Source organism: Chromobacterium sp. FG89 (genome assembly GCF_057808735.1).
The window spans coordinates 1-56,140 of record NZ_JBMDIQ010000015.1 but is presented as its reverse complement, the minus strand read 5'-3'; the positions used below and the strand labels follow the sequence as shown (position 1 = coordinate 56,140).

Genomic DNA, 56,140 nt, shown 5'->3' with positions numbered 1-56,140 from the left:
CTTGCGCTCCAGCATCAGCGCCGTCGCCAACGGCGCGTCGGCGCCGGCCAGCACCACTTCCTTGATCTGCGCCACTGCCAGCGGCGGCAGCGCGGCGATCTGCGTCGCCAGCTCCAGCGCGCGCGTTTCCAGCACCTCGTCCGCCGTCACCTCGCTGACCAGGCCCATCGCCAACGCCTCCGCCGCGCCGATGCGCTCGCCGGTCAACAGCAGCTTCATCGCGCGGAACTTGCCCACCGCCCGCAGCAGCCGCTGGGTGCCGCCGGCGCCCGGCATCACCCCCACCTTGACTTCCGGCTGACCGAACAGGGCGGATTCGGCGGCGACGACGATGTCGGCGTGCATCGCCAGCTCGCAGCCGCCGCCCAAGGCATAGCCGGCCACCGCCGCGATCACCGGCCTGGGACAGTCGGCAATCGCCTGCCATAGCTTGTGCAGTTGGCGCTGCATCAGTTCTATGCTGCCGCAGTCTGCCATCTCGGTCAGGTCCGCGCCGGCGGCGAAAGCGCGATGGTCGCCGCACAGCAGAATCGCCCTGACGTCGGCAGCGGCGGCCAGCTCCTGGAAACGCCGCGCCAACTCCCGCCGCAGCGCCGTATTCAAGGCATTGAGCGCCTGCGGGTGGTTCAGGCGCAGCCGCGCCACGCCGGCGGCCGGATAATCCAGCAAGATCAGTTCGTCCATCACGCCTCCTCCACCCGCTCCAGCACCAGGGCCACGCCCTGGCCGACGCCGACGCACATCGCGCACAGCGCCAGCCTATCTCCGCTGGCCTCCAGCTGGCGCAGCGCGGTCAGCGCCAGCCTGGCGCCGGAAGCTCCCAGCGGATGGCCCAGCGCGATCGCGCCGCCGTTGGGGTTGACCCGGGCGTCGTCGTCGGCCAGGCCCAGTTGGCGCATCACCGCCAGCGATTGCGAGGCGAATGCCTCGTTCAGCTCGATCACGTCCATATCCGCCACGCTCAGGCCCAGCCGCCGCAACAGCTTTTCCGCCGCCGGCGCCGGCCCCATGCCCATGATGCGCGGCTCCAGCCCCACCGAGCACATGCCCAGAATCCGCGCCCGCGGACGCAGGCCGTGGCGCTTGAGCCCGGCGCCGCTAGCCAGCAACAGCGCCGCCGCGCCATCGTTGACGCCGGAGGCGTTGCCGGCGGTGACCGAGCCGTCCGCCACCACGCCCTTGAGCCGCGCCAGCTCCGCCAGCGTAGTGGCCGGTCGCGGGTGTTCGTCCCGGATCACCCGCAGCGGCTCGCCCTTGCGCTGCGGCAGCTCCAAGGCCAGGATCTCCGCGTCGAAGAAACCGCGCTCGCGCGCCGCGGCGTAACGCTGCTGGCTGCGCAGCGCGAAGGCGTCCTGATCGGCGCGGGAAACCTTGAACTGGCGCGCGACGTTTTCCGCGGTTTCCGGCATGGAGTCGATGCCGAACTGACGCTGAAACGCCGGGTTGACGAAGCGCCAGCCTATGGTGCTGTCCTCTATCCGCGCATTGCGCGCGAACGGGCTCTCGGCCTTGCCCAGCACGAAGGGCGCGCGCGACATGCTCTCCACGCCGCCGGCCAGCACCAGTTCGGCTTCGCCTGCGGCGATCGCCCGCGCGGCCAGACCCACCGCGTCCAGTCCGGACGCGCACAGGCGGTTGACCGTGATCGCCGGCGCGGACTGCGGCAGACCGGCCAGCAAGGCCGCCATCCGCGCCACATTGCGGTTGTCCTCGCCGGCCTGATTGGCGCAGCCCAGAATCACCTCGTCCAGGCAGGACCAGTCCAGCGGATGGCGCCGCATCAGCACGGCGAGCGGCAGCGCCGCCAGATCGTCGGCGCGCACGCCGGAAAGCGCGCCGCCGTAACGGCCGAACGGGGTGCGAATGCCGTCACAGATATAGGCATGGGGCATGGGAAACCTCCTGGATCAACGGTGTTGGAACTGCGGCGGCCGCTTGTCGAGAAAGGCCTGCATGCCTTCCTTCTGGTCGGCCAGCGAGAAACTGGCGTGAAAGGCGCGCCGTTCGAACAGCAGGCCTTCGGCCAGGCTGGATTCGAAAGCGCGGTTCAAGGACTCCTTGATCAGCATCAGCGCCGGCAGCGAGTAACCCGCCATCCGCGCGGCCAGCGCCTGCGCCGTCGCCAGCACTTCGGCGTCCGCCACCACCCGCGACACCAGGCCGGCGCGCTCGGCTTCGTCGGCGCTATAGAGCTGGCCGCTCAAGCACCATTCCATCGCCTTGGCCTTGCCGATGGCGCGCGGCAGCCGCTGGGTGCCGCCCATGCCGGGCAGGGTGCCCAGCTTGACTTCCGGCTGGCCGAAGCGGGCGGACTCGCCGGCGATGATCACGTCGCACATCATCGCCAGCTCGCAGCCGCCGCCTATCGCCAGGCCGCGCACCGCGGCGATCAGCGGCTTGCGCACGCCGCGCGCGCGCTCCCAGTGCCGGCTTACGTAATCGTCGAGAAAAACTTGCTGATAATCCCATTCGGCCATGCGGCCGATGTCGGCGCCGGCGGCGAAGGCCTGCTCGGTGCCGGACAGCAGAATGACGCTGATGTCGGGATCGCCGTCCGCCGCGTCCAGCGCGGACTCCAGCTCCCGCATCAGCTCGGGGCTCAGCGCATTGAGCTGCGCCGGCCGGTGAATTTCCAGGTGGCAGATCCGCTCAGCGCGGCGCTCCCTCAGATGCTCGCTCATGGTCAGTTCCCTCTCCACATCCGTACACCCCGTGAAGAAACAACTGGCTGACTATCCGCGCCATGCCCTGCCGGTCCACCGCGCCGTCCGCGCGGAACCAGGTGAAGGTCCAGTTCATCATGCCGAACAAGGTCATCGTCACCGGTTTGACCTCCGTCGCCGGCAGCTCCGGCCGCAAGCGGGCGATCAGTTCGGCAAAGGCGGACACCACGCCGGCCTGCTTGGCCTTCACCTTCAGCCGGTCCGCCTCGCCCAGGAATTTGACGTCCTGCACCAAGACCATGTGGTAATGGCGCGAGAACGCGTACTCCTCCATGAAGCGCTCGATCAGCAGCCGCAGATGCGCGTCCGCCGGCAGCGCTTGCCGCGCCGCCTCGTCGACGATGCCCACCAACCTATCCACATAGGTGTCGGCGATGTCGAACAGCAGATGCGATTTGTCGCGGTAGTAGTGATACAGCAGCGGCTTGGACATGCCGCACAGCTCAGCCAGTTGGGCTATCGAAGCACTGGGAAAACTCTGCTCGGCAAACAGGCGGGCAGCGTTCTCCAGTATGTTTTGTTGCTGCGCCTCGTAATTGGGAGATTTTGTTCTGGCCATATCCGCATATCGGTTGAATGAAAAGACCAGACGCGGCACCAGCGAACCTCCCCGATGACTACGAGCCGCCAGGCAGACCCCGGTCAAACCGGGGCTTGCCAGCGGTTCTAGACAAGCAACCGTCAACGCTCATCAAAACTGAGCACCACTTGCTGGGTCCGTGGACGCGCCTGACAGGCGAGCACGAAGCCTTGTTCCACCTCGGCCGCTTCCAGGGCGAAATTCTTGTCCATGGACACGCGGCCGGACAGCACCTTGGCTCGGCAGGTGCAGCATACCCCACCTTGGCAAGAGTAAGGTAGGTCGACCCCGGCCGCGGTAGCCGCTTCCAGGATGCGCTCACCGGCGCTCAGTTCCAGTTGGCGCTGCTGGCCGTCGATGATCAGGGTGACGCTGGCCGCCGGATTGTCCTCGGCCGCCGCTGCCGGTTTGGCCGCACCGCGCCCCGGTACGCCGAAACGTTCGTAATGGATGCGTCCGGCGGCCAGCCCGACGCGCTCCAGGCAGGCACAGGCCTGATCAATCATATCGTTGGGGCCGCAAACGAAGGCTTCGTCCACCGCGCCGTCCGGCAGCAGCGCGGCCAGCGCCCTGTGCAGCCGTTCGCCGTCGAGACGGCCGTGAAACAGCTCCGGCTGCTGCGCTTCGCGGCTGAGAAAGTGATACACCGCCAGGCGCGCCGGATAGCGCGACTTCAGCGCCGCCAGCTCGTCGGCGAACAGAATGCCGCCGCGCCTCCGATTGCCGTACAGCAAGGTGAAACGGCTGTGCGGCTCTCGCCGCAAGGTGGTTTTCAAGGTGGACAACAAGGGGGTGATGCCGCTGCCGGCGACGATGCCCAGATAGTGCTTGCGCTGCTCCGCCGCCAGCGGCGTGAAAAAGCGCCCCTCCGGCGGCATCGCTTCCACCTCCTGCCCAAGCTGCCAATGCCGGTGGACGTGGCTGGAGAACACGCCGCCCTCCACCCGCTTCACCGCCACCCGTAAAATGCCTTCGTCCGCGCCGCAGCACAGCGAATAAGTGCGCCGCTGCTCCACGCCGTCGATATGTTCGCGAAACACCAGGTGCTGGCCCTGGGTGAAGCGGAAGCGCTCCTTAAACTCCGCCGGCGGCTCCAAGGTCAGCGAAATGGCGTCGTCGGTTTCCTGGCGACGTTCGACGACGCGCAGGCGATGGAAAGCTAGTCTCATCCCGGTCTCCTTACTCCGGTCCCTCAGTGGACTCAGATCGGCTTGAAATACTCGAATGGCTCCAGACAGGCCTCGCAGCGGTAAAGCGCCTTGCAGGCGGTGGAGCCGAACTGGCTCAGCCGCCGGCTGCGGACGGAGCCGCATTGCGGACAGGCCGGCGCCGCCGTTTGGAAGCGCAGCGGCTGCCAGTCGTCCTCGGCCGCCCTTGCGCAGGCCGGCGGCGCAATGCCGTAACGGCGCAGCTTTTCGCGGCCGTCGGCGCTGATCCAGTCGCTGCTCCAGGCCGGACTCAGCTGGGTGCGCAACACCACCCGCTCTTCGCCCGCCTGACCCAAGGCCTGCCGCACCGAGGCGGCGATGGCCTCGGTCGCCGGGCAGCCGGAATAAGTGGGGGTCAGCGTGACCTCCAGATCCTCCCCCACCCGCGCCACCTTGCGCACGATGCCCAGATCGCACAGCGACACCGCCGGCACCTCGGGATCCGGCACCTGGTCCAGCACCCGCCAGGCTTGCGCCACGCTCAGCCGCGCGGCGCGCATCACCAGCGCCCTCCGGGATAGGCGCGCTGCAGGAACTGCATCTCCGCCAGCACATGGCCCAAGGATTCGCTGTGTTCGCCGCGCTTGCCGCCGGAACGATATTCGGTGTCCGCCGGCGGCCGCAGCGTGGCTTCCGCCAGCACCGGCAGCATCAGCGCCTCCCATTCCTTCCGCAGAAGAGCCGCTTGCGGCGCGACGCCGTCCAGGCGCCGCTCCAGCGCGTCCTCGTCGAACATCTCGGCCAGATACGGCCACCAATGCGTCAGCGCCCGCTGCATGCGCCGCCTCGATTCGTCGGTGCCGTCGCCCAGCCGCACCACCCATTCCGCCGCGTAGCGCAGGTGGTAGCGGCTTTCCGCCAGCGCCTTGCCGGCGATCGCCGCCAGCCCCGCTTCGCCGCCGCCGCGCAAGGCCCGCCACACAGCCACTTGGTAGGCGCTGAACAGGGCGATGCGCAGCACGGTCTGGCCGAAGTCGCCGTTGGGCAGCTCCAGCAAGGTCAGGTTGCGGAACGCCGGCGCGTCGCGCAGATAGGCCAGCGCGTCCTCGTCCCGGCCCCGTCCCTCCCATTCGCCGGCCAGACTCAGCAGCAAGCGCGACTGGCCTATCAGATCCAGCGCGATATTGCTCAGCGCGATATCGTCCTCCAGCTCCGGCGCGTGGCCGCACCATTCGCCCAGGCGCTGGCCCAGCAACAAGGTGTTGTCGCCCAGCCGCAGCGCGTATTCGATCAGGTCCGCCGTCGCCGGCGGCTGCGTTTGCACAGCTATCTGCACAGACATCGCGCACTCCTCACATATGGTTCACGGCTTCCGGCAACTGGAAGAAGGTGGGCAAGCGATAAGTCTTGCTGGCCATCGGTTCGAACAGCATCTCGCGTTCGTCCGGCTCGTTGCAGCTCAGCGCCGCGCTGGGCAGCGCCCAGACCGCGCCGGGCGGGAACTCGCCGAAGGCCCGCTCCGCCCGCTCCAAGGCCTGCGATGCCGACGCTGCCAGCAGGCTGGCGACGTGCAGATGATCCAGACCCGGCTTGAGCTGCAAAAACACTTCGTACTGTTGCGGCGCCTCGGCCTCTGTCGCAGACGGCGGCTCGCCGTTCTCGCTTAGGCGGGCGCTGGGCGCCACCCACAGGCTGATGCCCTCTTGGCGGCGGAAATAGATGTCTCTGGCCAGCAGCAGCGCATGGCGCGCATCGGCGGCATGCAGGCTGCTGGAGTGCTTGTATTGCAAGGCGTTGCGGCCGAGGACAAAAACCTCGAAACGCGGCCAGGCGTTAGGCTCGGACATGATGGCTCCTGATCAGGCGGCGGCGCGCGCCGCCTGTTTGTCGGCATAGGCTCGGGCCGCGGCGCGCACCCAGGCCCCCTCTTCATGCGCGCGGACGCGCGCGGCCATGCGTTCGCGGTTGCAGGGGCCGTCGCCCGCCAGCACCCGCTTGAACTCCGTCCAATCCGGCTCGCCGAAGTCGTAATGACCGCGCGCCTCGTTCCAGACCAGCGCCGGGTCCGGCAGCGTGATGCCCAGCACTTCGGCCTGGGGCACGATGGCGTCGACGAACTTCTGCCGCAAATCGTCGTTGGAAATGCGCTTGATGCCCCATTGCATGCTGCTGGCGCTGTGCACCGAATCCCGGTCCGGCGGGCCGAACATCATCAGCACCGGCCACCACCAGCGGTTCACCGACTCCTGCACCATGGCCCGCTGCTCCGCGCTGCCGCCCATCATCGTCAGCAGCAGATCGTAGCCCTGGCGCTGGTGAAAGCTTTCTTCCTTGCAGATGCGCACCATGGCGCGGGCGTACGGGCCGTAGGAACAGCGGCACAGCGGAATCTGGTTCATGATCGCCGCGCCGTCCACCAGCCAGCCTATGGTGCCGATGTCGGCCCAGGACACAGTGGGGTAATTGAAGATGCTGGAGTACTTGGCGCGGCCAGACAGCAAGGTCGCCACCATTTCGTCGCGCGGGCTGCCCAGGGTTTCCGCCGCCGCGTACAGATAAAGGCCGTGCCCGCCCTCGTCCTGCACCTTGGCCAGCAGAATGGCCTTGCGCTTGAGCGTGGGCGCGCGGCCGATCCAGTTGCCTTCCGGCAGCATGCCCACCACTTCGGAATGCGCATGCTGGGAGATCTGCCGCAACAAGGTTTTGCGGTAGGCGAGCGGCATCCAGTCGCGCGCTTCTATCTTGTCCTCCGCCTGCAGCTTGGCGTCGAAGGCCTGCTGCTGAAGCGACGGCTCAGCCGCCGCCGCCGCGATGTCCGGCTGATCCAGGGCTTGGGTGTACATGGCGCATCCTCCTAGGTGAGCATCGCCGGAAACGGATGTCCGGCGCGCTGAAACAGCATATTAATTAATTTACCGGTCGTTCAATTAAAATACAAGCATTAACGCAACCTGCCCCTCGTCGCCTAGTCGCGCGGCCGCTTGTCCACCACCCGCCGCGCCTTGCCCACCGAGCGTTCTATCGTCATCGGCTCCACCACCTGCACTGTGGTCGTTACGCCGACATGGCTCTTGATGCTGTGCTGCAACTGCCGCGCCGCCAGCTGTTTGGCGTCGTCGCGCGCCGGCCCGCTGGGCTCGCGCTCGACGAAGACCGCCAGGCTGTCCAGGTGACCGTCTTTGTCGACCTCCAGATAGAAGTGCGGCGCCAGCCCCGTTTGCCGCAGAATCACTTCCTCGATCTGGGTGGGAAACACATTGACGCCGCGGATGATCAACATATCGTCGGACCGGCCGACGATCTTGCCGATGCGCCGCATCGAACGGCTGCTGGGCGGCAGCAGCCGGGTCAGGTCGCGGGTGCGGTAGCGGATCACCGGCATCGCTTCCTTGGTCAGCGAGGTCAGCACCAATTCGCCCTCCTCCCCGTCCGGCAGCACTTCGCCGCTGTGCGGATCGATGATTTCCGGGTAGAAGAAATCCTCCCAGATCACCGGGCCGTCCTTGCTTTCCACGCACTCGCTGGCCACGCCCGGCCCCATCACCTCGGACAGGCCGTAAATGTCCACCGCGTCTATGCCGGCGCGGCGCTCGATCTCCTGCCGCATCTGCCCGGTCCACGGCTCGGCGCCGAAGATGCCCACCTGCAAGGAGCAGGCCGCCGCATCCATGCCCCGGCGCTCCATTTCATCAAGGATGTTCAACATATAGGACGGCGTGACCATGATGATGTCCGGGCGGAAATCCTGGATCAGCTGCACCTGGCGCTCGGTCTGACCGCCGGACATCGGCACCACGGTGCAGCCCAGGCGTTCCGCGCCGTAGTGCGCGCCCAGCCCGCCGGTGAACAGGCCGTAACCGTAAGCGATGTGCACCATGCTGCCGCGCCGGCCGCCGGCGGCGCGGATGGAGCGCGCCACCACCGTGGCCCAGGCCTCGATATCGTTGCGGGTGTATCCCACCACCGTGGGCTGGCCGGTGGTGCCGCTGCTGGCGTGGATGCGCGACACCTGGTCTCGCGGCACCGCGAACAGGCCGAACGGGTAGTTGTCGCGCAAATCCGCCTTGCTGGTGAACGGGAAGCGGCTCAGATCCTCCAGCCGCCGCAATTGCCGGGGATGGACGTCGGCTTGCTCGCACTTGGCGCGAAAGGGCGCGACATTGTCGTAAGTGTGTTGCAGCGTCCATTGCAGACGCTGCAGCTGCAAGGCGGACAGTTCGTCGCGGCTGGCGGTTTCCATCGCGTCCAGCTCGCTGGACATAGGGCGGGTGACGGGCATGGTGCTTCTCCTGTGTGGGTTCGGGGCTGGCTCTGCGGCCAATTGCTGCTGGCTGGACAAGACGGCGGGCTTGCGCTCCTTGGACGGGCGTTGAGAAACAAAAAACGGCATGCGGCCTTTTACTCGGCCCGCTCTCCGCTCCGATGCGAGCGGCCGCGCAGCAGGGCCAGGGTTTCGCCGCGCTGATTGCTGATCCGCACATCGTAAAGACCTTGCCGAGCCCCCTGATGCAGGCACTCGGCCTCCGCCAGCAGGCAGTCCCCGCCGCGGGCCGGCAGCAGATACTCCACGCTGACGGCCGCGCCGACCGTCCTCGGCCCCCAGCTATTGCAGGCGACGGCGAAAGCGGTGTCCGCCAGCGCGCACAGCAGGCCGCCGTGACATAGCTGGAAGCCGTTGAGCATGTCGTCGCGCACGCGCATGCGTAGCCGGGCCCGGCCCGGCGCCACGTCCAGCAGCTCCATGCCCAGGCTGGCCGACGCCCGATCCTGGCTCAGCATCGCCAGCGCGCTGTTCTCGGCAAGTTGCCGAGCGGCTTCTGTCTCAGTCATGGAAGCGTCCTCCGGACAAGGCCAGCCGCCGCAGCAGCGGTGAGACGCGATAACGATCGTCGCCGTAGTGCGCGTGCAAAGCGTCCAATGTCTGCGCCAGATAGTCCGCACCGAGCTTATCGGCCCAGGCCAGCGGACCGCGGGGATAAGCGGCGCCCAGGCACATCGCCTGATCCACGCTGTCCGCCGCGGCCACGCCCTGCCCCACCGCGTCGGCCGCCTCGTTGGCCAGCATCGCCACGGTGCGCAGCACCGCCATGCCGGCGGCGTCGTCCATCCGCGACACCAGCAGGCCGGCCGCCTGCAACACGCCCTCCGCCCGCGCCGCCGCCTCCGGCGCGGCCTGGTCCGCCACGGCCAGCGCCAGCCGCGGCGCGCTGGCGTAATCCAGAGCCAGATCGAACACCGCCCAGCCGGCGTGGCCGCTGTCCGCGGCGCGGCGGGTGGCGCTGCGGCCGTCGGACAGGGCCAGCCGCAAACCGTCCCAGTCCAGCCAGCCCTGCTCCGGCCCCGGCTCGCGTTCCACACGCACGCCGCCGGCCCGCAAGCGCGCCAGCAAGGGTTCGGCCGCGCCCAAGCCGCCATGCACGCGCAGCGCCGCGGGCGCCGCTTGCGGCGGCGCGGCGTCTGGCGCCGGCAAGGCCTGGCCGTAATCGTAAAAGCCGCGACCGCTCTTGCGGCCCAGGCGGCCGGCCGTGACCAACTCCTGCTGCAGCGGCGACGGCCGGAAACGCGGGTCCTGCTGCATCGCCTGATACACCGACTGCGTCACCGCGAAATTCACGTCATGGCCGATCAGGTCCATCAACTCCAAGGGCCCCATCGCGAAGCCGCCGGCTTCGCGCAGCAAGGCGTCCAATGTGGATGGCTCGCAAGCGCCTTCTTGCAGCAGCCGCAAAGCCTCGGCGTAGAAAGGCCGCGCCACCCGGTTGACGATGAAGCCGGGAGTGGACGCGGCCGGCGCCGGCGTCTTGCCCCAAGCGCGCATCCACTGGCACAGACGCTCCGACAAAGCCGGTGCGGTCTCCAGTCCGCTCACCACTTCCACCAGCTTCATCCGCGTGGCCGGATTGAAGAAATGCAGACCGATCACCCGCTCGGGATGACGCAGACCCGCCGCCAGCGCGGTGATGGACAGAGAGGAGGTGTTGCTGGCCAGGATGGCGGCGGCCGGCAACAGGGCGTCCAACTGACGCAGCAGCGCCTGCTTGGCGTCCAGACGTTCGACGATGGCCTCTATCGCCAAGGCGGCGTCGGCCAGCTCCTCCAGACAGGAGGCCGGCCGCAGCCGGCGGCGCGCGGCGTCCAGTTGCGACTGGCTCCATTTGCCGCGCCGGACCAGGCCGGCCCAGTCCGCGGCGATCGCATCCGGCGCCGCAGCCGCCGCAGCCGCGTCCTGATCGTAGAGATAGACCTCATGCCCCGCCGCAGCGGCCACCGCGGCGATGCCGCGCCCCATCGCGCCGGCGCCTATCACCGCCACGCGCTGTTCCTTGTCCGGTTTCATGGTCATCGTCCTCCAAAGCGCGGCGGCCGCTTGCCCAGAAAAGCCGCCACGCCTTCGCGGTAATCGGCGCTGAAGCCCAGCTCCCGCTGCGTGTCGCGCTCCAATTGCAGTTGCCGCTCCAGACTGTTGCCCTCGGCCGCCTGCAGCGCCTGCTTGATCCGCGCGTAGGCCAGCGTCGGCCCGCTGGCCAGTTGCTCGGCAAGCTGCCGCACCGCGGCGGGAAAATCCTCGTCGTCTACGCAGCGCCAGATCAAGCCCCATTGCTCGGCACGCTCGGCCGGCAAGGGCTCGGCCAGCAGCGCCAGCCCCATCGCCCGCGCCTGGCCCAGCAAACGCGGCAGCCAGTAGCTGCCGCCGGCGTCCGGCAGCAGACCGATCTTGCTGAAGGCCTGGATGAAACTCGCCGAGCGGGCGGCGATCACCAGATCGCAAGCCAGGGCGATATTCGCTCCGGCCCCGGCCGCCACGCCGTTGACCGCGGCGATCACCGGCTTGGGCATATCGCGCAGCCGCCGCACCAGCGGCGCGTAGTAAGCCTCGATGGACAAGCCCAGATCCGCCGGCGGCTGCCCCGGCTCCGGCGCCCGGTCGCTCAGATCCTGGCCGGCGCAGAAGGCGCGGCCGGCGCCGGTCAGCACCAGCGCCCGGACCTCGACGTCGTCGCGCAGGCGGTCCAAGGCCGCCGCCAAGGCCTGGTGCATGGCGGGGTTGAAGCTGTTCAGCCGTTGCGGCCGGTTCAGCGTCACGGTCGCCACTCCGGCCTCCAGATTCACCTCAATACTCGTTTCCGCTGCCTGCATGCTCGCCTCCCCTTTGGGCGCGGCCTTGGCTCACTGGCCAAACCGCCACTTCGGCAAACGCTATCATTGACCGACCGGAAAATCAATTATAAGCTGACCCACATCAATGACAGTGCGCTGAAACTGTTGTTACCGTGCCCGGCTTGCCGCTGACATGACGCAGGCCGGCCTCTCATCCCTCCGCCCGAGGAGAACGTCCATGTCTCACCCTCTGTTCCAGCAGCATCAAGCCACCTTGGACCAGGCCCTGCAGGCCTTGAGCGAGCGCCAGTACTGGTCCCCGCACCCGGAAATGCCCAGCCCCAGAACTTATGGCGAAACCGCCGCCGCGGACGGCCAGGCGGCGTTTGAGGCTTTATTGCAACAAGACTTCCAGCTGGACGGCCTGCCGGCCGGGCAGGGCTGGGTGGGCAGCGAACGCTCTCCCTATCGCGGCGCTTTGCGCATCCGCTATCCGCGCCATGACGCCGACGCCTTGCTGAACGCCTCCACCGCGGCGCTGCAATCGTGGCGGCAAGCCGGCCCGCAGGCCTGGGTGGGCGTCTGCCTGGAAATCATTCAGCGGCTGAACCGCCGCAGCTTCGAGATCGCCCACGCGGTGATGCACACCACCGGCCAGGCCTTCATGATGGCCTTCCAGGCCGGCGGCCCGCATGCGCAGGACCGCGCCTTGGAGGCCGTGACCTACGCCTGGCGCGAGATGTCGGCCATTCCCGGACACTGCCGCTGGAGCAAGCCGCAGGGCAAACATGAGCCGCTGGTGCTGGAGAAAAGCTGGAAGGTGATCCCGCGCGGCGTCGGCCTGGTGATAGGCTGCAGCACCTTTCCCACCTGGAACGGCTATCCGGGGCTGTTCGCCAGCCTGGCCACCGGCAACAGCGTCATCGTCAAGCCGCATCCCGGCGCGGTGCTGCCGCTGGCCCTGACAGTGCGCATCGCCCGCGAAGTGCTGGCCGAGGCCGGTTTCGATCCCAATACCGTGCTGCTGGCGGCGAACCAGCACGGCGAGCCGCTGGCCAGCCTGTTGGCGCAGCGGCCGGAGGTGAAGCTGATCGACTTCACCGGCAGCAGCGCTCACGGCGAGTGGCTGGAGAGCCAGTGCCGCCACACTCAGGTCTATACCGAGAAGGCCGGCGTCAACTGCGTGGTGCTGGACTCCACCGCCGATTTCCCCGGCCTGTGCCGCAACCTCGCGCTGTCGCTGGCGCTGTACAGCGGCCAGATGTGCACCGCGCCGCAGAATATTTTCATCCCGGCCGACGGCATCCACACGCCCGAAGGCAAGCTGTCCTACCAGCAAACGGTGGAAGGCCTGTGCGCGGCGCTGGAAGCGCTGTGCGCGGAGCCGGCCAAGGCGGTGGAACTGCTGGGCGCGCTTCAGAACCCCGGCGTGGTCCAAAGGCTGGAGGCGGCGCGCGCGCTGGGCCGGCCGGCGCTGGACAGCCGGAGGCTGAGCCACCCGCAATACCCGGAAGCCGAGGTGCGCACCCCGCTGTTGCGCCAGTTGACGATGGAGGACCGCGCCGTTTACGAGCAGGAACACTTCGGGCCGATCAGCTTCCTGATTCAGACGCCGGACAGCGCCGCCGCGCTGCGCCAGGCGGAAGACAGCATGCGCCGCCACGGCGCCCTGAGCTTCTCGGTCTACAGCACGGACCAGCAGGTGCAGGCGCTGGCCCGGCAGGCGGCGGAAAACGCCTGCGTGTCGCTGGCGCTCAATTTCACCGGCGCGGTGATGGTCAATCAGTCCGCCGCCTTCAGCGACTTCCACGGCAGCGGCGGCAATCCGGCGGCCAACGCCAGCTTGTCCGACAGCGCCTTCGTCGCCAACCGCTTCCGCGTGGCGCAAACCCGCAGCTTCGTCTGAGCCCCGGCCCCGGTCTCGGCCGGGGCGCCACCCGCCATCGTCAAAAGCGCGTTTACGATCCGGCAAGCCGGAGCGAGACAAGGCCTTGCCGCGGAAGAACAGGAATGTGCCGGCGATACGCCGGCGTTCTTGCGCGGCGCTCGCCGGCTAACGCTCCACGCCGCGCAGTTGATCGTAAGCCGCTGGTTAAGGAGCCGCGCCATGAGCCCGCAACAACAGCAAGCGATTCTGAATCATCCCGCCTTTCAACAACTGGCCCGCGGCAAAGCGCGGCTGGGCTGGAGCCTGACCGCCGTCATGCTGCTGCTCTATTACGGCTTCATCCTGGTGCTGGCCTTCGCACCGCAGTGGCTGGCCCGGCCCATAGGCGCCGGCGTCACCACCGTGGGCATGCCGGTGGGCGTCGCCATCATCCTGGCCGCCTTCGCGCTGACCGGGATCTACGTGCGCCAGGCCAACAAGCGGCTGGACCCGCTGAACGAACAAGTGCTGAAGGAGTGCCGGCCATGAGAATCCCTGTCGCCATGCTGGCGCTGACGCTGGCCGGCCCCGCCTGGGCCCAGTCCGGCGCGCAACGGCCCTTGAACTGGAACGCCATCCTGATGTTCCTGCTGTTTGTGGCGCTGACCCTGTTCATCACCGCTTGGGCCGCCCGTCGCACCCGTTCCGCCTCGGACTTCTATACCGCCGGCGGCGGCGTCACTCCCCTGCAAAACGGCCTGGCCATCGCCGGCGACATGATCTCCGCCGCCTCCTTCCTCGGCATCTCCGCGATGATGTTCAGCAAGGGCTACGACGGCCTGATCTATGCGCTGGGGGTGTTGGCCGGCTGGCCCATCATCATGTTCCTGATCGCCGAGCGCTTGCGCAATCTGGGCCGCTTCACCTTCGCCGACGTGGTGTCCTACCGGCTGAGCCAGACCCCGGTGCGCATCACCGCCGCCTGCGGCACTCTGACGGTGGCGCTGCTCTATCTGGTGGCGCAGATGGTGGGCGCCGGCAAGCTGATCGAACTGCTGTTCGGCGCCAGCTACCTGAGCGCCGTGATCATCGTCGGCGCGCTGATGGTCTTGTACGTGATGTTCGGCGGCATGCTGGCCACCACCTGGGTGCAGATCGTCAAGGCGGTGCTGCTGCTGTCCGCCACCAGCTTCATGGCCTTCATGGTCTGGCGGCGCTTCGGCTATAGCAGCGAGGCCGTGTTCGCCGCCGCCGCCGAGCTCCGCGGCCAGGCCATCCTGGCGCCGGGCGGCCTGGTGTCCAATCCGGTGGACGCCGTCTCTCTGGGGCTGGGCATGATGTTCGGCACCGCCGGCCTGCCGCATGTGCTGATGCGCTTCTTCACCGTGGCCGACGCCCGCGCCGCGCGCCAATCGGTGTTCTACGCCACCGGCTTCATCGGTTATTTCTATCTGCTGCTGATCCTGGTGGGCTTTGGCGCCATCCTCATCGTCGGCGGCGACGCCGGCTTTCGCGACGCAGACGGCGGCATTGTCGGCGGCGCCAATATGGTGGCGGTGCACCTGGCCCAGGCGGTGGGCGGCAATCTGTTCCTCGGCCTGGTGTCGGCGGTGGCCTTCGCCACCATTCTCGCCGTGGTGGCCGGCCTGGCCCTGTCGGCCGCGTCGGCGGTGTCCCACGACCTGTACGCGGTGGCGCTGCGCAAAGGCAAGGTGAGCAGCGCCGAGGAAATGCGAGTGTCGCGGCTGGCCACGCTGGTCATCGGACTGCTGGCCATTCTGCTGGGCTTGTTGTTCGAGAAGCAGAACATCGCCTTCCTGTCCGGCCTGGTGCTGGCGATTGCCGCCTCGGTGAATTTCCCGGTGCTGTTCCTGGCGATGTTCTGGCCCCGGCTCACCACCCGCGGCGCGGTGGCCGGCAGCCTGGCCGGCCTGGCGTCCGCCATCGCGCTCTTGGCGCTGGGGCCCATGGTGTGGGTGGATATCCTGGGCCATCCACGGCCGATCTTCCCCTACGCCAACCCGGCGCTGTTTTCCATGAGCGCGGCCTTCGCCTGCGCCTGGTTATTGTCGATCTGCGATCGTTCGTCCCAGGGCCAATTGGAACGCAGCCGCTTCCCGGCGCAATACATCCGCGCGCTGACCGGACTGGGCACCGGCGCCAAGCCCTGATGGGGTTCAGGCCAGCAGCGCCGCCATCGTCATGTTCTGGAACGCGGCCATGCCGCGGGTCAGCGTCTTGTCGCGGTGCTGCACCTGATACAAGGTGCGCGTCAGCACCGGCAGGCCGGCGTTCAGCTCCACCACCGCGCCGGTCTGCAACAGATCGGCCACCACCCGCCGCGACAGGCAGCTGACCCCCAGGCCGGCGGCCACCGCGTGCTTGATCGCTTCGGAATGGCCCAACTCCATGCTGACGTTGAGCATGGCCAGGTGCGGCAGCAATAGCCGATCCACCTCCTCGCGCGTGCCGGAGCCGGCTTCGCGCAGAATCCATTCCGCTTGCGCCAGGTCCTGGCGCGCCGCCGCCCCTCGCGCCAGCGGGTGATCCGCGGCGGCGAACACCACCAGCTCATCCTGTCTCCAGGGCTGGGCGACCAGATCCGGGTGATGGCAAGGCCCTTCGATGAAACCGAAGTCCACCCGCAAGGCCGCCACCGCGTCGACGATGTCGCGGGTATTGGCCACGTCCAGCTCCAAGCGCGCCAGCGGCCAGGCGGCGCGGAAGGCCGCCAGCTGCTGCGGCAACAGATAGTTGGCCACTGTGCTGCTGGCGCCTATCTTCAAGGACATCGCCCCGGCGTTGAACAGACTCTGCATGTCCTGGGCCGCGTCCAGCATGGCCCGCGCCTTGGGCCACAGCAGCCGGCCATGCTCGTTCAGGCTCAGCCGTTTGCCGATGCGGTCGAACAAGCGCACGTCTAGGCCGGTTTCCAGCTTGTCCAGCGCCTGGCTGGCGGCGGACTGGGTCAGCGCCACCTGTTGGGCCGCCTGAGTGACGGTGCCGTATTCGGCCACCGCGACGAAGACCTCCAGCTCGCGCAAGGTCAGCTTCAAGGCCATACCCCCTCCTTATATTGATTTTGCTACTGACATATATCCATTTTATCCGTTTCTCTACTGAAAACGAGGGGCGTATCGTTAGCCTCATCCGCCATAGACCAAACAGGCATTTACTTATGACAAACCTTCGCCAAATCATGCCGGGCCTGGCGTTGGCCATCGCCCTCGCCGTCGCCGCGCTCTACGCCGCGGATTTGCCGGCGATGAAACATCTGGGCTTCTCCGCCCTCACCCTCGCCATCCTGGGCGGCATGCTGATAGGCAACACCGTCTACCGCTACTTCGCCGGCGCCAGCCACCATGGCATCCAGTTCTCCAAACAGAAGCTGCTGCGCCTGGGCATCATCCTCTTCGGCTTCAAGCTGACCTTCCAGGACATCGCCGCCGTCGGCTTCGCCGGCGTGCTGATCGACACCCTGGTGCTGTGCACCACCTTCCTGCTGGCCTTCCGCATCGGCCGCAAGTATTTGGGCATGGACGAGCAAAGCGTGATCCTGATCGGCGCCGGCAGCTCCATCTGCGGCGCGGCCGCGATCCTGGCCACCGAACCGGTGCTCAAGGCCCACGCGGAAAAAGTGGCGGTGGCCGTCGCCACCGTGGTGGTGTTCGGCACCGTGGCGATGTTCCTGTGGCCGATGCTGTATCAGTGGACCAGCCATCTGGGCATTTCCGAGTTCAGCTACGGCGTGTTCGCCGGCTCCACCATCCATGAAGTGGCGCAGGCGGTTGCCGCCGGCAAATCGGTCAGCGAGGCGGCGATGACCACCGCGGTGATCACCAAGATGATACGGGTGATGATGTTGGCGCCCTTCCTGATCGCCCTGTCCAGCTGGCTGGCCGCCAAGCCGCACGGCAGCCGTCAGCAGAAGGGCCGCATCGCCATCCCCTGGTTCGCCGTCGCCTTCCTGGGCGTGGCCGCCTTCAACTCCTTCAATCTGCTGCCGGCCGCATGGGTCAACGCCATCGTCTCCCTGGACAATCTGCTGCTGGCCGCCGCGATGGGCGCGTTGGGCATCACCACCCATTTCTCCGCCATCCGTCAGGCCGGCGCCAAACCGATGTTGCTGGCGTCCATCCTGTTTGGCTGGCTGATCGTCGGCGGCGGCCTGATCAACTTCGGCGTCAGCCATCTGCTGCACTAAACGCCGCTCGCGCAAAATCAAAACCGCCCGGTTTGCGCCGGGCGGTTTTTTTTCACTGAGCAGCCATCATGGTTTAGAACAAGCCACGGAAAGGGTTCCACCCCTTATAGCCTTTGACCTTCTTTTGGTAATACAGATAATTCACCGACATGCCAGCCAGCGCGCTAAAGCCGAAACCAAGCCCGCGGGTGATCGACTCAGGCACATCCAGCAAGACGAGGAACAGGTTGATCAGCAGCGCCACACCCAACAAGGACAGCATGTTCTTCCACAAGCCCAGCACCAGGTAATAGATTGGCCAGAAGAAAAAAGCGATGAAATTCATCTGCACCTTAAGGCGGTCGCCAAACGACAAGGCTTTGAACGCCCCCTTGTAACTGGCGCTATTTGGCGCGCCGTGCAGGTCGAAGAAGGCAAAGCGCATCTGCCATTTGTCACTGTAAGCGGTGTAAGCGGAAGGTTCTGACATGGCTTTTCCACATGTGGTTAATAATGACATTATTTTGCGACATGCCAAAGGATAGGACAATGAAATCGCGGTCGGAGCCCATCCCAAGCCAAAACAAAACCGCCCGGCTTACGCGCGGGCGGTGGCAGTGGCTTGTATTACGACCAGGCCTCAGCTCTGCTCCTGTTCAGCCTCCTTCCAACGCACTCCCTATCACTCCCATGCCTGCTCGCGTGACTGCCCCTGCATAACCTTCTGCTGGCTTTTAACCAAGGCCGTCGTGAACTGTCTCTTGAAGTTGTCCGCCGGGCGCCAGCCTTTGCCGTCCCGGACAAAGCTGAACTCGCCTTCCAATAACAAACGGCCCTTCTTGCCGATCATCGTCATGAATGGGTCGCGATACTGAACCATCAACTTGCAGTTCCAGACGCCGCCTGCGCCTTGCACGCAGTCGCTCAAGGGCAGTACTTCACCGAGCGCAAATTCCGGCTTCCCCAACGCACCCAGCGCACGGGTCAAAGGGTCGACACCTGGCCCACCCAGCTTGCGAAAATCGAGCACGCCTTGTTGCAGCGCCTGCCTCACGCCCAGCCGGCCCAAAGGCTTGCCCAACTCCGGCAACATACCATCCGCGTCCAACTGAGCATAACGTGTGCGCAGCACACGTTCATCGCTTCCCTTTACATGGATAGCGTCGTCTTTTCCCTGTACCTCGTAGGCGATGGGCGCGCGCTGCTGCTCATCCGCCACCAGAACCGCCACGCAGCCACGGGCGCGCTCCATCTTGATGTATCCCAGCTCCTTGACCTGCTCCAACTTGAGATTTCGCAGATTGATGGTTTCCGGCGCACTCGCGCTGAGCTTTGACGATATCTGGTGCAACTTCTCAGACATCAAAGAGGCCCGTATGCTTTTCTTCACCATGGACGCTTCGCATCTCGGCACCAGCGGCGGTGTCAGAAAGTACCAGCCGGCCGCGCCGAGCAAGGCCGCGCTCCCCAAGCCCCAAGCCAGCTTCCCGCGCCATGTCGTCGCCTTTTGTCGCTGGAGCAGCGCCAATTCCAGCTCCAGATCCTGGTTGTATTCATCCACCGCCTGCCTGCGCACCGCATTGGACGTGAAACCTTCGTCCGCATCCGCCTTGGCTTCGATTTCAATCATTTGCTCAAAGCTCAGCACTTCCTCCTCTTCCAACCAGTCCAGGCCTCCGCCCAAGGTGGAGAAGGGCTCCGCGTCCTGCTCGCGCAGTTTGTCGCGCGCGGCTTCGTAAATCGCCTGGTCAATCACTCCGCCCGCCAGCAGACGGTCAAGAATCGGGCTTGCAAACGTGGAATCGCTCATATCGTCCATCAACGGCGCGCATTTCGCATACGCAGCCGGGCTAGTGGAAAGGGCGCTCAGCATAACCCACGCCTAAAACTCAAGCCAATTTGGATTTAAAATCCACAAAAAAATGCCAAAAAAATAGAAACACAATTTCCACGGAGCGCGCCCGCGCATGCAATGAAAAACGCCCGGCCAAGCCGGGCGCTATCAAGTATGACTAACCGTTAGAACTCAGCACGGACACTTCTTCATGCTCTTGCCGCCATAGCGTTCATCCTGACAACGGCGGAAGAAAGCCTCGCGGCTCATCACCTCCGCCTTGGGATCGAAGCGGCGGCGGCTGGCGACGTAAGCGTCGTAATCCTTGACCCCCACCATCAGCCGGGCGGTTTTCGCCCATTGTTGCCATAGCTTGCCCATCACGCGCCCTCCTCCCGGAACATGGCCGGCACCTCCTTGGCGGTGGACCATTTCACCGCCAGGGACTTGCGCATCACGTTCAGCGCAAACGCCAGCATGGCGATCACCACCGCCATGAACAGCGCCGTCAAGGTGGCGTCCACATAGTCATTGAAGATGATCTGATGCATTTGCGCCATATTCTTGGCCGGCGCCAGCACCTCGCCCTTGGCCGCGGCGGCGGAGAATTTGTCCGCGTGGGCCAGGAAGCTGATCTTGGGACTGGCGTGGAACAGCTTCTGCCAGCCGGCGGTCAGCGTCACCACCAGCAGCCACAGCGTGGGCACGGCGGTGACCCAGATGTAGCGGGTTTTCTGCATTTTGATCAGCACCGCGGTGGCCAGAATCAGCGCGATGCCGGCCAGCATCTGGTTGGCGATGCCGAACAGCGGCCACAAGGTGTTGATGCCGCCCAACGGATCCACCACGCCCTGGTAGAGGAAGTAGCCCCAGCCGGTCACCGCCAGGCCGGTGGCGATCAGGTTGGCCGCCCAGGATTCCGTGTTGGCCATAGGCTTGACCACCAGGCCCAGCAGATCCTGGATCATGAAGCGCAGCACGCGGGTGCCGGCGTCGATGGTGGTCAGGATGAACAGGGCTTCGAACAGAATGGCGAAGTGATACCAGAAGGCCATCATCGCCGGCCCGCCTATCACATTGGACAGAATGTGCGCCATGCCCACCGCCAAGGTCGGCGCGCCGCCGGCGCGGGACAGGATGGTGCTCTCTCCCACGTCCTTGGCCATCTGGGTCAACATGTCCGGCGTGATGAGGAAGCCCCAGCTGGAAATCACCTGGGCGGCTTCCTCCGCGGTCTTGCCTATCACCGCCGCCGGGCTGTTCATCGCGAAGTACACGCCCGGATCCAGCACGCAGGCGGCGATCAACGCCATGATGGCGACGAAGCTTTCCATCAGCATGGAGCCGTAGCCTATCATGCGGGCGTGGGTTTCGTTCTCCAGCATCTTGGGCGTGGTGCCCGAAGCCACCAGCGCGTGGAAGCCGGACACCGCGCCGCAGGCGATAGTGATGAACAGGAAGGGGAACAGATTGCCGGCGAACACCGGGCCGCTGCCGTCGATGAATTTGGTCACCGCAGGCATGTGCATATTGGGCGCCACGATCATGATGCCGATGGCCAGGCCGACAATGGTGCCGATTTTCAGGAAGGTGGACAGGTAGTCCCTCGGCGCCAGCAACAGCCATACCGGCAGCACCGAGGCGACGAAGCCGTAGCCGATCAGCGTCCAGGCCAGCGTGGTGCCGCTCAGGGTGAACAAGGGCGCCAGGGTTTCGTTCTTGGCGATGTCGCCGCCGTAAACAATGGCCAGCATCAGCAGGATGAAGCCGATGACGGAGATCTCGCCGATCTTGCCCGGCCGGATGTAGCGGGTGTAAACGCCCATGAACAGCGCGATCGGTATCGTGGCGGCAATGGTGAAGGTGCCCCACGGGCTGCCGGTCAGCGCCTTGACCACCACCAGCGCCAGTACCGCCAGCAGGATGACCATGATCATCAGGATGCCGATGGAGGCGATGACGCCGGGGATGGCGCCCAGTTCGGTGCGGATGATCTCGCCCAGCGATTTGCCGTCGCGGCGCACCGACAGGAACAGGATCAGGAAATCCTGCACCGCGCCGGCCAGCATCACGCCGACCAGAATCCACAGCGTGCCCGGCAGATAACCCATCTGCGCGGCCAGCACCGGTCCCACCAGCGGCCCGGCGCCGGCGATGGCGGCGAAGTGGTGGCCGAACAACACCCATTTATTGGTGGGCACGTAGTCCAGGCCGTCATTGTATTTTTCCGCCGGGGTCAGCCGGCGAGCGTCCAGTTCCAGCACTTTGTGGGCGATGAAGCGGCCGTAAAAGCGATAGGCGATGGAGTAGACAGACACCGCCGCCACGATCAGCCAGACCGCGTTGACCGGCTCGCCGCGATTGAGGGCCACCACGGCGAAGGCCGCCGCGCCCGCCAGGGCGACGGCCAGCCACACGGCCCATTCTCTTATCTGTTGCATATGGCAAGTTCCTATTCTCTTTATCCCGTTTTAATTTATCGGTCCCTGGCGGCAACGGCGGCCACGGCCGGCTTTTTGTGCCTGACCGATTCTGGATTGATAGCGCCGGAAAATCAAGCAGGCCAAATCATTTGCAAAAACTATCGATAGTTTATGACGAATAGCAGTCACGATAATGCTAAAGTCGCCGGCAAACCTCGCGTGCTAATATTTTGATTTGAACCACCGAAATCCCGTCGACGGACATGAACAGCGATACCCCCCATATTCTCATCGTCGAAGACGACGTGAGACTAGCCGAATTGATAGGCGCTTATCTGAGCAAGCACGGCTATCGCATCTCCCAGCACGGCCGCGGCGACACCGCGCCGGCCATCATCCTGGAAGAAAAGCCGGACCTGGTGATCCTGGACATCATGCTGCCGGGCAAGGAAGGCTTCGACGTCTGCCGTGAAATCCGCCCGCGCTATAACGGCCGAGTGCTGATCATGACGGCGCGCGACGAGGACGTGGACGAAATCCTGGGGCTGGAACTGGGGGCCGACGACTACCTGGCCAAGCCGGTGGAGCCGCGCCGCTTGCTGGCGCGGGTGCGCGCGCTGCTGCGCCGCGGCGGGCCGGGGGCGCAGGCCGACGGCGAGGCCGGCGACGAAGACAGCTTCACCTTTGGCCAGTTCTGCATCAGCCAGGCCACGCGCGAGGCCACGCTGAACGGGGAGCTGATCGATCTGACCACCGCCGAATTCGACCTGCTGTGGCTGTTGTCCTCCCACGCCGGCCAGGTGCTGTCCCGCGACGACATCATGAGCGAGCTGCGCGGCATCGGCTTCGACGGCTTGGACCGCTCCATCGACGCGCGCATTTCGCGGCTGCGCCGCAAGCTGGGCGACAATCCCGACGCGCCGGCCCGAATCAAGACCGTGCGCGGCAAAGGCTATCTGTTCTCGCGCAGCGACTGGGAATAAGGCATGAGCACTCGTCGTTTGCGCGGCTGGCTCAAGCCGTCGCTGGGCACCCTGTTCGCCCGTTATTTCTTCGCCACCATGCTGGTGGAGCTGATCATCATCATCGGCTTCGGCTTCCTGGTCACCAAGCTGTACGAGAACAGCGACCGCGACGGCAAGCTGCAATTCATGAACGGCACCGTGAGCCTGATCCGCGAGCAGCTGGCTCAGACGCCGCATCGGGACTGGGACCGCAAGCTCGCCGACATCGCCCGCGCCTTCAGCTATCCGGTCAAACTGATCGCCCATCCTCCCGACGATTTCGAACCGGAAGGCCATGCCGCGCTGCAAGGCGGCCGCCCCTATCTGGATTTCGACAACCAGTTGCTCTACGTGCCGCTGCCCCATGATCCGCGTCTCTTGCTGCTGGGCCCGCTGGAAGCCCCGGCCAGCAACAGCAGCTGGATCAGCGAAGACATGGAGATCCTGCTGTTGTGGATTCTGCTGACCGGCTCCACGCTGGGCACCCTGATCTACTTCAGCCTGCGCCCGCTGTGGAAGGACTTGCTGGAAGTGCGCCGCAAGGCGGAGGTGTTCGCCGACGGCGACTTCAGCGCCCGCGCCCAACCGTCCAAAAGCCGGCTGCTGGCCCCCCTGTCCCTGGCCTTCAACAGCATGGCCGCGCGGCTGGAGCGGCAGATGGAAACCCGCCAGGCCTTGTCCCACGCCATCGCCCACGAGATCCGCACCCCGATCGCGCGGCTGCGCTTCGGTCTGACCATGCTGGAGGAAGAAGAGGACGAACAGGAATGGCGGCGCTACCGCGAAGGCATGGAGCGCGATATGCAGGAGCTGGAGGAGCTGTTCAACACCAGCATGGAGTTCGCCAAGCTCAACCGCAACGAAGTGCCGCTGCACTGGGAAACCGTGGACCTCTACGACTGGTTCGACGATCTGGTCGACCTGGTGACGCCGCTGAAACCGCCGGGCATCGCACTGGAGCTTGACTGCGCGCTGGGCAACGGCGCGTTCGACCGCAAGCTGATGTATGTGGCCAGCCGCAACCTGCTGCTCAACGCCTTCAAATACGCCAACGCTCAGGTCCGGCTGACCGTGTGTCACAACGCTTCCGGCCAGCTGCTGATTCATGTCGACGACGACGGCTGCGGCATTCCCGAGGCTGAACGCGACAAGGTGTTCGAACCCTTCCTGCGGCTGGACCGCAGCCGCGACCGCGCCACCGGCGGCTATGGCCTGGGGCTGTCCTTCGTCAAGCTGATCACAGAGCACCACGGCGGCCAGGCCAGCGTGAGCGCCAGTGAACTGGGCGGCGCGCGCTTTACTCTGCGCATCATGCAACCACAGCAATAAGACCCGCTAAGCCAACCCCTGATCCTGCGCTGCGCGGTTTAGTTAGCGGCTCTATGAGCGGCTCAGAGCCCGCTTGCGATCCGCGGGGCCTCACGCGGCGAACACGGCTTCAGAACGCGCATCGACCGCTTCTCCGCTTCTTCCTTGTCCCGCTCTTGCCCGCGAGACTTTGAAGGGACAGCCAAGAACGCCGGCGCCGGCGAAAAGTAAAGCCGCAGTTTGTTAAGCAATCTGAATGGGGTCACGCGCCGTCACAAAGCGGGGACAGGAAGCCAACAGACCCCAAGCCGCCGCGTCGGGATAATGCCAGCATCTCAACTTGGATTCGGGTATTTCCCATGGTTTCTTCACGACCGGCCGCCCTGCTGGTACACGGTCTGGGCGGCAGCGCATACGACCTTGGCGCGCTTGGACGCACGCTGGAGGAGGCGGACATCGTCACGCACACCCCGCTGTTGCCGGGACATGGCGGCGAGCCGGAAGATCTGCTGTCCGTCCGCTGGCAGGACTGGGTGGAAACCATACGCAAGGAATACCTGGAACTGAAGACGCGCCACAAGGTGGTGCATCTGGCCGGCGTTTGCCTGGGCGGCCTGGTGGCGCTGGAAGTGGCGCGGCTGGAAAACCATCAGGACGGCCTCGCCTTGTACGCGCCGCCGCTGTTCCTGGACGGCTGGAGCCTGCCCAAGCTGACCTGGGCACGCCACATCGTCTACCGCATTCCCGGCCTGGCCAAGAAGATGCGCGTGCCGGAAGTCGAACCCTTCGGCATCAAGAACGCCCGCATCCGCAAGGCCATCCAGCAGCGCTTCGAACGCGGCGAACGCTTCCACTACGCCTACATCCCGCTGGCCTGCATCCGCCAGGTGGATGGGCTACGCCGCCAGCTGATGTCGCGGCTGGAAGAGATCACCTGCCCGACGCTGATCGTGCATGCCGACGAGGACGACATCACCAGCCCGCGCTCGGCCCGCTACCTGCAGCGCTATCTGGGCGGCAAGGTCGACTTCATGCCCTTGTCCAATAGCTACCACATGGTGATGGTGGACAATGAACGCGGCGAGGTGCTCAAGCGCAGCCTGAAGTTTTTCAACCAGCGCGCCCAAGCCCGGGCCGCCGCCGCTGAACACGCCGACTGGGCCGTCTTCGCCGCCGCCTGAACACCGCGTCGCCGCCATCAGGGCAAGCCTCAGGCTTGCCTTTTTTCTTGCCTGCGCCAGCCGCGCCCGTCCCTTCTTCAACTAAAGTTGCAAGCAATCACAACTAAACATTGAATTTAACAGCTACGCAAACTTCCCGGCCGCCCCGTCATCAACCGTCATCAAGCCAGAACACAGCGACAATGGAAGACGAGGACCGGCTGAAGCAAACTGTTTGCACGAGCCGGATCGGCCCCCCGCCGGTCTTGCAACGGTTCCGTTCTCTTTTCCCTTTGTGTGACTTTGCGTGCCCGCCGGCTCCGGCGGGCATCTTTTCTTTTCCCTGCCCGTCCCGCTTTGTTACAGATCGTTACACAAGCCCTCCATCGATCACACAAAGAGCGTTTACAAGCTCAACAGACTGACTTGGTTCCTGTTCGCACAATATCGCAGTTATCAACAAAGCAAACAGTCGCAAAAATGAAAAAACTGATTACCGCTTCCGTGCTGAGCCTGGCAGCTCTGACCGCACACGCCGCCGACCCGGGCTTCTACGTCTTCGGCAACACCGGTTACAACTTCTCCAAGCCGGAGTCCGGCAACCGCAACATCGTCCTGAAAGACGCCAAGGCCGCCGGCACGGTATGGGAACTGGGCGCCGGTTACCGCTTCAACCAATACCTGGCCACCGAGCTGTCCTACGCTGACTTCGGCAAATCCACGGCCAACGGCTCCTTCAGCGGCCGCACCGGCAACGGCTCCGTCGCCACCAAGGCCGAGCGCATCGCCGTGCTGGGCATCCTGCCGGTGACCCAGGATTTGGAAGTTTTCGGCAAGGCCAGCCTGAACAACGTGCACACCAAGCTCAAGATCGACCGAGTTGCCAACAAAACTTTCAACGACACCCGCTTGGGTCTTGGTTTCGGCGCGCAGTATCAGCTGCACAAAAACCTGTCCTTGCGTGGCGAATACGAATACATCGCCGGCACTGACTTCCAGATGGCGGGCCAAAGCGTGGTCAAGACTTCCGGCACCAGCGTGCTGAAGGCCGGCATCAGCTACCACTTCTAATCTCAGCCTTGCCACGCCCTTCCATCGCCAGCCGCGGCCCCTGTGTCCGCGGCTGGTTTTGCGTTTCAGGCCGCCGGCACCGCCATGCCGCGCCGCACCGCCGGCCGCTCGCCGACGCGTTGGAACCAATCGCTTACCCGCGGAAACGCCGCCAGATCCACCTGATGCCAATCATGACGCGCCGCCCACGGATAGAGCGCGATATCGGCGACGCCGTACTCGCCGGCGACGTAATCCCGCCCGGCCAACTGCCGGTCCAGCACGCCGTACAGACGCAAGGCCTCGTCGTGGTAGCGCTTCTGCGCATAGGGAAGGCTTTCCGGCGCATAGCGCAGGAAATGGTGGGCCTGCCCCAACATCGGTCCGAAGCCGCCCATCTGGAACATCAGCCATTGCAGCGCCTCGTAGCGCGCCGCGCCCGCCGCCGGCAGCAGGCGGCCGTGCTTTTCCGCCAAATATTGCAAAATGGCGCCGGACTCGAACATCGCCAGCGGCCGACCATCCGGCCCCTCGCTGTCGACGATGGCCGGAATCTTGTTATTGGGACTGATGGCCAGAAAGGACTCGGCGAACTGCTCGCCCTTGCCGATATCCACGGTGTGCACGGCGTATGGCAGCTCCAGTTCTTCCAGCATGATGGAAATCTTGCGCCCATTGGGCGTGCCCCAGGTATACAGATCAATCACGATGCGCGTCTCCCATGTTCAAAGCCCGGGCGGCGCGCCTGCGCGCGCCGCCCCGTCTGCTACAATGCAGCCCATTTCAAGCCTTCAGGATACTGCGATGAGCCAGCCGCGCGTCAATGATGTCAAAGCCTTTCTCTTGGACCTGCAAGACCGCATTTGCGCGGCGCTGGAGCAGGCCGACGGCGGCGCTCAATTCGTCGAGGACGCCTGGCAGCGTCCGGGCGGCGGCGGCGGACGCAGCCGGGTCCTGACCAAGGGCGCGCTGTTCGAGCAGGCCGGCGTCAACTTCTCCCATGTCCACGGCGACGCGCTGCCCGCCTCCGCCACCGCCCACCGGCCGGAGCTGGCCGGCCGTGGCTTCCAGGCCATGGGCGTGTCGCTGGTGATCCATCCGGAAAACCCGCACATTCCCACCAGCCACGCCAATGTCCGCTTCTTCATCGCGGAAAAAGAAGGGGAAACGCCGGTATGGTGGTTCGGCGGCGGTTTCGACCTGACCCCGTTCTACCCTGTGGAGGCCGACGTGGTGCACTGGCATCGCGTGGCCCGCGATGTGTGCCTGCCTTTCGGCGAGCAGGTGTATCCGGACTACAAGCGCTGGTGCGACGAGTACTTCTTCCTGAAGCACCGCCAAGAGGCGCGCGGCGTCGGCGGCCTGTTCTTCGACGATCTGAACGCCTGGGGCTTCGATTCCTGTTTCCGCTTCATGCAGGCGGTGGGCAAGGGCTTCACCGACGCCTACCTGCCCATCGTCGAGCGCCGCAAAGGCAATAGCTGGGGCCACCGCGAACGTCAGTTCCAGCTTTATCGCCGCGGCCGCTATGTTGAATTCAATCTGGTTTGGGACCGCGGCACCCTGTTCGGCCTGCAGTCCGGGGGACGCACCGAATCCATCCTGATGTCGATGCCGCCGCTGGCGCGCTGGGAGTACGATTATCAGCCGGAGCCGGGCAGCCCGGAAGCAGCGCTGACCGAGCGCTTTCTGGCCCCGCGCGACTGGCTGGCCTAAGCGCCGCGGCCAAGCCGGATGCCGCCGCTTTCTCCAGCCCGCACATGAGTTTAGCCAATCACAAGGGCGGCGAAATCGGGTATCCTTGCGCAGCTGTCCATAATAATCCAATGACTATCCGTTCCGCATGAATCAACCCCATTTTTCGGCCGGGCTCTCCGGCCCCGCCGCCCGTCCCTGGCTGGAGCCGGCGCTGTGGCTGCTGTTCGCCGTCGTCTGGTTCGGCTCCCTCGGCTACCGCGGGCTGATTCACGCCGACGAGGGCCGCTACGCCACGCTGTCGCTGTTCATGTTGCACAGCGGCGACTGGATCACGCCGCGGCTGAACGGCCTGCTGTATTTCGAAAAGCCGGCGCTGCAATATTGGATGGGCGCGCTGAGTTTCGCCGCCTTCGGCGTCAACGAGTTCGCCGCCCGCTTCTGGCCCGGCCTGACCGGCTTTCTGACGGTGGCGATGTGCGGCTTCACCGCGCGCCGGCTGTGGGGCGTCGACGCCGGCCGCTACGCGGCGCTGGCCGCCGGCAGCTGCGCCTGGATAGTGGCCAACAGTCATTTCCTGTCTCTGGACATGGGCGTCAGCTTTTTCCTGACCGTGGCGCTGTGCGGCTTCCTGCTGGCCCAGCGCGACGACGCCGGCCCGCGCGAAACGCGCCACTGGATGTGGCTGACCTGGGCGGCGATGGCCGCCGCCACGCTGAGCAAGGGCTTGATCGGCCTGCTGATCCCCGGCGCCACCCTGGTCTTGTACAGCCTGCTCAACTGGCAATGGGGCTTCTGGAAACGCATGCACTGGCTGAGCGGCCTGGCGCTGTTCCTGCTCCTGACCGCGCCCTGGTTCATCCTGGTGTCCCAGCGCAATCCCGACTTCGCGCATTTCTTCTTCATCCGCGAGCACCTGGAGCGCTTCCTCACCACCGAGCACAAGCGCACCGGCGCGCCGTGGTATTTCGTGCCCTATCTGCTGCTGGGCCTGCTGCCCTGGACCAGCCTGCTGCCGGCCTTGTGCCGGGACGGCTGGCGCGAGCCGGGCGCGCGGCTGCGCGTCGGCCGCCTGCTGCTGATCTGGTCGGTCTTCATCTTCGCCTTCTTCAGCAAGTCCAGCTCCAAGCTGCCGTCCTACATCCTGCCGCTGTTCCCGGCGCTGGCGCTGCTGCTGGCGCCCACGCTGCAGCGCATGCCGGCCGCCGCGCTGAAGAAGCACCTGCTGCCGGCGCTGCTGCTGTGGCTGGCGGCGCTTGGTCTTTACCCCTTCGTCGACCGTTTCGCGTCCGAGGACATCCCCCTCGACGTGCTGCACGGCTTCGCCCATTTCGTCGTCGCCGCCGCGCTGCTGTTCCTGATCTGCGCCGTCGTCGCCTGGCGTTTGCTGGGCCGCGAGCGCAAGCTGGCCGCGCTATGCTGGCTGGCCTTCGGCAGCCTGCTCGCCGTCAGCGTCGCCGCCGCCGGCCACGACAGCTACGGCCGGCTGAAGGGCAGCAAGGAAATCGTGCGCCAGATTCAGCCCTATCTGGGGCAGGACACCCCGGTGTTCTCGGTGCGCTATTACGATCAGACCTTCCCCTTCTACCTGGGCCGCCCGGTCACCCTGGTGCAGTTCGTCGACGAGTTCGAGTTCGGCGAGGGTCAGGAGCCGCAGCGCTGGATGCCGCGGCTGGAACAATTCGTCGCCGCCTGGAAGGCTGCGCCGCGCGCGCTGGCGATGACCGACCCCGCCACCTATCAGGAACTGCAAGCCCAGGGCCTGCCGATGCGGGTGGTCTACCAAGATCCGCGCCGCCTCGTCGTGGCCAAGCCGTGAAACCGCCAACCTTTGGACCCCTTCTAATATGAAGTTGATCGAATTCGGCCTGATTCTGCTCGGCGTGCTGCTCAACGCCGCCGCCCAGCTATGCTTGAAGGCCGGCGTGCGCCAAATCGGCCACTTTGACTTTTCCGCCGCCAACGTGTTGCCGATAGGCTGGTCGCTGGCCACCAATCTGCCCATCGTCGGCGGCCTGTCCTGCTACGTGGTCAGCGTGGTGGTCTGGATCATGGCGCTGTCGCGGGTAGAGGTCAGCATCGCTTATCCCATGCTGTCCATCGGCTACGTGGTCAACGCGCTGCTGGCCTATTGGCTGTTCGGCGAGGCCTTGAGCGCGCAGAAACTGATCGGCATCGGCGTCATCATCATCGGCGTGGTGCTGGTGGCACGTAGTTAAGGCTTATATTTGCCACGGAAACACACGGAATGACACGGAAAATAAAACGCCCGCTCAGCAGCCGACAAGATTCAATGGCGCAAAACGAATTTGAATGACTGTTTTTGTCCGTGCATCTCCGTGTGCTTCCGTGGCTAATTTTCAGGGTTTGAATATGGATTTTCTACCGTTTACCCGCCCGGACATCGACGAAGCCACCATCGCCGCCGTCGGCGAGGTGCTGCGCTCCGGCTGGATCACCACCGGTCCCAAGTCCCGCCAGCTGGAAGCCGAGTTGTCCGCCCATGTCGGCGGCCGCCCGGTGCGGGTGGTGGCCTCCGCCACCGCCGCGCTGGAAATGGCCTTGCAGGTGGCCGGCGTCGGCCCCGGCGACGAGGTGATCACCTGCCCGCTGAGCTGGGTGGCCACCGCCAACGTCATTCTCAAGGTGGGCGCCAAGCCGGTGTTCGTCGACGCCGACCGCGCCAGCCGCAATATCGATCTGGACCTGGCGGAACGGGCGATCACGCTGCGCACCCGCGCCATCATCCCGGTGGACTTGGCCGGCCTGCCGGTGGATCGCGACCGCCTGTACGACATCGCCAAGCGCCACCGTCTGCGCGTGGTGGAGGACGCCGCCCAGTCCATGGGCGCCAACTGGCGCGGCCGCCGCATCGGCAGCGACGGCGATCTGGTGTCCTTCAGCTTCCACGCCAACAAGAACATGACCAGCGGCGAAGGCGGCTGCCTGGTGCTGAACGACGAGAACGAGGCGCGCCTGTTCGAGAAGCTGCGCCTGCAGGGCGTGACCCGCCACGCCGACGGCGGCATGGACGTGGACGTGCTGGGCGGCAAGTCCAATATGACCGACATCGCCGCCGCCATCGGCCTGGGCCAACTGCCGCGGCTGGAAGGCTTCAACGCCCGCCGCCGCGAACTGGCCGCGCTGTATTTCCGCCATTTCGACCGCGAGCTGGGCTGCGAGCTGCCGCTGGAGGACATGGCCCAGAGCAACTGGCATATGTTCCAGCCGCTGCTGCCGCTGGATCGGATGAGCATGGACCGCGGCGAATTCATCGCCCGGATGAAAGACCTGGGCATAGGCGTGGGCGTGCACTACCCCGCCATGCATTTGTTCACCCTGTTCCGCGAGATGGGCTTCCAGCCGGGCGACTTCCCGGTGGCGGAAGACATCGGCCGCCGCACCGTCACCCTGCCGCTGTTCCCGGCTATGGCCGACGAGGACGTGGAACGCGTGTGCGCCGCCGTGAGCGGCGTGCTGAAGCCCGTGCTGAGCGTATAAAACATTATGAAAAGCGTAATCGATCTTTCCGTCGTCATCCCGGTATACAACGAGCAGGACGTGCTTCCGGCGCTGTTCGACCGCCTCTACCCGGCGCTGGACGCGCTGGGCGTGCGTTATGAAGTCGTCTTCGTCAACGACGGCAGCCGCGACAAGAGCCCGGCCATGCTCGCCGCGCAGTTCGACCTGCGCCCGGACGTGACCCGGGTGGTGCTGTTCAACGGCAATTTCGGCCAGCATCGCGCCATCCTGGCCGGCTTCGAATACAGCCGCGGCGAGCGGGTGGTGACGCTGGACGCCGACCTGCAGAACCCGCCGGAGGACATCAAGCTGCTGCTGGCGGAAATGGACAAGGGACACGACTACGTCGGCTCCATCCGCCGCCAGCGCAACGACAGCCTGTGGCGCCATCTGGCCAGCCGCGCGATGAACCGCCTGCGCGAGAAGCTGACCCGCATCAAGATGACCGACCAGGGCTGCATGATGCGCGCCTACAGCCGCCGCATCATCGACACCATCAATCAGTGCAACGAACTGCACACCTTCATCCCGGCGCTGGCCTATCAGTTCGCGCAGAACCCGACCGAAGTCACCGTCGGCCATGAAGAGCGCTTCGCCGGCGAATCCAAGTATTCGCTGTACAGCCTGATCCGCCTGAACTTCGACCTGATGACCGGCTTCTCCATCGTGCCGCTGCAGCTGTTCTCGCTGCTGGGCATGCTGGTTTCCGCCGGCTCCGGCGTGCTGGTGGTCTATCTGGTGCTGCGCCGCCTCATCGTCGGACCGGAAGTGGGCGGCCTGTTCACCCTGTTCGCCATCGCCTTCCTGCTGATCGGCATCGCGCTGTTCGGCATCGGCCTGCTTGGCGAATACATCGGCCGCATCTACCAGGAAGTGCGGGACAGGCCGCGCTATGTGATCGGCGCGGTGCTGGAGCAAAAGGACAAGCCATGAAAGCCGTGGTCTTCGCTTATCACAATGTCGGCGTGCGCTGCCTGAAGGCGCTGATCGGCGGCGGCGTGGAAGTGGCGCTGGTGGTCACCCACCGCGACAATCCCAAGGAAAACATCTGGTTCGCCAGCGTGGAGCAAGTCGCCCGCGACTACGGCATTCCGGTGATCACCCCGGACGACCCGAACACGCCGGAAACGCTGGCCCAAGTGCAGGCCGCGCGGCCGGACTTCCTGTTCTCTTTTTATTACCGCCACATGCTGAAGGCCCCGCTGCTGGAATCCGCGGCGCGCGGCGCCTTCAATATGCACGGCTCGCTGCTGCCCAAATACCGCGGCCGGGTGCCGATCAACTGGGCCATCATCCACGGCGAAACCGAAACCGGCGCCAGCTTGCACGTGATGAACGTCAAACCGGACAACGGCCCCGTCGTCGACCAGATGGCGGTGCCCATTCTGCCGGACGACAACGCCGACGAAGTGTTCGCCAAGGTCACTGTGGCCGCGGAAATGGTGCTGGCCCGCAGCCTGCCGGGCCTGCTCGCCGGCCAGACCGAGTTCCGCCGGCAGGACTTGAGCCAGGGCGGCTATTTCGGCGGCCGCAAGCCGGAAGACGGCCGCATCGACCCGCGGGCCGGCGCCGCCCAGCTGCACAACTTCGTGCGTGCGCTGACCCACCCGTTCCCGGGCGCCTTCGCCGACACCGAAGGCGGACGGCTGGTGATCTGGAAAACCCTGCGCGCCGGCGGCCACAAGCAGCAATTGCAAGCGGCCCGGCTACACTCAGAACACGGCGCGCTGTGGCTGGACGCCGTGGACGGCGGCCGCCTGAAGGTTCTGTCCGCCACGCTGGACGGCGCGGCGCTGGATCCGGCGACGGCGGTGGCGCTGACGCTGGCCTGAGGCGGCGGACTCACGGAATACACATGCAAATCACAGCTCCCTTCCGGGGGGCGATGAAGGAAATCTCAATGAAAAAAGTACTGATCCTCGGCGTCAACGGCTTCATCGGCCACCACCTGACCAAGCGCATCATCGAAACCACCGACTGGCACATCTACGGCATGGACATGCACGATGACCGCGTGGCCGAGTGGAAAGACCATCCGCGCTTCCACTTCTTCGAAGGCGACATCACCATCAACAAGGAGTGGATCGAGTACCACGTGAAGAAGTGCGACGTGGTGCTGCCGCTGGTGGCCATCGCCACCCCGTCCACCTATGTGAACAATCCGCTGCGCGTGTTCGAGCTGGACTTCGAAGCCAACCTGCCCATCGTGCGCCAGTGCGTGCAGTACAAGAAACATCTGGTGTTCCCGTCCACCTCGGAAGTCTACGGCATGTGCCATGACGAAGAGTTCGACCCGGAAAACTCCGAGCTGATCTGTGGCCCGATCAACAAGCCGCGCTGGATTTACTCCTGCTCCAAACAGCTGATGGACCGCGTGATCCACGCCTACGGCATGCAGGAAGGCCTGAACTACACCCTGTTCCGTCCGTTCAACTGGATCGGCGGAGGCCTGGACAACATCAACACGCCGAAGGAAGGCTCCAGCCGCGTGATCACCCAGTTCCTGGGCCACATCGTGCGCGGCGAGACCATCAAGCTGGTGGACGGCGGCCATCAAAAGCGCGCCTTCACCTATGTGGACGACGGCATCAGCGCGCTGATGAAGATCATCGAAAACCAGGACGGCAAGGCTTCCGGTCAGATCTACAATATCGGCAACCCGGCCAACAACTACTCCATCCGCGAACTGTCCGCGATGATGCTGGACCTGGCCCGCGTCTACCCGGAATACCAGCTGAACGCCGACAAGGTGAAGATCGAGGAAACCACCTCCGGCGCTTACTACGGCAAAGGCTATCAGGACGTGCAGAACCGCGTGCCCAAGATCGCCAACACCATGGCGGACCTGGACTGGAAACCGAGCGTGACCATGGCCGACGCGCTGCGCGGCATCTACGACTACTACCGCGACCAAGTAGCCGCCAGCCGCGACCTGTCCGAGTAAGCGGCTCCCGGCGCCAGGCGAGATAGAAAGCCCGGCGCCGGTTTCAGAGATACCCCATGAAAAAACTCGCCCTTAAAATCGACGTCGATACCTGGCGCGGCACCCGCGACGGCGTGCCGCGGCTGATGCACATGCTGCAGCAGCATCACGCCAAGGCCACGTTTTTGTTCAGCCTGGGCCCGGACCATACCGGCCGCGCGATCAAGCGGGTGTTCCGTCCCGGCTTCCTGTCCAAGGTGTCGCGCACCTCGGTGGTGGAGCACTACGGCATCCGCACCCTGCTCTACGGCACCGTGCTGCCCGGCCCGGACATCGGCAAGCGCGAGGCGGAACTGATGCGCGAAGTGCGCGCGCAGGGCTTCGAGGTCGGCATTCACACCTGGGACCACATCAAGTGGCAGGATTACGTCGCCGGCAAGGACGCCGCCTGGACCCGCGCCGAAATGCGCAAGGCGGCCGAGCGCTTCGAACAGATCTTCGGCGAGCCGGCGCGCACCCACGGCGCGGCCGGCTGGCAGATCAACGACGCGGCGCTGGCCTATGAGCGCGAACTGGGCATGCTTTACGCGTCCGACGGCCGCGGCAGCCACCCCTTCCTGCCGGTGGACGCCGCCGGCCAGCCCCTGGGCGTGCCGCAATTGCCCACCACGCTGCCGACGCTGGACGAATTGATAGGCCTGGACGGCCTCACCGCCGACAACGTCCATCACCATATCCTGGCGCTGACCGAAGAAGCGCCGGCCACCGGCCATGTGTACACCCTGCACGCCGAGCTGGAAGGCCTGCGTCTGGGCTATACCTTCGAGCATCTGCTGGTGGGCTGGCAAGCCCAGGGCTATCAGCTGTGCAGCTGCATCGAGCTGTTCAGCAGCCTGGACGCGGCCGCGCTGCCCGCCGGCCGCGTGGTGATGGGAGAGATTCCCGGCCGCAGCGGCACGCTGGCGCTGCAAGCCTAAGAACCAGTGCTCTATCTTTTAGGGCTGAAACGATAGCCCACCCAGCCGCCGCCCGGTTTCATTTCCCGGCCGGCGGCGTCTGCGCGGCCAGTTGGTCCAGCATCGCGCGCAAAGCATCCATGCGTTCGTCCAAGCCTTCCGCGCCGCCCTGCAACAGCATGCCCTCCAGTTCCCGCGCCAATTCCGCCAACTCGCGCTGCTCCATAGTCAAGGCCGCGCCGGAGATCCGGTGCAGATGCTGGCTGGCCGTGGACCAGTGAGCATGCTGGACCGCCCGCACCGCCTGGCGGTAATCGCGCTCGTTATGCTCGATGAACATCTGCCATAGACCGCTGACCTGGGGCGGAGATTCGACGGCCTCGGAGACCGGCGCCGCGTCCGGCAGCCACATGAGCAAGATATGCTGCAAATCCCTGAGCCGCAGGGGCTTGACCAGCACGCCGTTCATGCCGCTGTCCATGCACCGTTCCCGGTGCAGATCGTCATTGGCCGCGGAAATCGCCACGATGGGCAGCAAGGCGCCGCCCTCCTCGCGCTCCCATGCGCGGATGCGCCGCGTCGCCTCGTAGCCGCTGATGTCCGGCAGGCTGCAGTCCATCAGGATCAAGCGCACCTCCGGGTGTTCCTTCAGGATGGACAAGCTGCTCATGCCGGTGCTGGCCACCGTGGCGCGGCAGCCCAATTGGCGCAGCTGCTCGCAAATCATCAGCTGATTGGCCGGATGGTCTTCCACCACCAGCACCAGCTGCCCCTGCCCCACCGCCTGCGGCGGGCCGGAGGCTTCTTCCTCCGCAGCCTCCTTGACCAGCGCCGGCCCCAAACGCACCGGCAGCTTGATGGTGAGAATGGTCCCGGACGCGCCGTCGCTGTCCAGCGTGATGCGCCCCTGCATCAACTCCACCAAGCGCTTGCAGATGCTCAGCCCCAGCCCCGAACCGCCGAACTTGCGGGTGGCGACGGAGTCCGCCTGCACAAAAGCGTCGAAAATATTCTTCTGCGCCGCCAGCGGCACGCCTATGCCGGTGTCTATCACCTGGCACACCAGCACGCCGCGCTTGCGGCTTGATTTTCCGCGGCGCAAGTCCGCCTTCAACGTGACCGTGCCCTTGTCGGTGAACTTGATCGCGTTGGACATCAGATTGTGCAGCACCCGCTGCAAATGCGAAGCGTCCAGCCAGAAGGCGCGCTCCGGCAGTGCATGGACGTAGCGCAGCTCCAGTCCCTTCATCTTGGCCGCCAAGGCGTACAGCCTGACCTGGTCTTCCAGAATGGAGCCGACGTTGACGAAGGACGGGTCCAGGCTTTCCTGGCCCGCGTCCAGCCGCGAGGCGTTGAGAATATTGTTGAGCAGTTGCAGCAGGCTGCTGGCCGCCAGATTGGATTGCAGCACCAGCTCCCGCTGTTTCTCGCCCAAGGACATGGTCTGCAGCAGTTCGCCGGCGGCGATGATGGCGTTCATCGGCGTGCGGATTTCATGACTGACCACCGCCAGAAACTCGCTCTTGGCCGCTTCGCCCGTCCTCGCCTTGCGCAGCAGCAAGGTGGTGGTGCGTATCACCAGCAGCAGGACGAAGAACAGCAGCACCAGCAGGGTGCCTTCGCCGGCGTAACTCCTGAACACGCTGGAGACGGACGGCCGCGGCGCCACTTGCTCCTCCCAGGCGGAGCGGGCGGCGTCGACGTCGTCGGCCGACATCGTGTCCAGGCTGCGCCGCAGGATGGCGTAGAGCAAGGGCTGGTGCTTGCTGACCCCCATCCGGTAAATGGCGTAATAGCCGGGCAGCGCGCCGGAGCTGCTCAGATCGGGGAAACGATAATTCAGCAGGAAGCGCGCATAGCTTTCCGGCACCAGGCCGATGTCCGCCCTCCGGTCCTGGATCGCCAGCAAGGCCTGAGTGGGCGTCTCCGCCGCCACCAGGTCCGGGTTGGCGTGATCGCCCAGCAGCCAGGAGCGCGAGTTGTCGTTGAAGATGAAGGCGAGCTTGCGCCCGTGCAGATTGTCGTGGTCGAACACCACCGGGTAGTCGCGGCGCGTGATCGCCATCAAGGGCTGCGAGGAATACGGCTGGGTGAAGTAGTAATTCTTGTTCAGGTTCAGTTCGCCGATCGCGTCCTGATTGATGCTGGCCAGCATCATCGCCCGCCCATTGCCGCTGGCCTCGATCAGGGCTTGCGCCGAATGCACTTGCACGATATTGAAGCGCAAACCGCTTTTCTCGCTGACGTACTGCAGGAAAAAAGCCTCGACCCCCTTGTAATGGACGTTGCTGTTCTTGCGCTTGGCCGCCGGTTTGGACCTGAGCACGTACACGTCCACCACCGGATTCCGGCTGGCCCAGACCTCTTCCTCCCGGCTCAGCGGGATCTTGCTGCCCTGGTCGGCGCAAGCGGACAAAACGCCGCACAGGACGAGCAGGCCGCTCAAATGTTGAAATCGCACCGCTACTCCAATTTGGAGTTCAATAAAAACAACTCCCTGTCCGTATTGATGCCCAGTTTCTGGAAAGCCGCTTTTTTCTGAGTGCTGACCGTCTTGATGCTGCGCGAGAACTTCTCCGCGATCTGGCTGGTGCTCATGCCGTCCAGACAGCAGCGCACCACCTCGCGCTCCCGCGGCGACAAACGCGCATACGGGTCCAGCGTCCGCCCCTCCTCCAGCTTGATGTCGCCCGACAGCAAGAGATTCATCTCGCTCATCATCTTGACGGTCAGATACACCCGCCCGGCATAAACGCTGTGGATGGCGCCCGCCAGCGCGTCCACCGGCTGCGACTTGCTGAAAAAACCCCTGGCGCCCGCGCGCAGCATCAGATTGACCGTTCCTACCAGGTCCACCGACGACAGCACCAGGACCTTGCACTCCGGATAACGGACATTGATGGACTGAATCAGGTTCAGCCCGTCCACCTCGTTGCTGCCCAGGGAGAAATCCATCAACAAGACATCCGGCAGCCGCTTGCGGAAAACCGCCAGCAACTGGGTGCTCTGCGCGAAACTGCCGACAATCTCGAACTCCGGGTATTGCTTGAGCTTGGCCTCCAGCCCCACCCTGACCACGTCATGGTCATCCAGAATCATCAGCGATATTCTTTTTCTCATGCCGTTCTCGTTAAAGTTGACCAATTCGCTTCCCGCCGCATCCCCTGTCCCGGCGGAACGCCTTGGGGCCGCGCCTAATCGCCCGCGCCGCGCGCGCTCCACTCCTCCGGCGCCTGCCGCGCCAGCTCTATATAACGCGACGGCGCCATCGGGCGGTACAGGCCGAAGCCCTGGCCGGTCTCGCAGCCCATCTCCCGCAAGGCCTTGACGTGGCGTGTGCTCTCCACGCCCTCGGCCACCACCTGCAGATTCAACTCCTTGCCCAGCAGGATGGAGGAGCGGACGATTTCATAATGCCGCGAGCTCTCCAGCATCGAGGCGACGAATAATTGATCAAGCTTCAAGGACGAAAACGGCATGGCGGACAACATCTTCAGCGAGGAGATGCCTATGCCGTAATCGTCGCAGGCAATGTCGAAACCATTGGCGCGCAGCTGGTTCAGCGCCACCATCAAATCGAGTCCGATTTCCGGCTCCAGGTTTTCCGTCAGCTCGATCACCAGCAGCGAGCGTTCCAGCTTGGTCTTGTCCCAGCGCATGGTGATCTCGCGCACGAGATTGGGCGACGCCAGGGTGGCCGCCGACGCGTTGATGGAAATCGGCAAGCGCACGCCCTTCGCGTTCAGCGCCTGCTGGGTGGAGATCACCCCGCTGAGCACATGGAAGAACAGCAGCAGATCCAGGCCCAGCTTGCTCACCACCGGCAGAAACACCGATGGCCGGATATTGCCCCGCGTCGGGTGCATGCAGCGCGCCAGCGCCTCGGCGCCGACCACTACCCCGTCGCTCAAGCGCACCTGCGGTTGCAGGTCTATCGAGATATTGCCTTTGGAGCACAAGGCCTCGATCACCTCCTGCTCGCTGAAAGGCCGGGTTCCCAAGCGCCCCGGCACGCCGTTGACTCTGGCCGCCTCGGCCATGGCCGCGCGCGCCAGTTCAACCTGGCGCAAAAACTGCGCGCATTCGCCGTCGTCCATGGTCGGATGCGCCGCCCAGACGTAGTTGAAGCCGGCCTCGCGCGCCAGCCTGACGTGCGACTCCTGCAACAGCTTGCCCGCGGCGCTGTGCCACAACAGCATGGGCGCGTCGGCCAGTTCGCCGCGACGCACGCCAGCATGCACCTTGGCGATCAATTCGGCGCCGCCGCCGTCCGGCATCTGAATATCGCACACCAGCAAATCCACCGGCTCGCGCAGCAATTGCTGTTCCGCCTCACGAATATGGCCGCAATGGCGAATATTGCGAATGCCGGCCTGCGACAGCATGCGCTGAAGGCGCTCATTGTCCCGCGATGATCCGGACACCACCATGACATTAAGATTTTCCATGGATTCCCTACCATTTGGAATACCGACAGCTGAATATCCGCCACGCCCGCGTTGGCGCGCTGTCACGTTTCAACATCCCAAAAAGCATACGATTGATCAGCTTAATTTCCGGACTTGCTTTAGCTAATTCGATAATGACAATGTGGCGGCACATTGCCGGAAGGACGCGGCCAAGGTCAATGAATCTAAAAAAATCATTCAAGGCCGAAAACCCGGTCCGGCAAGCTTCTCCGCCCTCGCCCGGCAGCGGCGGGAAACCACGCTGCCGCTGCCCGCTTAATTGACATCGCCAAGCAAGAGCCGTCATTCAATGAGCCGGCCATATCGGTTCAATTCACAGCGCGCAGCACACCCGCGCGTCCTATGGTCATCGTTCCGGAGACGCCTGCTCGGGTGTGGAATCAAACTGAATCACGCCGTTCTATTTAGGGCTTGTAGACGCCATGATAAGAAAATCCGCTGAAATCAAATATAGGATTTATCTTAAAAACAAATCCAATTGTCATTTTTGTTTTTTAAATATATTTACAATATAAAAACAGGAATCAATTAAACATTAAAAACCGGCATCATCACGAATGGAAAGCGTCAAACACACACGCGGACTCCAAGCGGCATGGACAAACGCGGCCGGCAATGGATTGAGAAAGGGAAACAATAAGCGCCGGGGAGCGAGCGCGAGACCAGGCCTTATGGCGCAGCAAGCGGAATCGCAAAGAGAGAATGGGCATGGCTAAGCTGAACTCGCCGTACAAGGCTTTATCCGCGCAGCGGACTTTGAACAGCTTAGAGCAGGACCAGGCGGCAACGCCCCCTGGCCTGAAATCTGGCGGACGGTTTCGCGCCGGGCCTCTAAGCCGGCGCGGCAAGACTCCGCGGGCGGTCAGCCGCGCTTGTTCAGGCGCAGGGTCAGGGTCAACTCGCCCTCGCCGTCGTTCTGCGACTGGATATTCTTCAACGTGATGCCCGTGGGCAGCAGCACGCTGATGCCGTGGCCGACGCCGTACTTGGACAGGGTTTTTTCCAGCTGCCGCGCCATGCCCTTGGCCGGCAGCTTCGCCTCCTCGTCCAGCGCGAAGCCGTAGGATTCGGCGGCGGAGCCCATGGCCTGGTCCACCTGCTCGCGCGGCACGAACTTCTCGGCGGCGCTGGCCAGTTGGCGGGCCGACACGTCTTCCTCGCTGCTCACCAGATTGAGGAATTCATCCTTGAAGCGCGCCTGTTGCAGCGGGTCCTCTATCTCCTCCGACAGCTGCTCCACCACGCTGGCCATCATCTTGCTGCTGGACGCCTTGTCCGGCACCCGCATCGCTTTCAGGAAATCGTCCAGCCAGAACTTGGCCTCGCGGCTGAGCCGGTCCACCGCGTAGACCGTGGGGCCGTGCTCCAGGATCAGCGCGCCCTTGTCGATCAAGCGCGGATTGATGCCCGAGGCGTGGCTGATGTCGAACACATCGCCGGACTCCACCACGGTGAGGAAGTCGTCGCGGATTTCGGACTTGAACACCCCCAGCGCGCGCAGTTCGCGATCGCCGTCGTTGAGACCGGAAAACAGGATCACCAGCAAATCGCCGGCGTTGATGTTGGGGTGCTGCGAACGCGCGTACAAATGCTTGGCGATGCGCTGGGACACCGCCAGGAAATCCAGCTCGCCGCGGAAGAACTGCCGGGTGTAATGGTAGATTTCGTTCAGATTCAGGTCGGACTCATGGAAAAACTGATGCTGGCGCTTGTCCGACACAATGTTCTTCAGATAACCGCCCAGCAACAGCGAGGACACTTCCTCGTCCACGGAGCTGGCCCGCTCGGACAGGCGCGCGCCCTCGCCGCGCGCGGCATTGCCCACCCGGTGCACCACCAGCCGCTCCACCCTGCATTCGCCAATCGCCAACATTTCCGCGCTCCCGCCTAAAAATCGAATGCGCGATTATTGCCACTGCGCCCGGGCTTGGCAACCGCGAAAGCGGCCGGCTATTCCGGCAAGGCCAGCGGATCGTCGGTCAGGGAGTCCGCCAGAAAGTCCATCAGCAGCCGAACCTTGGGCGACAGCTGGCGGTTATGCGGCGTCAAAGCCCAGATGCCCTCTTCCGGCTCGCGGTAATCGGCCAGCACCTCGATCAGCTCGCCGCTGCTCAAATAGGCGGCGACGTAGTAATCCGGCAATTGCGCCAGCCCCAGGCCCAGCCGCGCCGCGTGCGCCAGCGCGTGGCCGCTGTTGCAGCGCAAGCTGCCCTTGATCCGCACCTGCCGCCTGCGGCCGCCGTCCAGCAGATGCCAGTGCTCGCCGCTCAAAGACAGGCAGTTGTGGCGCTCCAGGTCCGCCGGTTCCAAGGGCGCGCCGCAGCGCTCCAGATAGGCCGGCGCCGCGCAGACATGGTGCCGGCGCGAGGCCAGCCGCCGCGCCATCAGCGTGGAGTCGCTCAGATGGCCGATGCGGATCGCCAGATCGTAACCGTCCTGCACCAGGTCCAGCACCTCGTTGGACAGGTTCAAGCTCGCCTCCAGCTGCGGATGGCGTTGCAGGAAACGGGTCAACAGCGGCGCGATATGGCTTTGGCCGTAAGCCAGCGGCGCGGTCAGCTTGAGCTTGCCCTGCGGCTGCGCCTGATGGCGCGAGATCGCCTGTTCCGCCTCCTCCAGCGAATCCAGCAGCTGCCGGCAGTGGCGCAGATACAACGCGCCGATCTCGGTCAGCGCCTGATGGCGGGTGGTCCGGTACAGCAATTTGGCGCCCAAGCGCTGCTCCAGCTGCGTGACCTGGCGGCTGACCTGGGCGACGGAAATGCCCAGCGCCAGGGCCGCCTTGGTGAAACTGCCCTGTTCCGCCACGCTGACGAATTCGCAGATGCCTTCCCAACCCAACATTATTCCACCTCGGAAAAAATCATTTACCAATTGCCACGATTATCTATTCAAACCCGAGAAATACAATCAAAGTTTTGCCGTCGCCCGGCCTATGGCCCGCGGCGGCGATCCAACACCAAGGAGGGCTCATGAGCCAGGACATCATCAAGTGCAAGGCCGCCGTGGCCTGGGCCGCCGGCCAGCCGCTGAGCATAGAAGAAGTGGAAGTGCAGCCGCCGCGCGCCGGCGAGGTGCGGGTGAAGATGGTGGCCACCGGCGTCTGCCACACCGACGCCTTCACCCTGTCCGGCGAAGACCCGGAAGGCGTGTTCCCCTGCATCCTGGGCCATGAAGGCGGCGGCGTCGTCGAATCCGTCGGCCCCGGCGTCAGCAGCGTGGCGGTGGGCGATCACGTGATCCCGCTGTACACCCCGGAATGCCGCGAGTGCAAATTCTGTCTGTCCGGCAAGACCAATCTGTGCCAGAAGATCCGCGCCACCCAGGGCAAGGGCCTGATGCCGGACGGCAGCACCCGCTTCTCCAAGGACGGCAAGCCCATCTATCACTATATGGGCACGTCCACCTTCGCCGAATACACGGTGCTGCCGGAAATCTCGCTGGCCAAGGTCAATCCGGCCGCGCCGCTGGAAGAGGTCTGCCTGCTGGGCTGCGGCGTCACCACCGGCATGGGCGCGGTGATCAACACCGCCAAGGTCAAGGCCGGCGACAGCGTGGCCATCTTCGGCCTGGGCGGCATCGGCCTGTCCGCCATCATCGGCGCGCGCATGGCCGGCGCCGGCCGCATCATCGGCATCGACATCAACGAGAGCAAGTTCGAGCTGGCCAAAAAGCTGGGCGCCAGCGATTGCGTCAACCCCAACGATTTCGACAAGCCCATCCAGGACGTGATCGTGGACATGACCGACGGCGGCGTCGACTTCTCCTTCGAATGCATAGGCAACGTCAAGGTGATGCGCGCGGCGCTGGAGTGCTGCCACAAGGGCTGGGGCGAATCGGTGATCATAGGCGTGGCCGGCGCCGGGCAGGAAATCTCCACCCGCCCGTTCCAGCTGGTCACCGGCCGGGTATGGCGCGGCTCCGCCTTTGGCGGCGTGCGCGGCCGCAGCGAGCTGCCGGACTACGTGGAGCGTTATCTGAAGGGCGAATTCCGCCTGGACGACTTCATCACCCACACCATGCCGCTGGAGCGCGTCAACGAAGCCTTCGATCTGATGCACGAGGGCAAGAGCATCCGTTCCGTGATCCATTACTGAGCCGGAGAGCCGCGTGAACCTGGAAAACATCAGCGCCAACAAATCGTTTGGCGGCTGGCATCGGCAGTATCTGCATGATTCGACGACGCTGGGCTGCCGGATGCGCTTCGCCGTCTACTTGCCGCCGCAGGCCGGCGCCAACCGGCGCGTGCCGGTGCTGTACTGGCTGTCCGGCCTGACCTGCACCGACGAGAACTTCATGCAAAAGGCCGGCGCGCAGCGCGTGGCCGCGGAACTGGGAATGGCCATCGTCGCGCCGGACACCAGCCCGCGCGGCGCGGAGGCGGCGGACGACGAAGCTTTCGATCTGGGCCAGGGCGCCGGCTTCTACCTGAACGCCACCCAGGCGCCGTGGGACCGTCACTACCGGATGTACGACTACGTCAGCCGGGAACTGCCGGCGCTGATCGAGGCCAACTTCCCCGTCACCGGGCTGCGCGCGGTGGCCGGCCACTCCATGGGCGGCCACGGCGCGCTGATCTGCGCGCTGAAGCGTCCGCAGGACTATGTCTCGGCATCGGCGTTCAGCCCCATCTGCCACCCGGTCAACGCGCCCTGGGGGCAGAAGGCCTTCGCCGCCTATCTGGGCGAAGACCGCGCCGCCTGGGAAGCCTGGGACGCCAGCCTGCTGCTCAAGCACGCGCCGCGGCAACTGCCCCTGCGCGTGGACATTGGTCTGGCCGACAGCTTTCTGGACGTACAATTGCAACCTGAGGCGCTGGAGAAGGCGGCGCGGGACTGCGGCTACCCGCTGGAACTGCACCGCCACGCCGAGTACGACCACAGCTATTACTTCGTCGCCAGCCTGATCGAGGAGCAGTTGCGCTTCCACGCGCACCACCTCGGCTTGTGAGACGGCGGAACGCAAAAAAGCCAGGCAGAGCCTGGCTTTTTTGTTGAATCTGGTGGAGGGAGAAGGATTCGAACCTTCGAAGGCAGAGCCGTCAGATTTACAGTCTGATCCCTTTGACCGCTCGGGAACCCCTCCAGAGAGAGGCGGATAATATAGCTCCGCGGCGACGGCGTCAATCACCTGCGCGCAATCCCCTCCGCCGACGCGCCGTCTCCAGCCGCGGATTTGGCAAATCTGCGCGCGCGGACGCTCAAGCGCGCCAAGAAAGCGCGCCGTGCCATTGGCATGATCTCGCCATCGGGGACACGCCCCGACATACGGAGACAAGCCATGCAGACCCTTTCTCTCGCCGCCCTGTGCCTGAGCCTGGCCGCCGCCTTGCTGGCGCAGCCGGCGCTGGCCGCGCCCAAGCTGCAAAAAGCACCGCACCAGGCGCAAGCCCGGCCGAAACAAGCGCCGCCGCCGCGGCAATGGCAACAGCGTCCGCCAAGCGACGCTCAATCCCGCTACCAGTTGCCGGACGACCGCACGGTGATCGGCAAGCCCAAAAGCAAGCTGATCCGACGCGCCGCCGTCGCGCAATGCCCGGATGTCGGCGCCATGGCCGGCTACAGCGGCGCGGCCTTGGCCAACTACCTGGCCGGCCTGCCCGACTACACCTGCACCTACGGCCTGTTCTCGCTGGACAACAAGCTGGCCGCCACGCTTTACAGCGCGGCCAATCTCAACGCCGTCGCCGGTCGCTTCGCTCAGGAGGCCGCCGCCTACAACGCCGGCTCCATGGCCCTGGTCAACCTCACCCTCTACCTGCGCGCCGGCTACTACCTGGCCAGCGGCGGCGCCTTGCCGGCGCTGGACCCCAATCTGCTCTCCGTGCTGCGTCCCGGCATCAAGCAACTGGCCGACGGCAACGCGCTGTTCTCCGCCAACGCCCAGGCCTCCACCACCGCCGGAGAGGTGATGAAGCTGATCACCAATATGGCGGACGAGGCCTATTATCTGCCCAGCATGCGCGCCATCGTGCAGCGCTACACCAATAGCGCCAGCCAGCCCAACGCCGCCCAGTCCCTGCGAGAAACCACCGCCAACCAGGGCTTCACCGGCGCGCTGACCGTGTTCTTCTACGCCCACGGCCGCGCCAACGCCGCGCCGCTGCTGCAGAACGACGGCAGCTATTCGGCGGCGCTGACCCGCTTCGCCCTGGCCAACAAGAGCAGCCTGCTCGGCACCGAAAGCGCCTTCCAGCTGGGCGACGCCACCCGCGAAGGGCTGCGCTTCATGCAATACCCGGCGCTGAAGCCGGCGATCAAGCCGCAAGCCCAGGCCATACTGTCCGGCAGCAGCATGAGCGGCAACGACAATGAGCTGTGGCTGGCCGCCGCCGAAGCGGTCAAGTATTACGACGCCGCCAACTGCGCCGACTACGGCACCTGCAATTTCGAAACCCGGCTCGCCGACGCCATCCTGGTCAACCGCTACACCTGCAGCGCCAGCATCCGCATCCGCGCCCAGGAAATGAGCGCCGAGCAACTGCAGTCCTCCTGCGCGCTGCTGCAAAAAGAAGAGTCCTATTTCCATCAGATGCTGCAGACCCGCAAGCAGCCGGTGGCCAACGACAACAACAGCTCGCTGGAAGTGGTGGTGTTCGACGACTACAACAACTACGCCAAATACGCCTCCATCATCTACGGCATCAGCACCGACAACGGCGGCATGTATCTGGAAGGCGACCCGGCCGCGGCCGGCAACCAGGCGCGCTTCATCGCCCACGAAGCCTCCTGGCTGCGCCCCGCCTTCAAAGTCTGGAACCTGGAGCACGAATACATCCACTACCTGGACGGCCGCTTCGACATGTACGGCGACTTCGGCGCCAGCACCCGTCTGCCCACGGTCTGGTGGATTGAAGGGCTGGCCGAATACCTGTCGCTGGGCAACGGCAACCAGCCGGCCATCGACGCCGCCCGCAGCGGCAACTACACCTTGAGCCAGATCTTCGGCAACACCTACGACATGACGGACTACGTGACCCGCGCCTATCGCTGGGGTTATATGGCCACCCGCTTCATGATGGAGCGCCATCGCGGCGACGTGGACGGCTTCCTCGCCCGCTTCCGCAGCGGCGATTACAACGGCTACCGCAGCCAGGTCCAGCTGATAGGCAGCCGCTACGACGCCGAGTTCGCCAGCTGGGCGCAAAGCGCCACCACCGCCGGCCAGCCGCCCTTGCCGTCCGAGCCCGGCCTGCCGCCGTGCAAGGAGGCTTCGCCCAGCTATCTAGGCAAGAACTGCTCCATCGGCGGCCTTTCCGCCTCCGCGTCCGGCGCGGCCTACGCCACCATCCTGCTGCCGGCCGGCGCGCGCAACCTCAAGCTGTGGACCAGCGGCGGCAGCGGCGACGTCGATCTCTACGTGGCGCTGGACCGCTACCCGACGCCCGGCAATTACGACTACGCGTCCGCCGTCGCCGGCAACGAGGAAAGCGTGGCCATCGCCGCGCCGCAAACCGGCCGCTGGTACTACCTGACGCTGCAGGCGCGTCAGCCCTTCGCCAACGTCACGGTCAGCGCCAGCTACGACTAAGAGTCCGTTTACGATCTGCGGCGCGCCGCGGGGCCTTACGCGGCGAGTACGGCTTTGAAACGCTCATGTGCCGTTTGCACATCCCGCTTTCTCGGCGGTTCTCGCCTTGCCCCGCCCTCGCTCGCGAGACCGTGAGCAGGCTCCCAGGCCGGTTCAAAGCCCGGCGCCCGCCTCGCCAAACCAAGCCGCCGCGGCCCGTCCGCGGCGGACTTGCAAAATGGGTTGAATTAATGCATTTTGTTTTCAAACAATGCTTAATGAATGACATCAAGATTGGATAGCCCGGTCCGCCTCAGGCGGCCGGCTGTTTCCTTGGAGCGCAACACACCGTAAACCGCTTAAAAGGCCGCCCGCCATGTCCATGCCGCCGCAACGCCCCTACATCGTCAGCGATCTGAACGCCATGCAGGCGATGGCGGCCTTGTTCGATCAGTTGCCCGACGTGGTGTTCGCGGTCAAGGACCTGGACAGCCGCTACCTGGCCTTGAGCGAGGGCTGCGTCGGCCGTTGCGCGCTGCGCAACAAATGGCAGGCGGAAGGCAAGACCGCGCACGAATTGTTTCCCAGCGCCATGGCCAACCGCTACCGCAGCCAGGATTTGCAGGTGTTCTCTGAACGGCGGCCGGTGCGCAACCGGCTGGACCTCACCGTCTACCACGACCGCGCGCCCGGCTGGTGCCTGACCAACAAGCAATCGCTGCACGACCCGGACGGCCGCCTGCTCGGACTCGTCTGCATCTCCAAAGACCTGACCGAACTGACCCGCGAAAAACTGCTGGACGAGCGCTTCGCCGCCTGCGTCGATCACATCCAGACCCATTTCGACCGCCCCTTGCACCTGGAGGAGCTGTGCGATCTGTCCGGCCTCAGCGTCGGCCAGATGGACCGCCGCATGAAGCGGGTGTTCCAGGCCAGCGTCGGCGAATTCATCCGCCGCACCCGGATGGAAGCCGCCTGCCACGCCATCCAGCACAGCGGCCGGCCGCTGGCCGACATCGCCGCCAGCTGCGGCTTTTCCGATCAAAGCGCGCTGAACCGGCTGTGCCGGCAAATGTTCGGCCTCAGTCCGCGCCAATTGCGGCTGCGGACGCCGCCCGCCGCGGCGACCATGGGCGCGGCCGCCTGGGCCGCCAGCCCCTGACCAGGCCGTCGCGCGACGGACTTCGCACGGATTTCCGGAACGTGTTTACGGTCTCGCGAGCTAAGGCGGGACAAGGCGAAAACCGCTAAAGGAGCGGAGTGCGCATACGGCGCGTAAGCATTTCGTAGCCGGTTTCAACGCCCTTTATCTATTCATCCCGCCAACGCGCAGCAGACATCGAACGGCTTCTCAGGCCCCGCCCCGCCAGGCCGCCACCGTCGCCACGCTCTGCCAGGCCGCGCGCAGAATGCGCTCGCAGGCCGCAAACGGCGCCTTGCCGCCGTCCAGCATCCCGTACATGCCCTCGAACAAGCGCACCAGGAACTCCGCGGCGATGCCCACCTCGATATCCCGCGGCAGCTCGCCCTGGGCGATGGCACGCCGCAGCTGGCGGCGCACATAGTGCATGGTGGCGCGGTCCATCAGTTCGCGGCGGCGCAGGATGCCGCGGTTCTCCCGGTTGCGCTCGCACTTGTGGTACAGAAACTCCGTCACCCGCTGCGCCGGCCCCGGTTCGTGGAACTGGCGCAGGTAATACATGCCCACCGCCACCAGGGTCTCGCCCGCCGACGCCCGCTCCGCCGGGAAACGCAGCGCGTCCAGTTCAAACACGCGGTCCACCATGGCCCGGCACACTTCCATCTTGTTGTCGTAATGCCCGTAGACCGCGCCGCGCGACACCCCCGCCTCGTCGGCGATTTGCGCCATGGTGGCGTTGGCCACGCCCTGCCGCAGAAACACCCGCTCCGCGCCGTCCAGGATCGCGTCCCGGGTTTTTTGCGATTCTTCCTTGGTTTTCCTGGCCATATCCGCCTCTGAACTTTTCCCCGAATGCTACCTCAAAGGATTAATTAATCAAGCGTGATTGATTAATTAAACGGACGACACTCGACGCGCTCAAGGCAAGGCGCGCCGGCCTGGCGTCCCTCGATCTTTTGAAACTCTTCTTAGGCACTACCCATGTCACACACAACGACAAACCACCGCGATCTGGACACGTTGCCGGTGTCCAAACTGTTCTGGCAATACACCATTCCCTCCCTCGCCGGCATGCTGGCCACCGGCCTTTACGTGGTCATAGACGGGATCTTCGTCGGCCACTTCGTCGGCAGCCACGGCCTGGCGGCCATCTCGCTGGCCTACCCGCTGGTGATGATGCAAGTGGGCCTGGGCGCCATGCTGAGCATGGGCGCCGCCACCCGCATCGCCATTTTGCAAGGCGGCGGCGACTATGATCGCGCGCGCTCCACCCTGCTGGCGGCGCTGGCGCTGCTGGCCCTGATCAGCCTGGCCATCCCGCTGCTGGGCCTTACTTATCTGGACACCCTGCTGCAATGGCTGCAAGCCGACAAGCAGCCTATCGTGATGGCGGAAGCGCGCAACTACCTGCAATGGATGCTGGGCGGCGCGCTGTTCACCATGGGCCAGATGGTGGCCACCTATCTGCTGCGCAACGACGGCCGCCCGCGGCTGGCCACGCTGCTGATGGTGATAGGCTCGCTGTTGAACGTGGTGTTCAATTACCTGTTCGTCGGCGTGTTCAAGCTGGGTCTGGCCGGCTCGGCCCAGGCCACCTTGCTGTCCGAATCGGTGGTGATGCTGGGCGGCCTCGGCTATTTCTTCACCCGCCACGCGCGGCTGCGCCTGCGCTTGACGCACCTGCGGCTGGACTGGCGCTGCTGCGGCCCCGTCCTGGCGCTGGGCCTGTCCAGCCTGCTGATGGAGTTCAATCTGGCCTTGCTGATGTTCGCCCACAACTTCCAGCTGCTGCGCTGGGGCACGGACCTGAGCGTGGCCGCCTACGCCACCGCCGGCTACAGCGAGGCCTTGTTCACCCTGGTGGTGCACGGGCTGGCGGTGGGCCTGCAGCCGCTGCTCAGCCACTCCACCGGCGCCGGCCGGCCGGAACGCACCCGCGAAGCGCTGCGCTACGGCCTGCGCGTCACCCTGCTGCTGGGGTTCACCGCGCTGGCGGCGGTGCAGCTGTTCCCCACCCTGATCGTGCGGATGTACAACAGCGAAGACCTGGCGCTGATCGCCGCCGGCAGCCACGCGCTGCGCCTGCACTTGCTGGCCATGCCCTTCGACGGCCTGGTGATCATCGGCATTCTCGCGCTGCAGGCGATGGCGATGACGCGGGCGGCGCTGCTGCTGACCATAGGCAAGACCCTGTTGCTGCTGCCGGCCTTGTGGCTGTTGCCGCTGTGGCTGGCGCTGGACGGCGTCTGGCTGGCGATGCCGCTGGTCAATCTGCTGCTGGGCACGGCCGCCGCACTGGCCTTGTGGAGCGCCTTGCGCCGGCTGAAACGCGAAGAGAAGCCGGCGACCGCGGCCTGATCGCTTCCGTTCTCAACCAATGGCCGGATTTCCGGCCATTTTTTTTAGACATTGGCGAACCGGTTCCAATTGCCATTGTCTATATCCTTCGCGCGCACGTCGCGCCTCCTTGCTCTTGCCCCCCGCTTCGGCCCCCGGCCGCGCCCCGCCGCGCTTAAAGCCTGCTCCACGTCTCAGACAAGGCGTTGAACAGCGTCTTAAGGCGTGTTTACGATCTCGCGAGCTAAGGCGAGACCAGACCTTGCGGCTGAGAAAGCGGAATGTATAGGGGGGTACACGAGCATTTCGAAGGCGCACTCGCCGTGTGACGTCTCACGACGCTCAGCAGATCGTAAACAGGTTCTTAGGGGTCGCGGGATCCCGGGCCGATTCGTATAGTGATAGCACCCGTCTGTCGGCGCCCGCGCCGCGGCTTGACTCCAACCCGTCAATAACAAGGAAAACAATGTCTCTGACCACCATTCCCCGCTGGACCGTCGCCGCCCCGCTTGTCGCCTGGGCCGCAATCGTGGCAGCGCCCACCTTTGCCGCCTCCGCGCTGTTCACCGCCTTGCTGGCCGTCTTGCTGGCCGGCACCGTCTTCGCCGCCGTCCATCACGCAGAAGTGGTGGCGCACAAGGTGGGCGAACCGTTCGGCACGCTGATCCTGGCGCTGGCGGTGACGGTGATCGAAGTGGCGCTGATCGTCTCCTTCATGCTGGCCGGCGGCGAAAGCAAGCTGGCGCTGGCGCGCGACACCATTTTTTCCGCCATCATGATCACCTGCAACGGCATCGTCGGCATCTGCCTGCTGCTGGGCGGCCTGCGCCATCGCGAACAGAACTTCCAGCTCAGCGGCGCCAAGGTGGCGCTGACCGTGCTGGCCGCCATCTCCGTGCTGGCGCTGGTCTTGCCCAATTACGGCACCAGCGAGCCCGGCCCGCTGCTGTCCTCCTCGCAACTGGCCTTCACCGGCGTGGTGTCGCTGGTGCTGTACGGCGCCTTCGTCTTTGTGCAGACCATACGCCACCGCGACTACTTCCTGCTGGAAGGCAGCCGCAGCGAGGACGAACACGCGCCGCCGCCGTCCGTCAAAGTCACGCTGACCAGCCTGGCGCTGCTGCTGGTCTGCCTGGTGGGCGTGGTCAGCCTGGCCAAGCTGCTGTCGCCGTCGATCGAAGGCTTCGTGGCCGCCGCCGGCGCGCCGGCCGCCGTGGTGGGCATCATCATCGCCGCCCTGGTGCTGCTGCCGGAAGGCCTGGCCGCCGCCAACGCCGCGCGCGCGGACCGGGTGCAGACCAGCCTCAACCTGGCGCTGGGCTCGGCGCTGGCCTCCATCGGCCTGACCATTCCCACCGTGGCGATGATCTTCGTGGCGATGGGCGAGCCGCTGATCCTGGGCCTGGAAAACAAGGAAACCATCTTCCTGGTGCTGACCCTGCTGGTCAGCTCGATGTCGCTGGCGGTGGGCCGCACCACCATTTTGCAGGGCATCGTCCACCTGGTGATCTTCGCGTCCTTCGTGTTCTTCGCCATCAGCCCCTGAGCGCCTGCTGTACGCAAAACAAAACCGCCAACCGTTGCCGGCTGGCGGTTTTTTCATTGGCGGACCTGGTTCTCAGAACCGGTTCATGATCTCGCGAGCTAAGGCGAGACAAGGCGAAAACGGCTGAGAAAGCGGAGTGTACACACGGTACATGAGCATTTCGAAGCCGGTACTCACCGTGTGACGCCTCACGACGCGCAGCAGATCATAAACAGGTTCTCAGGCCCGCATCGCTTCCAGCACCTTGGCGCTGTCCACAATCTGCACGAACTTGACGATCTGGCCGTCCCGCAGCGTGTAAATGTGGGCGAAAGAGGCGACGAAGCCCTTGCCGGTGGCGCGGTAAACGCCGTGGTAGAAGCCCTGGGCGATCACATGCTCGCCGGCGTCGTAGAAGCTGTCCACCGCCGCGCGGTAGCCTTCCCACTCGCGGCCCAGCCGCTCGTGCACGTTCTTGACGATGGACTCCGCGCCGACATAGGTGCCGGCGTAAGGGAAGCCGGCGGCTTCGGTCCATTCCGCGTCCGGCGCCAGCGCGGCCAAGAGATTGCGGCCGTTGGCCTCGGAATCGCCTTCATAGGTGGCGCGGACGATGTCCACATTGCTCAGGTGGCCCTGGCCCGGGGTTTGATTAGCGTTCATGGTGTTCCATCCAAAAATCGGTTTGCTCATGCCCTTCCTTCATTGCGGCAACACACAGCTGTCCGGCCCGCAAGCCAGCGTCTCCGCCGCGGCCGGCGCCGCGCTGGACGCGGCCTGGCTCAGGCGGGCGCGCCAAGCGTCCGGCCGGCCCAGATAAGCGCCCAGGTCCAGCACCGTCAGCCGGCCGTTTTCCTCCAGCGCCAGCGTGGGGAAGCCCTGGCCGCCCACTTGGGCCAACAGCCGGCGGCTTTCCTCGAAGTGGGCGTCGGTGGCCGAGCCTTCCAGGCGATGGTAAGCCGCGGCGAAAGCCTCCGCGTCCAGGCCGATGTCGGCGGCCAGTTCGGCCAGCACCGGGAATTCCGCGATACGGCGGCCTTCCACGAAGTGGGCGCGCTGGATGCGATGCAGCAGTGCCAGCCCGCCGCCGGCCGCTTCCTCCGCCGCCAGCACGGCGGTGGTGGGCGGCGCGGAATCCATCACCGCGCCGTGGTCCTTGAGCAGGCCGTCGAAATACGCTTCGCCGAAAGGCTGGCCGGAGACTTCCGCGATGCGGCGGTCGTGCGGCAGCACGAATTGGCGCCACTCAGGGCTGACCCGGCGGCGATTGGCGCCCACCATCATGCCGCCACCGTGCAGCGCCACCGTCAGGCCCGGCACGCCGCGCGCGGCTTCCAGCAAGGGCGCGGCGCCGTAGCACCAGCCGCAGAGCGGATCGAAAATAGTGTGCAAAATAATGCCGGACATGGCGGTTTCCTTTCTTGCGCCGCCCGCGACGCGGGCGGCCATACATTCAAATCATCAGACGTAGAAAGCATCAAGGGCGGCAAACGAATCCTGAGGCAAGGCGCGCCGACGCCGGCTGTACATGGAGTACGGCAAGTCGGCGCCGCGCAGCATCAGGACTTTCGCTGGCTGCCCTCAGAGCCTTATTGCGGCCACTTCATCTCGCCCTTGAGCACCTTGGCGCTCAGTTCCAGATCCGCCACGCCGTCCAGCTTCGGATAACGCTGCTTCATCGCCGTCACCAGCTCGGCCGAGTTCTTGGCCTTGGGCAGTTCCGCTTCCAGCGTTTTCAGGTAGTCGCTGGTGAACTTCACCGAAGCCAGGGTATGCGGCGCGTTGTTCAGGAAATGACCGGGCACCACGACCTTGGGCTTCAACGCCTGCAGGTTTTTCAGCGACTTCTGCCAGTCGGCGCGGTCTTTCGGGGTTTGGGTGTCCGCGGTCCAGACATGCATATTGCCGTAGGTCAGCACGCCGCCCATCGCGGTCTTGATCGACGGCGCCCAGATATAGGTGCGGTCCGGAGTCGGGCCTTTCAGACCCATGACCTGCAGTTTCTGGCCGTCCACTTTCAGGGTGTCGCCCTGGATGGGTTCCGGCACGATCACGGTCTTGGGCGCGTTGTCCTTCAGGATCGGGCCCCAGTAGGCCATCTTGCCGTCCTTGGAAGCCTTGATCGCTTCAATGGTGGCGGCGGTGGCCAGCACCTTGGCGTCCGGAAAAGCGGCCTTGATCACATCCAGGCCAAAGTAGAAGTCCGGGTCCGGATGGGAAATGAACACCGTGGTCAGCTTCTTGCCGCTGGCCTTGACCTTGGCCACCAGGGCCTCGGCGTCGTTGCGCTGGAACTGGGCGTCGATCAGCACGGCCTCGCTCTTGCCGGTGACCAATTCCGAGGACACCGGGAACAGGCTCTTGGCGCCGGGGTTGTAGACATCGACTTTCAAAGCGTCGGCCTGGGCGAAGGCGGCGGACATCAACAGGGCGCCTGCTACAAAGCTGCCGGAAATGCGGTGTTGGATCATGATGGTTTCCATTTGGTGAATTTGAGATCGGTCGGCTTGGTAGCAAGCCTGATGTGAATCATAGATTGCTATTTTCGAATCAAAAACCGGATAATAAGCAATGGTTAGTTGCATGAATCGAGCGAATCATGGATAGGATCACCGCGGCGCAAGTGTTTGTGACCATTACCGAACGCGGCAGCCTGGTGGCCGCGGCGGATACGCTGGACATGTCGCGGGCGATGATCACCCGCTATCTGGCGGAAATGGAGGAATGGGCCGGCACCCGGCTCCTGCACCGCACCACGCGGCGGCTGAGCCTGACTCCGGCCGGGGAGGAGACGCTGGCGCGTTGCCGGCAGATGTTGGAAATCGCCGGGCAGATGCCGGCGGCCAACAGCGCGGACCCCGGTCAGCCGCAGGGCCTGCTGCGCATCAGCTGCGCGCAGTCTCTGGCTCAGGACGCGCTGGCGGCGGCGGTGACCGAGTTTCTGCGCCGCTATCCGCAAACCGCCATCGATCTGCAGATCAGCAACCGCGCGGTCAATCTGGTGGAAGAAAGAATCGATCTGGCCATCCGCATCACCAATGCGCTGGACCCCAGTCTGATCGCGCGGCCGCTGGCCAGTTGCGCGTCGGTGATCTGCGCCTCTCCCGCCTATCTGGCCGCCCACGGCGCGCCCAAGCGGCTGGAGGATTTGTCTCTGCACAACTGTCTGACCTATTCCTATTTCGGCAAGAGCTTGTGGCGTTTCCAGCGTCACGGCGAGCAGTTGGCGGTGCCGGTCAGCGGCAATCTGAGCGCCAATGAGTCCATGGTCTTGTTGTCCGCCACCGCGGCCGGCGCGGGCATCGCCTTGCAGCCCTTGTATTCCGCCGCGCCGCTGATCGCCAGCGGTCAGTTGGTGGCTTTGTTGCCGGAGTACCAGCCGCAGGAGTTGGGCATTTACGGTATTTACGCTTCGCGCCGGCAGATGCCGGCCACCTTGCGGGCGATGCTGGATTTTCTGGTGGAGCGGTTCGCCAGCGATCCGGCCTGGCAGGCGCGTACCGCTGGCGGCTGAGTGGGGGACTGTGAACGCTTCGCTGAGCCGAATATGGCAGGTGCAGCGTTTTTTAATGATTAATCTGTTGAATCCGCTACGCGGATATTGATTTAGGTGCCGCTTTCCGCGCGGCAAACGGGGAGGGGGCGGGCCGCCGCCCCCTTCCAGCCCCCCTCGTCCCCCAGGACG

Annotated in this window: 51 protein-coding genes and 1 tRNA gene (1 of these 52 cut by a window edge); 23 read left to right on the top strand and 29 right to left on the bottom strand. The window is 65.0% G+C overall.

Going from position 1 to position 56,140, the window contains the following annotated elements:
• From ACODRW_RS15500 to paaG, 13 genes are all read right to left on the bottom strand, one after another.
• Positions 1–684: the 5' portion of an enoyl-CoA hydratase-related protein gene (locus ACODRW_RS15500; RefSeq protein WP_488906114.1), read on the bottom strand. 90 nt of this gene lie to the left of the window's left edge; 684 of the gene's 774 nt are visible here — the first part of the coding sequence; the start codon lies at positions 682–684; its stop codon lies off the left edge, out of view.
• Positions 684–1,892, bottom strand: coding sequence for a 3-oxoadipyl-CoA thiolase (gene pcaF, locus ACODRW_RS15495; RefSeq protein WP_488906113.1), 1,209 nt, complete (start codon positions 1,890–1,892; stop codon positions 684–686). Before pcaF ends, ACODRW_RS15500 begins: the two co-directional genes overlap by 1 nt.
• Before the next feature lie 15 nt (positions 1,893–1,907).
• Positions 1,908–2,681: an enoyl-CoA hydratase-related protein gene (locus ACODRW_RS15490; protein ID WP_253314178.1), complete on the bottom strand. Its 774-nt coding sequence runs from the start codon at positions 2,679–2,681 to the stop codon at positions 1,908–1,910.
• Positions 2,650–3,282, bottom strand: coding sequence for a TetR/AcrR family transcriptional regulator (locus ACODRW_RS15485; RefSeq protein WP_107800769.1), 633 nt, complete (start codon positions 3,280–3,282; stop codon positions 2,650–2,652). The genes ACODRW_RS15490 and ACODRW_RS15485 overlap by 32 nt, the downstream gene beginning before the upstream one ends.
• Before the next feature lie 122 nt (positions 3,283–3,404).
• Positions 3,405–4,472, bottom strand: a complete 1,068-nt coding sequence (paaE, locus tag ACODRW_RS15480) for a 1,2-phenylacetyl-CoA epoxidase subunit PaaE (protein ID WP_235086129.1) — start codon at positions 4,470–4,472, stop codon at positions 3,405–3,407.
• A gap of 32 nt (positions 4,473–4,504) precedes the next feature.
• Positions 4,505–5,011 carry a 1,2-phenylacetyl-CoA epoxidase subunit PaaD gene (gene paaD, locus ACODRW_RS15475; RefSeq protein WP_107800771.1) on the bottom strand — a complete coding sequence of 169 codons (507 nt, stop codon included), beginning with the start codon at positions 5,009–5,011 and terminating at the stop codon, positions 4,505–4,507.
• Complete coding sequence (gene paaC / locus ACODRW_RS15470; protein ID WP_488906112.1) at positions 5,011–5,793, bottom strand: 1,2-phenylacetyl-CoA epoxidase subunit PaaC; 783 nt, start codon at positions 5,791–5,793, stop codon at positions 5,011–5,013. Before paaC ends, paaD begins: the two co-directional genes overlap by 1 nt.
• Before the next feature lie 10 nt (positions 5,794–5,803).
• Positions 5,804–6,298 (bottom strand): hypothetical protein, encoded by a 495-nt coding sequence (locus tag ACODRW_RS15465; protein ID WP_488906111.1) that lies wholly within the window; start codon positions 6,296–6,298, stop codon positions 5,804–5,806.
• Between the two features lie 12 nt (positions 6,299–6,310).
• Positions 6,311–7,294 (bottom strand): 1,2-phenylacetyl-CoA epoxidase subunit PaaA, encoded by a 984-nt coding sequence (gene paaA, locus ACODRW_RS15460; protein WP_488906110.1) that lies wholly within the window; start codon positions 7,292–7,294, stop codon positions 6,311–6,313.
• Positions 7,295–7,416: 122 nt separating this feature from the next.
• Positions 7,417–8,730, bottom strand: a complete 1,314-nt coding sequence (paaK, locus tag ACODRW_RS15455; RefSeq protein ID WP_107800773.1) for a phenylacetate--CoA ligase PaaK — start codon at positions 8,728–8,730, stop codon at positions 7,417–7,419.
• Between the two features lie 119 nt (positions 8,731–8,849).
• Positions 8,850–9,281 carry a hydroxyphenylacetyl-CoA thioesterase PaaI gene (gene paaI, locus ACODRW_RS15450; RefSeq protein ID WP_107800774.1) on the bottom strand — a complete coding sequence of 144 codons (432 nt, stop codon included), beginning with the start codon at positions 9,279–9,281 and terminating at the stop codon, positions 8,850–8,852.
• A complete protein-coding gene (locus ACODRW_RS15445) occupies positions 9,274–10,788 on the bottom strand; it encodes a 3-hydroxyacyl-CoA dehydrogenase (RefSeq protein WP_107800775.1) in 1,515 nt (504 codons plus the stop codon). Before ACODRW_RS15445 ends, paaI begins: the two co-directional genes overlap by 8 nt.
• Before the next feature lie 2 nt (positions 10,789–10,790).
• Positions 10,791–11,588, bottom strand: coding sequence for a 2-(1,2-epoxy-1,2-dihydrophenyl)acetyl-CoA isomerase PaaG (gene paaG / locus ACODRW_RS15440; protein WP_253314171.1), 798 nt, complete (start codon positions 11,586–11,588; stop codon positions 10,791–10,793).
• A gap of 199 nt (positions 11,589–11,787) precedes the next feature.
• On the opposite strand from paaG, the gene paaN reads away from it, so the two are divergent.
• The 3 genes from paaN (at position 11,788) to ACODRW_RS15425 (ending at position 15,587) form a co-directional block, all read left to right on the top strand.
• Positions 11,788–13,455, top strand: a complete 1,668-nt coding sequence (gene paaN, locus ACODRW_RS15435) for a phenylacetic acid degradation protein PaaN (RefSeq protein WP_488906109.1) — start codon at positions 11,788–11,790, stop codon at positions 13,453–13,455.
• A 201-nt stretch (positions 13,456–13,656) separates the two neighbouring features.
• Entirely contained in the window at positions 13,657–13,965 is a 309-nt protein-coding gene (locus tag ACODRW_RS15430; RefSeq protein WP_227105329.1) for a DUF485 domain-containing protein, read from the top strand.
• Positions 13,962–15,587 (top strand): cation/acetate symporter, encoded by a 1,626-nt coding sequence (locus ACODRW_RS15425; RefSeq protein WP_404990258.1) that lies wholly within the window; start codon positions 13,962–13,964, stop codon positions 15,585–15,587. The genes ACODRW_RS15430 and ACODRW_RS15425 overlap by 4 nt, the downstream gene beginning before the upstream one ends.
• A 6-nt stretch (positions 15,588–15,593) precedes the next feature.
• Here ACODRW_RS15425 and ACODRW_RS15420 read toward each other — a convergent pair whose 3' ends face one another.
• Positions 15,594–16,478 (bottom strand): LysR family transcriptional regulator, encoded by an 885-nt coding sequence (locus ACODRW_RS15420; RefSeq protein WP_227105331.1) that lies wholly within the window; start codon positions 16,476–16,478, stop codon positions 15,594–15,596.
• A gap of 116 nt (positions 16,479–16,594) precedes the next feature.
• Between ACODRW_RS15420 and ACODRW_RS15415 the strand changes: the two genes are divergently transcribed.
• Positions 16,595–17,620: a YeiH family putative sulfate export transporter gene (locus ACODRW_RS15415; RefSeq protein WP_107800781.1), complete on the top strand. Its 1,026-nt coding sequence runs from the start codon at positions 16,595–16,597 to the stop codon at positions 17,618–17,620.
• A gap of 73 nt (positions 17,621–17,693) precedes the next feature.
• Here ACODRW_RS15415 and ACODRW_RS15410 read toward each other — a convergent pair whose 3' ends face one another.
• The 4 genes from ACODRW_RS15410 to ACODRW_RS15395 form a co-directional block, all read right to left on the bottom strand.
• Complete coding sequence (locus ACODRW_RS15410) at positions 17,694–18,089, bottom strand: DUF2628 domain-containing protein (protein ID WP_488906108.1); 396 nt, start codon at positions 18,087–18,089, stop codon at positions 17,694–17,696.
• A gap of 192 nt (positions 18,090–18,281) precedes the next feature.
• The gene (locus tag ACODRW_RS15405) at positions 18,282–19,472 is read right to left on the bottom strand and encodes a hypothetical protein (protein WP_488906107.1); all 1,191 of its coding nucleotides are present in this window, start codon (positions 19,470–19,472) and stop codon (positions 18,282–18,284) included.
• A gap of 153 nt (positions 19,473–19,625) precedes the next feature.
• Positions 19,626–19,814 carry a YbdD/YjiX family protein gene (locus ACODRW_RS15400; RefSeq protein WP_107800784.1) on the bottom strand — a complete coding sequence of 63 codons (189 nt, stop codon included), beginning with the start codon at positions 19,812–19,814 and terminating at the stop codon, positions 19,626–19,628.
• Positions 19,814–21,874 carry a carbon starvation CstA family protein gene (locus ACODRW_RS15395; protein WP_107800785.1) on the bottom strand — a complete coding sequence of 687 codons (2,061 nt, stop codon included), beginning with the start codon at positions 21,872–21,874 and terminating at the stop codon, positions 19,814–19,816. The genes ACODRW_RS15400 and ACODRW_RS15395 overlap by 1 nt, the downstream gene beginning before the upstream one ends.
• 245 nt (positions 21,875–22,119) lie before the next feature.
• Here ACODRW_RS15395 and ACODRW_RS15390 point away from each other — a divergent pair, with 245 nt between their 5' ends.
• The 4 genes from ACODRW_RS15390 (at position 22,120) to ACODRW_RS15375 (ending at position 26,399) form a co-directional block, all read left to right on the top strand.
• A complete protein-coding gene (locus ACODRW_RS15390) occupies positions 22,120–22,839 on the top strand; it encodes a response regulator (protein ID WP_081549203.1) in 720 nt (239 codons plus the stop codon).
• A gap of 3 nt (positions 22,840–22,842) precedes the next feature.
• Positions 22,843–24,189, top strand: a complete 1,347-nt coding sequence (locus ACODRW_RS15385; RefSeq protein WP_488906106.1) for an ATP-binding protein — start codon at positions 22,843–22,845, stop codon at positions 24,187–24,189.
• A gap of 338 nt (positions 24,190–24,527) precedes the next feature.
• Positions 24,528–25,349, top strand: a complete 822-nt coding sequence (locus tag ACODRW_RS15380; protein ID WP_107800787.1) for an alpha/beta hydrolase — start codon at positions 24,528–24,530, stop codon at positions 25,347–25,349.
• A gap of 459 nt (positions 25,350–25,808) precedes the next feature.
• Positions 25,809–26,399, top strand: a complete 591-nt coding sequence (locus ACODRW_RS15375) for a porin family protein (RefSeq protein ID WP_227105341.1) — start codon at positions 25,809–25,811, stop codon at positions 26,397–26,399.
• Positions 26,400–26,464: 65 nt separating this feature from the next.
• On the opposite strand, the gene ACODRW_RS15370 is transcribed toward ACODRW_RS15375, so the two are convergent.
• Entirely contained in the window at positions 26,465–27,085 is a 621-nt protein-coding gene (locus ACODRW_RS15370; RefSeq protein ID WP_253314166.1) for a glutathione S-transferase family protein, read from the bottom strand.
• A 97-nt stretch (positions 27,086–27,182) separates the two neighbouring features.
• On the opposite strand from ACODRW_RS15370, the gene hemF reads away from it, so the two are divergent.
• From hemF to ACODRW_RS15330, 8 genes are all read left to right on the top strand, one after another.
• On the top strand, positions 27,183–28,094 hold the full coding sequence (gene hemF / locus ACODRW_RS15365) for an oxygen-dependent coproporphyrinogen oxidase (RefSeq protein WP_488906105.1): 912 nt from the start codon (positions 27,183–27,185) through the stop codon (positions 28,092–28,094).
• Positions 28,095–28,221: 127 nt separating this feature from the next.
• Entirely contained in the window at positions 28,222–29,892 is a 1,671-nt protein-coding gene (locus ACODRW_RS15360; RefSeq protein ID WP_235086100.1) for a glycosyltransferase family 39 protein, read from the top strand.
• 28 nt (positions 29,893–29,920) lie between these two features.
• Positions 29,921–30,292 (top strand): SMR family transporter, encoded by a 372-nt coding sequence (locus ACODRW_RS15355; RefSeq protein WP_107800792.1) that lies wholly within the window; start codon positions 29,921–29,923, stop codon positions 30,290–30,292.
• Positions 30,293–30,446: 154 nt separating this feature from the next.
• A complete protein-coding gene (locus tag ACODRW_RS15350; RefSeq protein WP_488906104.1) occupies positions 30,447–31,574 on the top strand; it encodes a DegT/DnrJ/EryC1/StrS family aminotransferase in 1,128 nt (375 codons plus the stop codon).
• A 6-nt stretch (positions 31,575–31,580) separates the two neighbouring features.
• Positions 31,581–32,528: a glycosyltransferase gene (locus ACODRW_RS15345; protein WP_107800794.1), complete on the top strand. Its 948-nt coding sequence runs from the start codon at positions 31,581–31,583 to the stop codon at positions 32,526–32,528.
• Positions 32,525–33,427: a formyltransferase gene (locus ACODRW_RS15340; RefSeq protein ID WP_488906103.1), complete on the top strand. Its 903-nt coding sequence runs from the start codon at positions 32,525–32,527 to the stop codon at positions 33,425–33,427. The genes ACODRW_RS15345 and ACODRW_RS15340 overlap by 4 nt, the downstream gene beginning before the upstream one ends.
• A gap of 68 nt (positions 33,428–33,495) precedes the next feature.
• The gene (locus ACODRW_RS15335) at positions 33,496–34,539 is read left to right on the top strand and encodes a bifunctional UDP-4-keto-pentose/UDP-xylose synthase (RefSeq protein WP_107800796.1); all 1,044 of its coding nucleotides are present in this window, start codon (positions 33,496–33,498) and stop codon (positions 34,537–34,539) included.
• A gap of 56 nt (positions 34,540–34,595) precedes the next feature.
• Positions 34,596–35,495 (top strand): 4-deoxy-4-formamido-L-arabinose-phosphoundecaprenol deformylase, encoded by a 900-nt coding sequence (locus tag ACODRW_RS15330; protein ID WP_488906102.1) that lies wholly within the window; start codon positions 34,596–34,598, stop codon positions 35,493–35,495.
• Positions 35,496–35,553: 58 nt separating this feature from the next.
• Here the strand turns inward: ACODRW_RS15330 and ACODRW_RS15325 are convergent, their stop codons facing one another.
• The 5 genes from ACODRW_RS15325 to ACODRW_RS15305 form a co-directional block, all read right to left on the bottom strand.
• The gene (locus ACODRW_RS15325) at positions 35,554–37,935 is read right to left on the bottom strand and encodes an ATP-binding protein (RefSeq protein ID WP_488906101.1); all 2,382 of its coding nucleotides are present in this window, start codon (positions 37,933–37,935) and stop codon (positions 35,554–35,556) included.
• Positions 37,936–37,937: 2 nt separating this feature from the next.
• The gene (locus ACODRW_RS15320) at positions 37,938–38,594 is read right to left on the bottom strand and encodes a response regulator transcription factor (RefSeq protein ID WP_146176722.1); all 657 of its coding nucleotides are present in this window, start codon (positions 38,592–38,594) and stop codon (positions 37,938–37,940) included.
• A 74-nt stretch (positions 38,595–38,668) separates the two neighbouring features.
• The gene (locus ACODRW_RS15315) at positions 38,669–39,922 is read right to left on the bottom strand and encodes an EAL domain-containing response regulator (RefSeq protein WP_227105357.1); all 1,254 of its coding nucleotides are present in this window, start codon (positions 39,920–39,922) and stop codon (positions 38,669–38,671) included.
• An 883-nt stretch (positions 39,923–40,805) separates the two neighbouring features.
• Entirely contained in the window at positions 40,806–41,816 is a 1,011-nt protein-coding gene (locus ACODRW_RS15310; protein WP_227105359.1) for a nucleoid-associated protein, read from the bottom strand.
• A 77-nt stretch (positions 41,817–41,893) separates the two neighbouring features.
• Positions 41,894–42,787, bottom strand: a complete 894-nt coding sequence (locus ACODRW_RS15305) for a LysR substrate-binding domain-containing protein (protein ID WP_235086081.1) — start codon at positions 42,785–42,787, stop codon at positions 41,894–41,896.
• Between the two features lie 128 nt (positions 42,788–42,915).
• Between ACODRW_RS15305 and ACODRW_RS15300 the strand changes: the two genes are divergently transcribed.
• Both ACODRW_RS15300 and fghA read left to right on the top strand, forming a co-directional pair.
• Positions 42,916–44,040 carry an S-(hydroxymethyl)glutathione dehydrogenase/class III alcohol dehydrogenase gene (locus tag ACODRW_RS15300; RefSeq protein ID WP_486636009.1) on the top strand — a complete coding sequence of 375 codons (1,125 nt, stop codon included), beginning with the start codon at positions 42,916–42,918 and terminating at the stop codon, positions 44,038–44,040.
• A 19-nt stretch (positions 44,041–44,059) separates the two neighbouring features.
• Positions 44,060–44,893: an S-formylglutathione hydrolase gene (gene fghA, locus ACODRW_RS15295; protein WP_488906154.1), complete on the top strand. Its 834-nt coding sequence runs from the start codon at positions 44,060–44,062 to the stop codon at positions 44,891–44,893.
• 50 nt (positions 44,894–44,943) lie between these two features.
• Here fghA and ACODRW_RS15290 read toward each other — a convergent pair.
• A tRNA-Tyr gene (locus ACODRW_RS15290) sits at positions 44,944–45,028 on the bottom strand.
• Positions 45,029–45,223: 195 nt separating this feature from the next.
• Here ACODRW_RS15290 and ACODRW_RS15285 point away from each other — a divergent pair.
• Positions 45,224–47,473 (top strand): M9 family metallopeptidase, encoded by a 2,250-nt coding sequence (locus ACODRW_RS15285; RefSeq protein ID WP_488906100.1) that lies wholly within the window; start codon positions 45,224–45,226, stop codon positions 47,471–47,473.
• Positions 47,474–47,828: 355 nt separating this feature from the next.
• A complete protein-coding gene (locus tag ACODRW_RS15280) occupies positions 47,829–48,614 on the top strand; it encodes a PAS domain-containing protein (protein ID WP_488906099.1) in 786 nt (261 codons plus the stop codon).
• 189 nt (positions 48,615–48,803) lie between these two features.
• Here the strand turns inward: ACODRW_RS15280 and ACODRW_RS15275 are convergent, their stop codons facing one another.
• Positions 48,804–49,421 carry a TetR family transcriptional regulator gene (locus ACODRW_RS15275; RefSeq protein WP_107800805.1) on the bottom strand — a complete coding sequence of 206 codons (618 nt, stop codon included), beginning with the start codon at positions 49,419–49,421 and terminating at the stop codon, positions 48,804–48,806.
• 153 nt (positions 49,422–49,574) lie between these two features.
• Between ACODRW_RS15275 and ACODRW_RS15270 the strand changes: the two genes are divergently transcribed.
• Both ACODRW_RS15270 and ACODRW_RS15265 read left to right on the top strand, forming a co-directional pair.
• Complete coding sequence (locus tag ACODRW_RS15270; RefSeq protein ID WP_227105367.1) at positions 49,575–50,951, top strand: MATE family efflux transporter; 1,377 nt, start codon at positions 49,575–49,577, stop codon at positions 50,949–50,951.
• A 445-nt stretch (positions 50,952–51,396) separates the two neighbouring features.
• The gene (locus ACODRW_RS15265; RefSeq protein ID WP_107800807.1) at positions 51,397–52,476 is read left to right on the top strand and encodes a calcium:cation antiporter; all 1,080 of its coding nucleotides are present in this window, start codon (positions 51,397–51,399) and stop codon (positions 52,474–52,476) included.
• A 219-nt stretch (positions 52,477–52,695) separates the two neighbouring features.
• Here the strand turns inward: ACODRW_RS15265 and ACODRW_RS15260 are convergent, their stop codons facing one another.
• The 3 genes from ACODRW_RS15260 to ACODRW_RS15250 form a co-directional block, all read right to left on the bottom strand.
• A complete protein-coding gene (locus ACODRW_RS15260; protein WP_488906098.1) occupies positions 52,696–53,118 on the bottom strand; it encodes a nuclear transport factor 2 family protein in 423 nt (140 codons plus the stop codon).
• Between the two features lie 39 nt (positions 53,119–53,157).
• Complete coding sequence (locus ACODRW_RS15255) at positions 53,158–53,862, bottom strand: DsbA family protein (protein WP_107800808.1); 705 nt, start codon at positions 53,860–53,862, stop codon at positions 53,158–53,160.
• 182 nt (positions 53,863–54,044) lie between these two features.
• Positions 54,045–54,926: an MBL fold metallo-hydrolase gene (locus tag ACODRW_RS15250; protein WP_107802004.1), complete on the bottom strand. Its 882-nt coding sequence runs from the start codon at positions 54,924–54,926 to the stop codon at positions 54,045–54,047.
• Between the two features lie 128 nt (positions 54,927–55,054).
• On the opposite strand from ACODRW_RS15250, the gene ACODRW_RS15245 reads away from it, so the two are divergent.
• The gene (locus ACODRW_RS15245) at positions 55,055–55,969 is read left to right on the top strand and encodes a LysR family transcriptional regulator (protein ID WP_107800809.1); all 915 of its coding nucleotides are present in this window, start codon (positions 55,055–55,057) and stop codon (positions 55,967–55,969) included.
• The last annotated feature ends 171 nt before the right edge of the window (positions 55,970–56,140 follow it).

What these genes read in the sequence shown, in the direction of transcription:
- ACODRW_RS15415 (WP_107800781.1), top strand. Translation starts at nt 16,595, where the DNA reads ATGACAAACCTTCGCCAAATCATGCCGGGCCTGGCGTTGGCCATCGCC.
- ACODRW_RS15375 (WP_227105341.1), top strand. Translation starts at nt 25,809, where the DNA reads ATGAAAAAACTGATTACCGCTTCCGTGCTGAGCCTGGCAGCTCTGACC.
- pcaF (WP_488906113.1), bottom strand. Translation starts at nt 1,892, where the DNA reads ATGCCCCATGCCTATATCTGTGACGGCATTCGCACCCCGTTCGGCCGT.
- ACODRW_RS15405 (WP_488906107.1), bottom strand. Translation starts at nt 19,472, where the DNA reads ATGCTGAGCGCCCTTTCCACTAGCCCGGCTGCGTATGCGAAATGCGCG.
- ACODRW_RS15320 (WP_146176722.1), bottom strand. Translation starts at nt 38,594, where the DNA reads ATGAGAAAAAGAATATCGCTGATGATTCTGGATGACCATGACGTGGTC.
- hemF (WP_488906105.1), top strand. Translation starts at nt 27,183, where the DNA reads ATGAGCCAGCCGCGCGTCAATGATGTCAAAGCCTTTCTCTTGGACCTG.
- ACODRW_RS15485 (WP_107800769.1), bottom strand. Translation starts at nt 3,282, where the DNA reads ATGGCCAGAACAAAATCTCCCAATTACGAGGCGCAGCAACAAAACATA.
- ACODRW_RS15430 (WP_227105329.1), top strand. Translation starts at nt 13,657, where the DNA reads ATGAGCCCGCAACAACAGCAAGCGATTCTGAATCATCCCGCCTTTCAA.
- ACODRW_RS15465 (WP_488906111.1), bottom strand. Translation starts at nt 6,298, where the DNA reads ATGTCCGAGCCTAACGCCTGGCCGCGTTTCGAGGTTTTTGTCCTCGGC.
- ACODRW_RS15250 (WP_107802004.1), bottom strand. Translation starts at nt 54,926, where the DNA reads ATGATCCAACACCGCATTTCCGGCAGCTTTGTAGCAGGCGCCCTGTTG.
- ACODRW_RS15340 (WP_488906103.1), top strand. Translation starts at nt 32,525, where the DNA reads ATGAAAGCCGTGGTCTTCGCTTATCACAATGTCGGCGTGCGCTGCCTG.
- ACODRW_RS15425 (WP_404990258.1), top strand. Translation starts at nt 13,962, where the DNA reads ATGAGAATCCCTGTCGCCATGCTGGCGCTGACGCTGGCCGGCCCCGCC.
- ACODRW_RS15420 (WP_227105331.1), bottom strand. Translation starts at nt 16,478, where the DNA reads ATGGCCTTGAAGCTGACCTTGCGCGAGCTGGAGGTCTTCGTCGCGGTG.
- ACODRW_RS15285 (WP_488906100.1), top strand. Translation starts at nt 45,224, where the DNA reads ATGCAGACCCTTTCTCTCGCCGCCCTGTGCCTGAGCCTGGCCGCCGCC.
- ACODRW_RS15400 (WP_107800784.1), bottom strand. Translation starts at nt 19,814, where the DNA reads ATGGGCAAGCTATGGCAACAATGGGCGAAAACCGCCCGGCTGATGGTG.
- ACODRW_RS15310 (WP_227105359.1), bottom strand. Translation starts at nt 41,816, where the DNA reads ATGTTGGCGATTGGCGAATGCAGGGTGGAGCGGCTGGTGGTGCACCGG.
- ACODRW_RS15265 (WP_107800807.1), top strand. Translation starts at nt 51,397, where the DNA reads ATGTCTCTGACCACCATTCCCCGCTGGACCGTCGCCGCCCCGCTTGTC.
- ACODRW_RS15300 (WP_486636009.1), top strand. Translation starts at nt 42,916, where the DNA reads ATGAGCCAGGACATCATCAAGTGCAAGGCCGCCGTGGCCTGGGCCGCC.
- ACODRW_RS15360 (WP_235086100.1), top strand. Translation starts at nt 28,222, where the DNA reads ATGAATCAACCCCATTTTTCGGCCGGGCTCTCCGGCCCCGCCGCCCGT.
- ACODRW_RS15245 (WP_107800809.1), top strand. Translation starts at nt 55,055, where the DNA reads ATGGATAGGATCACCGCGGCGCAAGTGTTTGTGACCATTACCGAACGC.
- ACODRW_RS15385 (WP_488906106.1), top strand. Translation starts at nt 22,843, where the DNA reads ATGAGCACTCGTCGTTTGCGCGGCTGGCTCAAGCCGTCGCTGGGCACC.
- ACODRW_RS15445 (WP_107800775.1), bottom strand. Translation starts at nt 10,788, where the DNA reads ATGAAACCGGACAAGGAACAGCGCGTGGCGGTGATAGGCGCCGGCGCG.
- ACODRW_RS15275 (WP_107800805.1), bottom strand. Translation starts at nt 49,421, where the DNA reads ATGGCCAGGAAAACCAAGGAAGAATCGCAAAAAACCCGGGACGCGATC.
- ACODRW_RS15350 (WP_488906104.1), top strand. Translation starts at nt 30,447, where the DNA reads ATGGATTTTCTACCGTTTACCCGCCCGGACATCGACGAAGCCACCATC.
- paaE (WP_235086129.1), bottom strand. Translation starts at nt 4,472, where the DNA reads ATGAGACTAGCTTTCCATCGCCTGCGCGTCGTCGAACGTCGCCAGGAA.
- paaD (WP_107800771.1), bottom strand. Translation starts at nt 5,011, where the DNA reads ATGCGCGCCGCGCGGCTGAGCGTGGCGCAAGCCTGGCGGGTGCTGGAC.
- ACODRW_RS15390 (WP_081549203.1), top strand. Translation starts at nt 22,120, where the DNA reads ATGAACAGCGATACCCCCCATATTCTCATCGTCGAAGACGACGTGAGA.
- paaC (WP_488906112.1), bottom strand. Translation starts at nt 5,793, where the DNA reads ATGTCTGTGCAGATAGCTGTGCAAACGCAGCCGCCGGCGACGGCGGAC.
- ACODRW_RS15380 (WP_107800787.1), top strand. Translation starts at nt 24,528, where the DNA reads ATGGTTTCTTCACGACCGGCCGCCCTGCTGGTACACGGTCTGGGCGGC.
- paaK (WP_107800773.1), bottom strand. Translation starts at nt 8,730, where the DNA reads ATGCCCGTCACCCGCCCTATGTCCAGCGAGCTGGACGCGATGGAAACC.
- ACODRW_RS15305 (WP_235086081.1), bottom strand. Translation starts at nt 42,787, where the DNA reads ATGTTGGGTTGGGAAGGCATCTGCGAATTCGTCAGCGTGGCGGAACAG.
- ACODRW_RS15330 (WP_488906102.1), top strand. Translation starts at nt 34,596, where the DNA reads ATGAAAAAACTCGCCCTTAAAATCGACGTCGATACCTGGCGCGGCACC.
- ACODRW_RS15255 (WP_107800808.1), bottom strand. Translation starts at nt 53,862, where the DNA reads ATGTCCGGCATTATTTTGCACACTATTTTCGATCCGCTCTGCGGCTGG.
- ACODRW_RS15260 (WP_488906098.1), bottom strand. Translation starts at nt 53,118, where the DNA reads ATGAACGCTAATCAAACCCCGGGCCAGGGCCACCTGAGCAATGTGGAC.
- ACODRW_RS15355 (WP_107800792.1), top strand. Translation starts at nt 29,921, where the DNA reads ATGAAGTTGATCGAATTCGGCCTGATTCTGCTCGGCGTGCTGCTCAAC.
- ACODRW_RS15490 (WP_253314178.1), bottom strand. Translation starts at nt 2,681, where the DNA reads ATGAGCGAGCATCTGAGGGAGCGCCGCGCTGAGCGGATCTGCCACCTG.
- paaG (WP_253314171.1), bottom strand. Translation starts at nt 11,588, where the DNA reads ATGCAGGCAGCGGAAACGAGTATTGAGGTGAATCTGGAGGCCGGAGTG.
- ACODRW_RS15335 (WP_107800796.1), top strand. Translation starts at nt 33,496, where the DNA reads ATGAAAAAAGTACTGATCCTCGGCGTCAACGGCTTCATCGGCCACCAC.
- ACODRW_RS15395 (WP_107800785.1), bottom strand. Translation starts at nt 21,874, where the DNA reads ATGCAACAGATAAGAGAATGGGCCGTGTGGCTGGCCGTCGCCCTGGCG.
- ACODRW_RS15345 (WP_107800794.1), top strand. Translation starts at nt 31,581, where the DNA reads ATGAAAAGCGTAATCGATCTTTCCGTCGTCATCCCGGTATACAACGAG.
- paaI (WP_107800774.1), bottom strand. Translation starts at nt 9,281, where the DNA reads ATGACTGAGACAGAAGCCGCTCGGCAACTTGCCGAGAACAGCGCGCTG.
- ACODRW_RS15270 (WP_227105367.1), top strand. Translation starts at nt 49,575, where the DNA reads ATGTCACACACAACGACAAACCACCGCGATCTGGACACGTTGCCGGTG.
- ACODRW_RS15410 (WP_488906108.1), bottom strand. Translation starts at nt 18,089, where the DNA reads ATGTCAGAACCTTCCGCTTACACCGCTTACAGTGACAAATGGCAGATG.
- ACODRW_RS15315 (WP_227105357.1), bottom strand. Translation starts at nt 39,922, where the DNA reads ATGGAAAATCTTAATGTCATGGTGGTGTCCGGATCATCGCGGGACAAT.
- paaN (WP_488906109.1), top strand. Translation starts at nt 11,788, where the DNA reads ATGTCTCACCCTCTGTTCCAGCAGCATCAAGCCACCTTGGACCAGGCC.
- ACODRW_RS15280 (WP_488906099.1), top strand. Translation starts at nt 47,829, where the DNA reads ATGTCCATGCCGCCGCAACGCCCCTACATCGTCAGCGATCTGAACGCC.
- paaA (WP_488906110.1), bottom strand. Translation starts at nt 7,294, where the DNA reads ATGTACACCCAAGCCCTGGATCAGCCGGACATCGCGGCGGCGGCGGCT.